The following is a 54694-nucleotide window of genomic DNA, read 5'->3' as shown; positions in this document are numbered from 1 at the left end:
GCCGCTGGATCACGCCGCCGCCGAGCGGCTCTCCCGGGAGACGCACCTCGTCCTCGTGAGCGGGCACTACGAGGGGATCGACGAGCGGGCCCGCCTGCTGCTGGTGGACGAGGAGATCTCCGTGGGGGATTTCGTCGTCAGCAACGGGTCGCTCGCCGCGATGCTTCTGATCGACGCCGTGGTCCGTCTCATCCCCGGGGCGGTGGGCGACGCGCGGTCGGTTCGGGAGGATTCGTTCTGCGGCGGGGTACTCGATTACCCGCACTATACGAAGCCGCGGAGTTTCCGCGGGCTCGAGGTCCCCGCGGTGCTGCTCGAGGGGGACCACGAGAAGATTCGACGGTGGCGCCGGCGCGAGGCCCTGCGGCGGACGCTGGAGCGGCGGCCGGACCTGCTCGGGCGGGCGCCGCTCACCGGGGAGGACCGGTCGCTCCTGGCGGAGCTTCGGGGCGGCCTCACGGAAGGCAAGGAGAGACGCGGATGAAGATCATCGAGGAGATCGAGAAGGGGTTCTTGAAGAAAAGCATGCCGGGGTTCAGGGTCGGCGACACCCTCAAGGTGCACGTGAGGATCACGGAGGGGGACAAGGAACGGCTGCAGGTCTTCACGGGGCAGGTGATCGCGAGGAAGGGGAGCGGCATCAACGCCTCCGCGACGCTCAGAAAGATATCCTACGGGGAGGGGGTCGAACGCGTCTTCCTCCTCAACTCGCCGAAGATCGCCAGGATCGAGGTGGCGAAGCGGGAGCCGGTCCGCCGGGCCAAGCTCTACTACACCCGCCGGGGTTCGAGCGGCAAGAAGCGCTGAGGCGGGAGCGGCTTCCGCCGGGTGCGGCCGTGCGGAACAGGGGACTTGGGGACAGGGGGGAGGATCTGGCGGCGCGTTTCCTGCGCGGGCGCGGCTACCGGATACTCGCGCGGAACTTCCGCTGTCCCCGGGGCGAGATCGACCTGATCGCCCGCGACGGGGAGATCGTCGTCTTCGTCGAGATCAAGGGGAGGAGCAGCGCCAGGTTCGGTTCGCCGCTCGAGGCGGTGACCGCCGTCAAGCGCCGCCGCCTCGAACGCGCCGCCGAACGGTACCTCAGTGTCTGCTCCCTGCGCCACGCCCGGACGCGCTTCGACGTGGTGGGGATCCGATGGACGTCCGAGGGGGACGGCGACTGCACGCTCGTACGCGATGCGTTCCGCGCCGGGGAGTGACGCGGCGCGGAGGAGGGGGCGGGGCGATGAGCTGTTTCCGTGCGCCGTTCGTACGTGCCGCGGTTTCCGCGCTTCTGTTCTCCGCCGCCGGATGCTCACTCCCGCGCGCGATAGACCAGTCCATGGGCGCGGGGAAGGCGCTCCGCCTCGGCGAGGATGCGGCGGCGGACGGCGACTACGACGCGGCCCTCGCCTCCTACCTCGCGGCCAAGCGCCTCCTGATCACCTCCCGGCAGCAGGGGTACCGGTTCTTCACCGACGGCAAGACGCTTGAGACGCTGGACGACAGGATCGCGGAGTGCGAGCGGCTCGCGGGCAGGGACGGCCTGGTCCGCGTCGGGGCCCGCTACCTCGCGGCGGACGGCCTCGGCGAGGCGCTCGCCGGATCGCTGCGGGAGCTCTTCCGCGAGAACCCCTCCGGCGCCCCCGCCCGGGAGCGGGTCGTCCCCGAGGCGTTGGACGGTTCGTGCGCCGAACGGTCCGACGGCAGATTCGACGTGACCCTGCGGGTGGTGATGCGGGACGCGGAGGACGGGGCCGATTTCGGGCAGGACGCGTGGGGTATCGTGCGGTTCCTGATGGAGGGGGCGTGGGGGCACGGTTTCTGCGCGTACTCCGCCCGCAGGTTCTCGCTCCGCCCGTGGATGGGCCGCGAGACGCGATGGGGCAGCTCCCTCGCCCCGGACGCGGAGAACCGGTTCGTGGGGCTCAAGGACAGGATCGGCCGCTTCACGGTCGTCGTGTCGCGGGGGCGGCTGGTCCAGGAGCCGGGGGACGGGTTCGGACCCCGCGGGCACCGGACGCTCAGCGCCGTGGGGCCCTACTGGCGGGAGGCGCCGTATCGTAGCTACACGATGGACTCCGCCGATGCGGTGCGGTTGAACTGGGGCGAGGCCGACCGGATCCCCGACGCGACGCTCTACGGGCTGATCCGCATCGCGCCGCAGCCCGACGGGGAGAAGGGCGTCGAGGACGGTTTGGGCGGTTCGGACGGTTGAGACGGCGACGGGCCGGGGGGTGAGGGATGCGAAGGCATATTCGGTACGGGGCGGCGCTTCTGTGCTGCGCCGGTTGCGTCACGGGGATGCACCAGGACACGATACGGGTTCAGACCTTCCCCGCGTTCGAGGAGCACCGCCGTATCCGCAGGGCGGCCGTGATTCCGTTCATGGAGTACTACGTGACGCGCGGGGAGACCAAGACGCTGATGGGCGTGCCCGAGCGGATCACCCGGGACAACGGCAAGGTCCTCTGCGACATATTCACGAAGGAGCTGAGGGATCGGGTGGGGTTTTCGGTCATCGGGCCGGAGAAGGTCGCGGAGCGGTTCGGCGGTCGCGGCGAGAAGATCGCCGGCATCCTCCCGCGCAGGGACGTGCTCCGCGTCGGGGCGGACCTGAAGGCGGATGCCCTGGTGATGGGGCAGGTGGACAGGTGCTCCACCTACAAGTACCGGCAGCACAACAACTCGAGGGTGGCCCTGCAGGTCCGGATGACCGACACCGCGACCGGGGAGCCGATCTGGCAGGGGAGCATCTCCCTCGACGACACGGGGCTGCCTCACGAGGTGGCGGCGCGGGGGATCCGGCTGCTGCTCGACCAGGTCATGAGCAAGCTCGAGGGCGCCTCCGCGGGCAAGAAGCGCGCGAGCGGGCGCATCATCGATCGATAGGGGTATGGACGATGGCCGTGTGCGAGCGGTGCGGCGCGACGATACCGTCGGGGCCGTTCACCTATGAGGGGGACGACGGGAGCGCCTTGTGCCTGCGCTGTTTCCGCCGGAGCGGCGGAGAGGCGCCGCCGGCCCGCGGAGGCATCCTGGCGCAGCTGGCGGTGCTCGCCCTGAGGGTGTGCGCCGTCGCCGGCCTCGCGGGAGGGGTGGCGGCCTCCCGCCTCGCCGGCGAGGGGAACGTGCTGTTCGCCGCGGTCGGCGTCGCGGCCGGGGCGGGGCTGTGTCTGGGCTGCCTGGCGTTGTCGGAGCTCCTGCGTCTGGCCCTCTCGACCGAGGCGTCCCTGCGAAACATCGCGCGCCTCCTCGACCGGATCGAGGGGGATGGCCGGCGGGGGGAGGATGCGGATGGGGATCTCGAGTGACCTTCGGGCGTTCCTGGGCCGGTTCAAGGGGAAGCGCCTGGGGCGCCTCTCGACGACCTTCGGCGTCTCGACGGCGCTGGCGGCGGGGTTGTTCCTCGGCTACCGGATCCTCTTCCCGTTCAGGGCCTCCCCGCGGGGGAGCTGTCTCTGCTGCGGCTCGCAGACGCGGCTCGGCCCGGGTGGATGGGCGGACTTCTGCGCGCGGCACCACCCGTTCACGCCGCTGCCCCCGCTGATGGTGGTCGCCGAGGCGGTCAGTCTGTTCGTTTCGGCGATCGCCGGATGGCTCATCCTGCGCCGGATCGCCTACCTCGGCGGCCGCGCGGTGTCGATGGGGCTGCTGCTGCTGTGCCTCGCCGGGATGGCGCTGTGCGCCTTCATCGTGCCCGAGCCGCTCAGGACCTGGCATCATTTCTTGCTGGCCCTGCTGTTGCTCGTCTACGTGCTCAGCGCCGCTTTCGTCGACAGCGTCGAGTCGATCTTCACCACGGCGGCGGTTGCCGTGGCGGTCGCGGCGCTGCTCACCTTCATCATACGGATGCTGCACTTGATCATGCTGGGGTATTGGGGGCTCTTCTAGACCCGCTGAAAAGGAGGGACGAATGACGAGACGGACGATCGCGGCGCTCGGCCTCGTTGCCACGCTCGCCGGCTGCGGCAGGAGCGCGCCGGAGGCGACGACGGAGGGACGCGGGAACGGCATCCGCTGGCACGACTCGATCGCCGCGGCGCTGGCCGGCGCCGCGGCCTCGGGCAAACCGGTGATGGCGTATTTCAGCTCGAGCCGGTGCAGCTGGTGCGCGCGTCTCGATCGGGAGACGTTCGGCGACGCGGGGGTGCGGGCGCTGGCGAACAGCTTCGAGGCGGCGAAGACGGACGCGGGGAAGGATCCGGCGTCCGCCCGCGCCTACGGCATCCCGGCGCTCCCGACCGTGCTCTTCCTCGACGCCAAGGGGAATGCGGCGCATCGCGTGGTGGGGTTCAAGCCGCCGGCCCGGTTCGCCGAGGAGATGCAGAAGGCGCTCGCCGCCGGGCGCTGAGGGAACGGTCAGTCCCGCCCCCGGCCGGCGAGTCTCCAGAGCCACGCGAGCGCCAGGATGAAGAGGGCGGTCTGGACGCAGACCCCCGCCCAGTTCAGCGCGGTCCACGCGGCGGGTCCCGCCGGCTCCGCGGGGCGCGCCGCGCGCACGCAGGCGGCCGCAAGCCGGACGCACGCCGTTTCCGTCATGGTCCTCCTCCTCCCTCGCGGGTCGCGCCGCCTCAGCGCGTCAGGACGCGCCGGCTGGCGCGGTGCCGTTCGATCGCCACGGCGATGATCCTGTCGAGCAGGCGCGGGAAGCTGAGCCCCGCCGCGCGGGCTGCCTGGGGAAGCAGCGAGGTCTTCGTCATCCCCGGGATGGTGTTGGTCTCCAACACGCTGATCCGGCGGCCGTTGACGATCATATCCGTCCGCGACATCCCCGCGCAGCCCAACGCCGCGTGGGCGCGCAGGGCGAGGGCCTGCACGCGGGCGTTCAGGGCGGCGCCGATGCGGGCGGGGGTGATCTCCGCGCTCGCGCCGGGGGTGTACTTGGCGTGGTAGTCGAAGTAGGCGCCGCTCCGCGGCGCGATCTCCGTCGGAGGCAAAGGCGTCGGGGATCCCCGGCGCGGGCGGTCCAGCACGGCGCAGGTGACCTCCACCCCCTCGACGAGCTCCTCCGCGAGCAGGCGGCTCCCGTACCGAAGCGAGAGGGGGATGCGGCGCCGCAGTTCGGACGCGGACCGGCAGCGGTAGATCCCCACGCTCGACCCGAGCCGCGCCGGCTTCAAAAAGCAGGGGAACCCGACGCGGCGCGCCACGTCGCGGACGACCCCGGCGGCGCCGCTCCTCCACTCAGCCGCGTCGATGAGGCGGAACGCCGGCGTCGGGATGCCGTGAAAGGCATAGATCTCCTTCGTCTTGATCTTGTCCATCGCCAGGGCGCTCGCGCAGACGTCCGAACCGGTGTACGGGATATCCAGCATCTCCAGCATCCCCTGGATGGTGCCGTCCTCCCCGAACGGTCCGTGCATCGCGATGAACGCGCAGTCGACGCGGTCGCGCGCCAGGCGCGTGATCGCCTCCCCCGCCGGCCCGTAGCGCCTCCTCCCGGCCGTCTGTCCGGCGGGCGGGAAGCCGCGGGCGGCGTGCCACCTTCCGTCGCGGGAGATGACGACCGGTTTGACGAGGTACCTCCGGCGGTCGAGACCGGCGATGACCATCGCGCCGGTGAGGCGGGAGATCTCGTGCTCGGCGGTGCGCCCGCCCGATATGACCGCGATTCGAAGGCGTCTCATCGGGGCGTGCCCCCGCGCACGGGGTGGAGGCGGACGAGGCGCGGCGCCGCGGGTGCGCGGCTCATTCCGTCTCCCCCGCGCGCGCGCGTTTCCCCGCGGCGGCGCGCCGGTGGATCGCGATCGAATCGAGCGCGACCGGGGGGGGCTCCTTCTCCGTGCCGGTCAGCGTGGCGCGGTATTCGACGGAGGTGATGCGGGGGCGGTAGCCTTCCCCCAGCACCTCGACGTAGATGCGTTCCGGGACGGTGGGGAGCCACCAGACGGGGACGCCGAGCCATGTCCAGCGGTCGTAGGTATGGCGGTAGACGGTGTCGAAGAAACCGCTTTTGTTCGTGAGGACGCCGGTGTTGAGCGCGAACTCCAGCTTCTCGCGCTCGTCGGCGATGTCGATGCAGGCGCCCGGCACCGGCTCCTTGCTCCCGGCGTCGATCACCCGCCCGCTGACCCGTATCGGGGACTCGGCCATCCGCCAGCCGCACCCCGCCGTCAGCGCCGCGGCGCAGGCCGCCGCCGCGACCGCCGTGACGATGCGCATCGTTCACCCCCCGTCGTTTCGCGCGCTTCGGCTTCCGCCGCGGAGGGGAAACAGCACGTCGCAGCGGATGCCGTGCGCGCGGCAGCATTCTAGAACAATCCGCGCCGTTTGTTGAGGGCAATCTTCCACGCGGCGGCAGAGCCGTTGCGCGGCCTCCGGAACGCAGGCGCGCAGGGCGGGGATAAGGCGCCCGGCGAGGCGCGGGAGGTAGTGCAGGTCGTCCAGCAGCACGCGGCGCACCCCCGCCGCGGCGAGGAAGCGGGCGAGGGGGGCGATGCCGCGCTCCGCGACGAGCGGGATCGCCGGGGCGATGAAGACCGCCGTGTCGATCCCCGCCGCGGCGAGCGTCTCGAGGGCCCGCAGCCGCTCCGCCACCGGCGGGGCGCCGGGTTCGAGCAGGGCGGCGGCGCGCGGATCGTTCGTCGTGATGGTGACGGTCACGGAGACGTCGCGGAAGGCGCGGAGGAGGTCGATGTCGCGTGTGACGAGCGCGGACTTGGTCTGTATCCCGACGGAGTGGGGGAGGGGCGCGAGGGTCTCCAGGATGCCGCGGGTGATGCGGTAGCGGCGTTCCGGCGGCTGGTACGGGTCGGTCACGGAGCTGAGGTAGATGCGCGACGGCCTGGTCCGGCGCAGTTGGCGGACGAGGACGCGGACGGCGTTGATCTTGGCGTCCGCGAACGTCCCCCACGGCTCCTCGTGCCCGGACCAGCGCCGCATGTACCGGGCGTAGCAGTAGACGCAGGCGTGCAGGCAGCCGATGTACGGGTTGATCGAGTAGTCGGCCCCCGGGATCCTCGATGGACTGAGGATGCTGCGGCACACGATCTCCCGGACCGCCCCGGCGCCTTCGGCGGAAGGCGCGGGAGAGGGGCCTTTCAACTGCGGGGTGCGGTATTCCATTGTCGTCGGCATCCGTCGCCGCTATACTATAACGTACCACCGTCCGGGAGGGCAGCCGTGAATCAGCCCGTGGAGCAGCGGTTCTACTTCGCCGTTCCGCTCGACTTCCTCCTCGCCCACGCGGAGCTCGCGCGGCGGCAGCGGGTGAACGCCGAGGTCTTCGCCGACGGAGACGTGCTGCACGACCTGGACCCGGGGCGGGTCTCCGCCGCGCGCCTGCTGCTCGACTCGGCGAAGCTCGGCCGCCGGGTGCACGGCCCGATCTCCGAGATGGCGCTCGGCGCCTTCGATCCGCGGATACGCGAGGTCTCCGTCGGCCGCTACCGTCAGTCGATCGCCTTCGCGGAGGCGCTCGGCGCCCGGGCGCTCGTGGCGCACACCGGCTTCGACATCCTGAACAAGCGCGATCTCGCGGATCGCTACTTCGCCCTCTTCGTCCCCTCCCTGCGCCTCATCGCCCGGGAGGCGGCGGAGAAGGGGATCCGGATCCTGGTGGAGAACACCTTCGAGCCGTCGCCGGGGCTCATCCTGGACGCGGTGGACGCGGCCGGGGAGGAGAACGTGGGGCTCCTCTTCGACATCGCCCACCATCACCTGTACGGCAGGACCCCGCTCGACGAGTGGCTCGCCTGCTGGGGGAATCGGATCGAGGAGGTCCATTTGACGGACACCCGGGGCGACTGGGACTTCCATCTCGCGCCCGGGACGGGCGAGATCGACTTCGCGCGTTTCTTCGCCCTGCGCAGGGAACTCGGCATACGCCCCGTCTTCACCTTCGAACCGCACGACCTCGACGCGTTTGCCGAGACGATTCAATTCATACAGGCACACCCGGAGTATTTCACCTGAGGCGGGCTCCGGACCCCCGCCCCGAAAGGAGGAGCGCATGGCCAAGACGTACAAGACCATCGATGTCATCGGCACCTCGTCCAAGGGTTTCGCCGACGCCGCCAAGAACGCAATCGAGGAGGCGGGCAAGAGCATCAAGGCGATGGGGTGGTTCGAGGTGGACAAGATCGGCGGACGCATCGACAACGGGACGGTGAGCGAGTACCAGGCGAAGGTGCGGATCGGCTTCAGGCTGCTGAGCCCCGAGGAGCTGAAGAACGCCTGATCGACGGGGGACGGAAACGAAACGGCCGCCGGTGCGCGCCTCACGCGCCGGCGGCTTCCCCGTTTTGCCGACCGCGGGCGGGGCCGGAACCGATACGCTACAAACCGGCTGTGCGACGCCGTCGTTCGGCTGGATGGCCAAGATGCAGGAGCGGTGAGTCGAAATCCGATCTGAAATCCGGGATCTAAGATCTGAGATCCGGGAGCTGCGACCCGAGCGGGTCACTCCCTCCCCAGATACTGGCCGGTCCGCGTGTCCACCTTCACCCGGTCCCCCTCCTTGATGAAGAGCGGCACGCTCAGCTCGTAGCCGGTTTCGAGCGTCGCCGGCTTCTGCAGGTTGCTCACCGAATCCCCCTTGAAGCCGGGCGGCGTCGCGGCGACCGCGAGTATTACGCTCGTGGGGAGCTCGAGCTCGATCGGCTCCTCGCCGTGGAAGAGCCCGCCGACCTCGTCCCCCTCCTTGAGGTAGCGGGCGGCGTCGCCGACGAGCGAGGAGGAGAGGAGATGGGTGGAGAAGTCGTCCAGGTCCATGAAGGCGTACCCGTCGCCGTCGCGGTACTGGTACTGGAGTTTCCGGCTCTCGAGATCCACGACCTGCACCGTCTCGGAGGTCCGGTAGCGCGCCTGCGTCGAGCTCCCCGTCTTCACGTTGCGCATCGTCACCTGCACGTAGGCCCGCCAGTTTCCCGGCGTGACATGCTGGTACTCGGTGATGATGTGCGGCGTCCCCTGGTGGAGGATCGCCATCCCCTTCCTCAGATCGACTGCGTTCGCCATCGTGTGCGCGCCCCCCTGGTCTTCGTCGCGCCGCGCCCCTCGGCCCGGCGTCTCAACGTGTGGTCCCGATCCTCTCGAGGTACGGCCCCGCCTTCTGCAGCGCCTTGAACGCCTCGTCTTTCCTCCCCGCCTTGTCGTAGAGCTTGCCGAGTTTGTACTGGATGTCGGCGGCGTCGGGGACGAGTTCGGTCACGCGGGCGTATTCGGCGATCGCCTCCTCGTGGTCGCCCTGTTCCTCCGCGATCTCCGCGAGGGCGAGGTGCGCATGCGCGTTCCCCGGGTCCGCCGCGGTGGCGCGCTTCAGCGCCTCGCGGGCGCGCTCGTAGTCTTTCAGTTTCCAGTGGCTCCGGCCGATGAAGAGGAGCGTGACCGGGTTGTCGTTCTCGAGATCGAGCGACCGGCCCAGATCCTTCAGCGCGTCCCCGAATCGGTTGAGCTGGAAGAGGGCCCGCCCGCGGTGGCGGTAGGCGACCGCCGACTTCTTGTCGAGCTCGACCGCCTTCGTGAATTCAAGGAGGGCGGCCTCGTGATCGTTCCCCTCCGCGTAGGCGACGCCGAGGGCGAGGTGCCCCTCGAAGAAGAGCGGGTCGGTCCGCACGGCCTTCCGCAGCGCCTTGATCGCGCGGGCGCCGTCGCCTTTCTGCGCGTACATCCTGCCGAGGGCGTACTGGCCTTTCGGGTTCCGGGGCTGGAGACGGATCGCCCGCAGGAGGGCGGTCTCCGCGTCGGCCCACCGCTGCGCGGCGGCGCAGGCCTGCCCCAGCGCGAGGTGCCCGTCGAAGAAATCGCCCCGCAGCCTCACCGCCTCCTGGAACTCCCCGATCGCCTCGTCGGTGAACCCCATCTGGATGAACGTCCGCCCCTTCGCGTAGTGCGCGCGGTGATCGTCCGCGTACAGGCGCAGTATCCGGTCGAACTCGGCGAGCGCCTCGTCGTGCCGTCCCTCCGACGCGTAGAGGAAGCCGAGGTTCAGCCGCGCCGTGGCGTCGTTCGGGTCGAGCTGCAACGCCTGCTCGAACTCGAGGAACGCCTCCCCCTGGCGGTTTTGGGCCGCGTACAGTTTGCCGAGGTTGCTGTGCGTCTCGGCGAGCGGGGGGGCCTTGCGGAGCGCCTCCTTCAATGCTCCTTCCGCCTCGGCGGTCCTGCCCTCGTCCATCAGGGCGATCGCCCTGAGGTTGCGGGCGCGGGCGGGATAGGTGGTGCCCGCGTAGCGCGCGTCGAGGGCGGGGATGGCCGCGCGGAGGAGCTCGCCGGCGCGGGCGTTCCCGCCCGCGACGTAGCTACAGGCGGCGAGGTGGAAGAGCACGAGGCCGTCGTCGCAGCCGGCGGAGACCGCTTTCTCGAACTGCCGCGAGGCCGCGGGGAGGCCGCCGGCGGCAAAGAGGCCGAACCCTTTCCCGACGCTGCCGTCCCAGCGCGCGTCGGTTTGCCCTCGATCGAGGTAGAGGGAGAACTCCTCGGAGGGGCGCTGCGTGGTGAGCAGCGCGGGGTGACAGCCCGCGAGGAGCAGCGCCAGCGCGGCGCCCCGAAGGCGGCGGAGGATCTTCATCGCACCGATATGATAGCACAGCTTCGTTCCCCGATCAAACGGGGGCGTCTCGCCTCGCGAGGCGCGCGCCGCTGGGACGGGAAGAGGCGCGTGAGCCTTTGCGCCCTTCCCGGCGGTGTCCGGGCTGTGCTACAGTAGGAATCCGGGGCGGTTAGCTCAGCCGGCTAGAGCGCTACCTTTACACGGTAGATGCCGCAGGTTCGAATCCTGCACCGCCCACCATGCCGCGCGACGCGCGCGGCGCCCGCAAAGGGAGCGGCGCACGAGGGGGTTTCGCGCGGGACGTTCGGCCGAAACCGGATCCGGCTGAGGCGGCTGCGCGGGCGCGCCTAGGCGCCCAGGTACGCCTTCCTGATCTCGTCGCGGCCGGCGAGGTCTCCTGCCGCGCCCTCCAGATCCATCCTCCCGCCGCTCAGGGTGCCCGCCCTCTGCGCGCGCCGCTCCGCGAGTCGCGGGAAGAGGCAGAAGACGCGATCGAGGTTTCGCCCGGCCTGCGCGCGTGCGCGCGCGGAGAAAGCCCCCATCCGCAGATTCTCATCCACGCGCATCTGCGGGAAGAGGCGCCGCCGCAAACCTCATCCGCGCTTCGACTCCTTGCCGGAGAGCGACAGGAGGAAGGCGAGATCCTCGTCGGCGCGCAGCGCGTGGGGGGCCTTCGCGGGCATGAAGATGCACACGCCCGGTTCCATGCGGATCTTCTTCCCGTTCAACACGAAGGTCCCCGTCCCCTTGAGCACCGTCACCGTCCCCTCGCGCGAGGAGGTGTGCTCGGAGATGTCGGTCCCCTTCGCCAGGCACATCAGCGTGTGGTTCGACATCCCCCCGCGCGCGACGACCTTGCTGAAGACCCCCTCGGAGGGGAACTCCATCATCTCGTACAGGTTCGCGGTTTTCGATCGGATCATCTGCGCATCCTCCTTCCGCCGGGCGCAACGCCCGATCAGAGTATGCCGGAAAACAACGTGTGGTTCAAGGCGCCCGGAACGCCTCCCGCCACGGCGTCCGGCGCGAGCGGGCCGGGGGAATCGCTCACCGCCAGAGATGGTTGACCAGCCCCCCGGTGCACAGGGCCGCGACGAGCATGATGCCGGTGGACTTGAGCATGTCCCTCCAGCCCAGTTCGTGCCAGAGGACCACGAAGGTGGCCACGCAGGGGAACGTCATCGCCAGGACGACGGAGGCGACGACGAGCTGCTTCACGGTGAGCGGCAGCAGGGCGAGCATTCCCATCGCGACGTCCTTCCGCAGGACCCCGACCACGACCGCCACGACGGCCTCCTCAGGCAGCCCGAGGAGGCCGCGCACCACCGGCGCGGCGAGGCGGGCGAGGACGGAGAAGACGTCGAGCATGTAGAGCAGGTTCACGGCGAGCACGCCGCCCACGACCACCGGCAACGCCTCCTTGATGAACTGACCCACCCGCCACCAGGTCTTCTTCAGGAGGAGCGACAGGGGGGGGAGCCGGTACGGCGGAATCTCCAGCAAAAGCTCGGGGCTGAAGCCGGAGATCAGCCGGTTGAGGATGAAACCGAGCGCCAGCACGGCGGCGGCGAGGATGGCGTACACCGCCGCGACCGGCAGGAGGCCGTGTTTCCCCAGCACGGCGACGATCATCGCCTGGAGCGCCGCGCACGGGATGCCGATCGAGATGAGCGTCGAGGCGATGAACCGCTCCCTCCTGCTCTCGAGCACCCTCGTCGCGAGTATCCCGGGGACGTTGCAGCCGAACGACAGGAGGGCGGGGATGATCGCGAAGCCGTGGAGCCCGATCCGGTGCAGCAGGGTGTCCATCAAAATCGCCAGGCGCGGGAGGTAGCCCGAGTCCTCCAGCACCCCCAGCACGAAGTAGAAGGAGACGATGTAGGGCAGCACCATCGCGAATTCGACGTAGAGGGCCGTGCTCAGAACGCCGAACGACTGCACGTAGTCGACGCGCCCGTCGATCAGCTTCCCGATGAGGAGGTCGTGGAGCACGCCGGGGCCGAGGAGGACGCCGAGGCGCGCGAGCAGCGGCGACCAGATCCGGTTGAAGAACGGGTCCGCGATCCAGGCGATCCACGTCTCGCCGATGAGCCGCACCGCCTTGAACGAGGCGGCGGCGGCCAGGAGGGCGATCGGGATCCCGGTCCAGGGCTTGATGGTGAGCTCCTGGAGGATTTCCCGCACGGTGTGGTGGCGGTGCTCGAGCCGCTGGACGCGGTCGATGATGGTGCCGATAGCCCCCCAGCGCTCGTCGCGCCCGAGCGGGCCGATGGACGGGGCGCGGGCCTCCGAAAGCCGCTCGACGAGGCGGTTGAACCCCTCCCCGGTGAGGGCGGTCGTGGGGACGACCGGCACCCCGAGCATCCTCTCCAGACGCGCCGTGTCGATGCTGATGCCCCGGTGCGCGGTCTCGTCCCACATGTTCAGGGCGACGACGAGGGGGATGCCGCGCTCCATCAGCTCGAGGGTGAGGGAGAGGTTCCTCTCGAGGTTCGTCGCGTCGACGACGTTGATGACGACGTCGCCCTCGCCGAGCATCCCGCAGGCGACCTCCTCGGCCTTGCTGGTCGGGCAGAGCGAGTAGACGCCGGGGACGTCGACGACCTCGCACACCTCCCCGCCGACGGCCATCCGTCCCTTGGTGAACCCGACGGTGGTTCCGGGGTAGTTGGAGGCGACGACCCGCGTGCCGGTGAGACGGGAGAAGAAGACGCTCTTGCCGACGTTCGGATTGCCGATGAGAAGGACCGTCTTCATCCTTCGATCTCGACCATCACCCGCATCGCCATCCCGTGCCCGAGGGCCATGGAGGTGTGCCCGACGGAAACGGTGACGGGACCCCGCAGGAACTGCCCGCTGATCTTCATGACGCGCCTGCCCGGCCGCAGCCCCATCGCCTCGAGGCGGCGGACGAAGTTCGGCCATCCGTTGATCTCCTTGATCTTGCCGTGCTGAAGGGGATCGAGTTCGGCGAGAGAGACGATCTTCTTGGCCATAGGGCGCATATTCCGATCCGGAGGAAACACAGTATGGATGATTTTCGAGCCGCCCGCCACAGGAAAATGGAACGACGGAGACAGGGGGGGGACGGGAAACAGACGGGGGCGGGGAAGGAGACATTCCACGGGGCGGACGCCGCGTCCGGGCGCGCGGGGCACGGTCAGTGCGCGTGCGCCCCGTGGGCGTGTTCGTGCGTTTCGCCGTGGTCCTCGTCATGGCGGCACTGCTCGTCGGGATCGACCGCGCTCCCCATCAACACCGCGAGCTGCCGCTCAGCGTCGCGGCGCGACCGCCGCCCCTCCTCGATCTCGCGGATGACGGCCTGCGAACCGTTGACACCGGACCGCGTCCGCGCGCGTTCCCTGTAGCAGCCGAGCGCCGCCGCCTGGTCCCCCTCCAGCTCGTGCACGAATCCCCGGAAGTCGAGCAGGGCGGCCCGGTCCAGCTCCCTTCGCGCCTGGTCGACGCCCCCGGTGGTCTCCCACATCGCGAGCGCGGCGTCGAACGCCCGCGCCGCCGCCCGCACCTCGCCGCCGCGGAGAAGGACCCGCCCGCGCTGCATCGGTATCCGGTAGTCGCCGGGGTTGTGCCTGCGCGCCTCCGCGAGGATCCCCAGCGCCAGGTCGCGCCGCCCCCCCTGTCGCGCATCCACCCAGAACGCGGCGTCGAGGAAGGCATCCACGTCGCGGGGGTTCAGCCGGGTCGCCATGCGCAGCCAGGGCATGATCTCGTCGATCTCGTGGCCCTCCAGATGCTCCGGGAGACGGGGGTTGACGTGGTCCGCCGCGCGCTGGATGAACCCCATCGGCACCCTCTTCCTGGCGTGGCCGATGCCGCGGTGGAAGTACCGGTCGGCCTGTTCGACCATGGCGCCGCCGAGGGCGCGGCGGCTCTCCCCGAGGAGCCGGCCGATGAGGGGGGGCGAGGCGCAGCGGACGAAGATCGGATCGGTCGTGAGCCGGCAGGCGAGCGAGAAGGCGAGTACGGCGAGGGCGACGGCCGCCGCGGCGGGGAGAAGGCGGCTCGTTGCGGCCGGCGGGTTCATGCAGCGCCTCCCCGGTCGAAACGCTTCCGGCGGTAGCCGAGCCACGCGACGAGGAGCAGGAGGGCGGTGAGCGCGGCGCCGTAGGCGAGGATGAGGGCGAAGACGCCGCGCGGCACCGTGCCCCATCCGTGGACGATGCGCAGGCGCAGGTCGAACAGCTCGATGTGGGGGAACAGGTAGTAGAGCGCCGACAGGAGCGCCGCCTGCGGGCCGCTCGCCCCGGAGAGCATCTCCGGGATGCGGGGCAGGACGCAGAGGGACGCGCCGGCGACCACGTAGCTCATGCACGCGGCGGCCCCGCTGGTCATGCGGGTCGAGAAGGCGAGCGCGAGCGCGGAGAGCACCGCCAGCCCCGCGAGGTGCGCGGCCCACCCCTGCGCCAGCGCCGGCCAGCCGAACGAGCCCCCGTACGCCCGCACGACGCCCGCGACCAGCAGGTAGAAGACGGCGCTCGCGCAGGAGACGGCCGACCATACGCCCAGCCATTTGCCGAGGAGCAGTTCCGCCCTGGTCAGCGGCTTGGCGAGCAGCGGGTAGATCGTCCCCCTCTTCTCCTCGTCCGGCAGCTGGCGGGAGCCGACGATGACCGCCAGCACCAGCGTGAAGATCCAGGCCAGCAGAAGCCCGAGGTCCAACACGTAGCGTGCCGTGGTCCCCAGCCCGAAGACGTCGGCCGAGAGCAAGGCGCAGAGGAGCGTGGCAAGCAGGATCAGAAGCACGTAGAGCTCCTTGCGCCTGAGCAGTTCGAGCCATACGACCCACGCGATGGTCGCCGCCCGCCTCACGAGGCACCCCCTTCCCGGTCCGAGGCCTCCGTGATCGTCTTCAGGAAATACCCCTCGAGCGATTCGCCCGCCGGGACAAGGTCGGAGATCGCGCCGCGCGCCGCGATGCGTCCCTCGGCGATGACGGCGACGCGGTTGCAGACGCGCTCCACCTCGGAGAGTTCGTGCGAGGAGAAGAACACCGTCTTGCCGCGGGCCCGCAGCGCCTCGATGAGCCGGCGTATTGCCATCCGGCCGATCGGGTCCATGCCTCCGGTCGGCTCGTCCAGGACGAGCAGGTCGGGGTCGTTCATGAGCGCCTGCGCCAGGCCGATGCGCTGCAGCATGCCGCGGGAGTAGGTCGCGATCCTCCGGTCGGCCGCGGCCGAAAGGGAGACCTGGTCCAGGAGTTCGCCGATCCTCCGCTTCAGCGCCCCTCGCGGGATCCCGAAGATCCTCCCCGCCATCCAAAGCAGCTCCCGCCCCGTCAAAAACGGGTAGGTCTCCGCCTTCTCGGGGAGGTAGCCGATGCGCGCGCGCGCAATGCGCGTGCGCACGTCCTCGCCGAACAGGGCCGCCCGGCCGGCGTGGGGGGCGATGAAGCCGAGCAGCACGAGCATGGTGGTGGTCTTCCCCGAGCCGTTGGGGCCCAGGAACCCGAACACCTCCCCCCGTTCCACGCGCAGACTGATGCCGCGCAACGCCTCCACCGTCCTGCCGCGATCCCGGAAGCGGACGGAGATGTCGCGCGCGTCGATCGCGATGCTCATTGCGGTCTCCTTTCTTGGGTGACGCCGCCACGGCCGTTTCGCTCGGCGATCAGCAGTTCCTGGCGCTCCGCGCGGAAGCGCCGGACCCGCAACCCCTCCCCGCGCAGGCAGTCGGCCAGTTCCCCGAAACGGAACCGGGACCGCGCGTGCGCCCGTCCCTCGGCGGCGAAGACGCGGTCGAAGATGCGGTACCCGGAGGCGTCCAGGTCGCTGAGCACGATCCTCCCCCCCGGCCTGAGCAGCCGCGCCATCCCGCGCACCGCCGCGACCGGGTCGGAAAAATGGTGAAGGGCGTTCATCGAGATCACCGCGTCGAACGTGCCGTCGCGGAAGCCCAGTCGCGCAACGTCCCCGGCCATGAACCTGATCCTGTCCCCGACGCCCGCCCAGGCGGCGTTCAACCGGGCGAATCGCTGTTCGGAGCGGGAGATATCCACTGTGGTGACGGAGGAAACCTTTGCGGCCAGCGCGCTGAGGAAACGCCCCTTACCGGTGCCGATCTCGAGCACGGCGCCGGAGAGGGGGAGGGCATGAGAGAGCACGAAGCGGATGCTCCTGGAGAAGTCGTACCCGTGTTTCCGGAAGCGCATGTTCCGCTCCAGCAGCCGGGCGTGGTTCCGCTCGATCTCGAGCCGGGAAGGGGGTGCGGCGCGGCGGCTGACCTGGGTGCCGCGCCCCGCGGGTCCGCGGTCGCGCGCCGCCTCCGCCGGGTTCCCCGCGGCCGCGAAGACGCACCGGAGGGCCCGGACGGCCTTGGCCCCGCAGCCCGGCTCCGCGCCGCGGCAGGGCATCCCCTTCAGCCGGTCGTGGACCTCGGCCATGATCCGGCCGATGGAGGCGACGGAATCGCCGCGGGCGTAGGCGAGTCCGGCCGCGAGCGCGGGTGCCGCCTTGACGCCGAGGCCGCAGACGTCGGAGATCCTCTTGCGGCGCCGGCTCAGGTGGATCTGCGCCAGCAGGGAGAAGAGGACCGCGGGCAGGGCGCGGCGGCCGACTCTCCGGTGCAGCGCGTGAAGCGGGACGCCGAGAAAGATCCCCTGGTTCCCGGAGCCGGTGACGGTGACAACGGGGAGCGGGCGGCCGAGCATCCTCCGCGCGACAAGCCCGGCGACCCCGTCCTCGAGCGGTGTGCCCGGGTCGGCCTTCACCTGGCGCGCGATGAAATCCAAGGCGATCCTCTCAAGGCGGGGGGAACGCCGCCGCACGATCGCCTCGATCTCCCGCACCCCGTTCAGCCGCGCCGCGCGCCGCCGCGGGACGGCGCGGTACCGCACCCTGCCGTTCTTCTCAATCGAGACGATACAGTCGTGCCGCCCCGCGACGGTGGCCGTCACGGTTTCGTCGCGGACCGTGATCGCGGCACGGATGTAGATGCCGCGCCTCGCGAAGGGGGCGACCGCCAACCAGCCGCGACGGGAGAGGAGCGGGTGCGTGCGCGGCACCCTTAGCCCCGCGAACGGGTCGAATCCAACCGAGGAGGAGAGGAGGCCTGCGACCACCGCCGCCCGTATCCCCCGCCTTCCGATCCCCGGGACGACCGCCGTGGACGCGTTGCGGAGAACCTCCGGGGAGAGACGGAGCGCCACCCGGACCCGCTCCCGGCCGGCGTCGCACGACAGGTGGCGCTTCGCGCACTGCACCGCGTACGCGATGGCCGCCGGCTCCGTGCAGCCGGTCACCGTGCGCAGCTCCTCCCGCAGCAGGCGTTCCACGTCGGACGTTTTCATCTTCGGTGCGGACGTTTTCATCCTCGGTGCATCTGGCCGGTTCATGCTCGTCGCGTCAGGGCGGGAACGTTCGACCGCCCCCCTCGGCAGCGCCGCTGTGCGGCGTAACTCTACACCATCCGGCCGCGCACAGGCAAAGGAAGGATGCCGCGCCTCCCCGGCGGCTCAGGGCGCAGCTTCTTCCGCATCGATCCCGCATGCACGGTCGGGCGCGCCCCTCCCCCCCGTCCGCGGTCGGTCGCACCGCCCCTCGCGCGCCTCCCGCGCGGCGGCCGGCAGGCGCGCCTCGTTGATGCGCGCCTCGAACATCCCTATCCGCACGCGAGGCCCCCGGCGCCCCAGGGCGATCAGGTACTGCCTCTGCCCGTCCAGGTTTTCGATCCGATCCGGATCGCTCGAGCAGGCGGCCGCGAACGCCGCGCCCCTGCGCGTCAAAACGAAGACCGGTATCGCCCTCGAGAACTGGATACGGGCGCGGGGCTCGATCCGCGCGCGCACCGCTTCCGAAGCGCACCCCCAGACGAGGTCCGCGTGCGCCAGTATCGCGCCGGTGCGGCGGGCGTCCATCCCCGTGGTGCAGACCACCAGCGAGGTGATCGAGGCGCCGCAGCGCTTCCCCATCGCCGCGAACCCGGCCAGCAGGCCGGCGTCGTTTCCCCGCACGGTGGCCGCCACGGCCCTGAATCCGAGCCGCAGGGCCTTCTCGACGCCGCCCGCCTGGTCGATCGACGCATCCGGATACAGCACGCGCCCCCCGGCGGCCTCGATCCGCTGCCGGACGGCCGCGATGGGCGTCGTGAAGAGCACGGTGTGCATCCGGGCGCCGATCCCCTGGACGAGCTCCGGGTCGGAGCAGATCACCGTCCCCGCCCCGTCGCAGACCACGACCGCGGCGTCTATCGTTCGCTTCCGCAGCGCATGCATCAGCATCTCGGATGCGCCGAAGGGGATGGCGGAGGTCCCGCTGCGCAGCACCCTTCGAGGGGTGCAGAAGCCGTAGCGCCGGATCTTCGACTCGATCACCCGGCAGACCGCCCGCCTGAGCGCCTCCCCGTTGCCGCGCGGGCAATCGAAGCCGTCGTACAGGCGCCGCGCGAGGGGGCAGCGCGCAATCGTGGGCGTGCTGGCCGCGACGACCCGCCCCCCGGAGATGGCCACGATCGAGGAAAAGTATCTGACGAGATGGAGATCCACCGGCGCGGCGTTCACCCCGTCTCCTCCGTATCGGCCGCCGCCTACTCCTTCCCGCCGCCTTGGGGGAGCTTTCCGTCCTTGAACTTCTCGACCGCCGTTTGCACGGTCCCGGCGGCGCGGTAGACGGGGATATTCGCCTTCTTCAGCACCTCGTCTGCGTTGGGGCCCACGGAGCCGGTGATCACCGCCTGTACGCCGCGCTCGGCGACGAACTGCGCCGCCTGGATCCCCGCCCCGCCCGCCGCCTGCTGGGCCTGGTTGGGGAGCGCCTCGACCCGCATCAGGTCCGTGTCGACGAGGAGGAAGTACCGGCACCTCCCGAACCTCGGATCGATGAACGACGAGAGGTCCGTTCCCTGGGCCGTCACCACGATCTTCATTGCGCCACCTCCTTTGCGATGCCGGGCGGTACGGACGTCACGCCGCATTCCCCGGCCGTATGCGGCGAAAAATGGAACCGTGCCCCCGCGCGACACGGGGCGACCCGCAGGCACTCCTCGTCGCGCAGGGCGCGCACCGCCTCGCCGCCCGTGCAGTGGCACGGCAGGAGCACCCCCGGCGCCGCCGCCTGGAGCGCCTTCCGCGTCTCCTCCATGCGCCGCTTCTTCGCGTTGCACAGGTGGAAGCCGCCGATGACCGCACGGATCGTTTCGATCCCGCTCACCCTCCGGACGTACCGCAGCGTGTTGATCAGGCCGGCATGGCTGCACCCCACGCATACGATCGCGCCGCCCGGCGTCGCGATCCACAGCGCCTGATCGTCCTCGAGGGCGTCGGGCCGCCGCCTGTGCGGATCCATGAAGAACGGACCGCCGATGTCCTCCCAGGCGGTTTCCCGGGGGATCGGACCGGTCACCCCGATCCCGGGACCGAGGCCGACCGGCGCGAGCGCCTCCACGACCGCCCCGGCGGGCAGCCGCAGGATCGTCTCCCGCACCGCGGCCGGCATGCCGACGGCGCGCGGCTCCTTTCCCGGCGGGACGCTGTAGCGCTCGAGCGCGGCATTCGGATGCATGATCAGCCTCGCGCGGGGCGCGGCGGACAGGACCTCCGCCACCCCTCCCGTGTGGTCGTAGTGGCCGTGGCTCAGCACGAGCGCATCGATCGATCCCAGGCACGCGCCGAGACGGGGGGCGTTGTGCCGCAACGCGGCGCCCTGTCCGGTGTCGAACAGAACGGTGCGCCCGCCCGCCTCGACCAGGAGGGAGAGGCCGTGCTCGGCGCGCAGCCCCTCGCCCGCCTCGTTGTCGACGAGTACGGTGACGGCCGTTTCGTTCACGGGTATCGGTCCCCCCGGCAGCGCATGAACTTCGCCTCCGCCCTGGCTGCGACGCGCGCATCGTCCGCGATTGCTGCGGCGGACCGGTACAAGGGCGGCGTCATCTCCAGCGGGTGCGCCCGCACGTCGAGCACGGCGCCGCAGCGGACCGGCTCCAGGAACCGCACGCGAAGATCCCCTGTCACCGCGCGGACGCCGTGGAGCAACAGGCAGTGCGTCATGGCGGAGTCCAGCGGGCCGCTGATCACGCCGCCGTGAAGGATCCCCTCGTACCCCTGGAACCACGGCAGCGCCTTGAACCGCGCCCTTACCGAGCCGTGCCGGTCTTCGCGGAACCGCGCGCCCAGAGAAAACGGGTTGTGCGTCCCGCAGATCAGGCAATGGCCGTGCCCGTGCGTTTCGGCGCTCGCCGAACGAGGCTCAGTGCTCGCAGGCATTCGCGCCGGTCGTGAGGGATCCCGCCAGGTAGTCCGCCACCAGCTTCTCCGGCGCCTCGGCCGGGGCGCCCACCAGCACCTTGATCCCCTGCGCCGCAAACAGCCCCTGCGCCCGCGAGCCCATCCCCCCGGCGATGATCATGTCAGCGCCGCGTTCCGCGAGCCACGCGGGGAGAACGCCCGGCTCGTGCGGCGGCGGCACGGCGTCCTCGCGCCCGAGAATCTTCTTTTCCGCGGGATCCGCGTCCACCAGGGCGAACGATTCGCAGTGTCCGAAATGCGCGCTGAGTGTGCCTCCCGTGAGCGGTATCGCGATGCGCATGCGTCCCTCCTTGTTGTGGGTGGTTGACGGTACGACGGGCGCCGGCGTCTCCGAGGAGCCGAAACGGGCGAGGATCGAATCGACGATATGGATGAACGCACCCCCGGCCTCCGTCCGGGCGTGCCGGTGGACGTACGGGCGTCCCTCGTCCCCGGTTTCGCCGAGTACGAGGTCGATCGGTATCCGGCCGAGGAACGGCACCCCCGTCTCCGCCGCCATCCGTTCCCCGCCCCCCTTCTTGAAGATGTGGGTGACCAGGCCGCAGCCCGGGCAGGCAAATCCGCTCATGTTCTCCACGACCCCCAAAACCGGCAGGCCGAGGGCGCGGCAGAAGTTGATCGATTTCCTGACGTCCGCGACGGCCACGTCCTGCGGGGTCGTGACGATCAGCGCGGCGGCCCCCTTCCCGACACACTGACAGACGGAGAGCGGTTCGTCGCCCGTCCCGGGCGGGGAATCGACGACGAGATAGTCGAGCGGCCCCCACGCGACGTCCTGGAGGAACTGCCGGATGACGCCCGCCTTCATCGGGCCGCGCCAGATGACCGCGTCGTCGCGCCCCTGCAGGAGGAACCCGACGGACATCACCTTGAGTCCGCCGACCCGCGCCGGAACGATGGCGTCGTCCTCGACCCTGAGCGTCTCGTCGCGCAGCCGGAGCATCCCGGGGACGCTCGGCCCGTGGATGTCTATGTCGAGAAGGCCCACCCGTTTGCCGGCGAGCCCGAGGGCGACCGCGAGGTTTACCGCCACCGTGCTCTTGCCCACGCCCCCCTTCCCCGACAGAACGACGACGGTGTGCCGTATCTCCTTGAGGCGCCGCCGCAGCGCCTCGTCGTCGGTCCCGCCGCGCCGCGGGGGAGGGGAGGGCGCTTCCTTCGCTTTCCGTGCGGCCCCCCGCCGACCCCTGCGCCCGACGAGATCGGACAACGCCTCGGCGAGCGCGGCGGCGGCGAGGATCGCGCAATGCCTCGACTCCTCGGGGAGGCCCCCCGCGGCGGCGGCGACCTCCTCCCCGCCGATCGTTCGCAGCGCCTCTTCCGGCGTCTTCCCCTCTGCCAGCCGGGCGGCGGCGCTCCCGCTCGCGATGGAATGGCCGCAGCCGTCCGTGGTGAAGGAGGCCTGCGCGATGCGCCCCTCTCCCATCCGCAGCCAGATCTCGACGGTGTCGCCGCAGGGGCCCGTGAGCCGGGCGTGGCCGTCCGCGTCCCGCAGGGGGCCGAAGTTGGCCGGCAGCAGTTTGGCGTTCTTCATGAAATCATGGCGCATACAAATCCCTGTGCCGGCCCCCGCGTGTATGCCGGCGGTGCTCCGCCGCATCCCTCCGCGGCTGTTCGCTGTGATCGCTCACCCTCGCAGCATCGGCGTTCCGCACTTCGGGCATTTCAGATCGAAACAGGGGATACCCGCCCGATGAACCGCTCTCGCTCCGCAGGAGGGGCAGACGCAGTCGCCGCCCGGCCCCGCCCCCGGTCTGCTTCCCCCCATTCGCCCCATCCCTCCGCCCGCGCCCATGCCCCGGCCGCGTCCCGTTCCCGGGCCCCGGCCCATCGGCCCCGTCCCGTCTCCCCTCGGCATCGCGCGCCCCCTTTCCGTTACCCGGTTGTACCGTTTCGCGAAAGGATTCCGTTCACCGTGTTCCACAGCCGCCCGATCGCCTGCGCCGCCTCACCGCCGCCGAGCTCGACCACGCTTGTCCCCGCCATCTGCGCCGCGGTGACGGACGGATCGTAGGGGATCCTCCCCGCCGGAGGGGCGGCGCAGGCCCGCGCCTCGGTTTCGATCCCCGCCGCCATCGCCGGGTTGAGATCCCACTTGTTCACGCACACCGCCGCCGGCACCTTGAAATGGCGGGCAAGGGAGAGGACCCGCCGGAGGTCGTGTATGCCGGAGACGGTGGGTTCCGTCACGACCAGCACAAGCGAGGCGCCGCCGAGGGAGGCGATCACCGGGCAGCCGATGCCCGGAGGGCCGTCCACGATGATGAGCGGTCGATTCTCCTCCGCGGCGATGCGGCGCGCCTCCCGGCGGACGGCGGTGACCAGCTTTCCCGAGTTCTCGGCCGCGGCGGCGAGACGCGCGTGCACCATCGGGCCGCACCGGGTGGTTGAAACCATCCATTCGCCGCAGCGCTGCTCGGGGAAATCGATGGCGTGCGCCGGGCAGAACCTGACGCAGACGCCGCACCCCTCGCAGGAGACCGGGTCGATCGTGTAGACCGTTCTTCCGCCCTCATTTGAGTGCGGAACCGCCGCGGCATACCGGCAGAGGGACGCGCACGCGCCGCAGCCGGTGCAGGCGTCGGGATGTATGACGGCCTCGTGTCCGCTGCGGAATTCATGGCGCTCCCGCACCTGCGGCGCGAGGACGAGGTGCAGGTCCGCCGCGTCCACGTCGCAGTCGGCCATGACCGCCTTCCCCGCCAGGACGGCAAAGGCGGCCGTGACGCTCGTCTTGCCGGTTCCCCCTTTGCCGCTGATGATCACGAGTTCCCTGGGCATCCGTATCGGGCCTCCGCGGGCTTCCTCGGCCCGTTGCGCGTCCCGGGGGGCGGCGTGCCGCCCTTGCCCTTGGTCAGCCGTACGATATAGAAATCGGCGTGCGGCTCGCGGTGGATTCGGGCGTGCGCCGCCCCGGGAACAACGTTCCGTGGGAGCCGGACCGCGGCATCCGGCTCCCAGCATCTCGCCGAGCCGAGAACGCCGCGCCTCCTTCGCCTTTTCGCCGCGGCATGCGTGGAACCGGGATTGAGCATGAGGAGCCGGAACGCCTTCCTGATCTTTTCCGGTCCGTCCGCACCGGAGACGCCGAGGATGCGCCGCGCGCGGGTTTCCTTCTCCATCTGTCGGGCGATCCCCGCCTGGAAATCGTAGTCGTTCATCCGTTCCCCGCCGCCGTGTGGTACACGGCGCCGTCCCTGTGCGTCGAGGCGACAAGACGCCGCGCGGCGAGCTCCTGCAGCCGCTTCACCGCCTCGGCGACGTGTATCCCCAGGCCCTCCGCGAGCCCCTGCGCCGTGCAGGGGCGCCTGCGCAGCAAGGCCAGGATATCCTCGTCGCTCGCGGCGCGGTCCGCGCCCGACGGCGGCGCGTTCGCGGGGGGGCAGATCAGCTCCGCCGGCGGGCTGAAGAGGGCGGCAAAGGACTCCATCCGGTGCGTCGGCACGGCGGAGGCGAATGCCTCGCACGGCGGACGCACGACGGTGTTGAGCTGGACCCGTTCCGCCCCGATCCGCCGCGCGAGGGCGGCGAGCTTTTTCACCTCCGCCTCGACCGCGGTGACGCCGGCGAGCAGCATCACCTCCAGCCATACGGATCGAGGAAACCGCGCGGCGAACTCGACGAGTCCTTCCGCCATCGCCTGGAATTCGATCCCCAAATGCGGGCGGTTCACCAGTCGGAACAGCTCCTCGTCGCCCGCGTCGAGCGACGGCAACACGAGATCGGCCCCCATCAGCCCGTCCCTGACCTCGGGGGTCCAGAGGAGCGATCCGTTGGTGAGGACGGCGACGGGGATCCTGGTCAGGGACCTGATCTTTTCGATGCAGTCGCCGATGCGCAGGTTCAGCGTCGGCTCGCCCGATCCCGCCAGACCGATCCAGTCGGGCGAGGGGCCGGCGGAGAGCTTCTCCTTCAGCTCCGCGACGACCTCGTCGATGCAAACGTATTCTTCGCGTCGGAGGGTCTTGCTCGTCGTGCGCCCGAGCTGGCAGTAGACGCAGTCGTAGGTGCAGACCTTGTACGGCACGAGGTCGACGCCAAGGGAGCGTCCCAGGCGCCGCGAGGGGACAGGGCCGTAGACGCGGGAAGGGGGAGGGGTCGTCATCCCGCTCCTCCGCACGGTTTCCCGCACGGCCCGTTCCTGCCGCAGCAGGTCGTGCCGGATGCCTCGAACGAGCAGCCGTTTGCGCCGCGGGCGCGTCCGCCCCCCTTGACGAGGAGACCCGCCCCGCCGCTGATCAGGCGGCGGACCTTCCCGCCGCAGTCGGGACAGTTTGAAACCGGGGCGTTGGAGATGGCCTGCCGGCGCTCGAACCTCCCGCCGCACTCCGAGCACTCGTACTCATAGGTCGGCACGGCTCATCTCCTTTCGGCGGCGCGGCCGCCCATCGCGTTCTCCAGGAGACGCTCGAACAGCGCCCGGTATCCCGGGAGGGCATCCAGGAGCAGTTCTCCCCGGGAATACGCCTCCGCGATTTTGCGGTCGTCCGGGATCTCCGCGAGGATCGGCACCCCCTCCTTTTCGCAGAAGCGGCGGACCCGGTCATCCCCGATCCCGACGCGGTTGACGACCACGCCGAAGGGGACCCCGATCCCGCGCGCCATCTCCACGGCGAGCGTGAGGTCGTGCAGGCCGAACGGCGTGGGCTCGGTGACCAGCAGGGCCAGATTCGCCCCGCGGATTGCGGCGATCACCGGGCACGAGGTCCCGGGGGGCGCATCCAGGATCGCGGGTATGTCGCCCCGCAGGCGTGCCTTCACCGCCCGGATGAGCGGCGGCGCCATCGCCGCGCCGACGTCGAGGCGCCCCTGGACAAGCGTGATCGCGCCCGTCTGCTTCGTCTCGACGATCCCGATGCGCCGGTCCCGCTCGCGGATGGCGCCTCGCGGGCAGACCCGCGCGCATCCGCCGCATCCGTGGCACATCTCCGGGAAGACGACCGGGGGACCGGACCCGAAGGCGGCGATGGCGTGGTATTCGCAGAACCGGCCGCATTCGCCGCATGCGTCGCACAGGGCCGCGTCCACCTCGGGGACGGGGATCGAGACGATCTCCGAAACAGCCCCTTCCCCGCGCAGGAACAGGTGGCAGTTGGGCTCCTCCACGTCGCAGTCCAGGAGCTGGACCGGCGCCGCGAACGTGCGCGCCAGATTCAGGGCGACGGTCGTCTTGCCGGTCCCTCCCTTGCCCGAGGCGATCGCCAGGATCATGGATCTTCCCGCCGTGTTTTCATCCGGGTGCCTCCGCGGCGCCTACTTCTCCGCCGCCGCTTCGACCTCGCTGAGGCGCTTCTTGATCATCTCCAGCTCGGACTGCAGGGCGTCGGCCTGGCGCTTCAACGCCAGCTTCTCCATCTCGGGATCGGGATCCCCGACGTACGGAGCGGGAAACCCGCCCACCCCCGCCGGGCCCGCCGCCCAGCGCCAGTTCCGCCAGCCCCGTCCGAAGCCCATCCCGAAGCCGCGTCCGCGCCCGAAGCCCATCCCGAAGCCGCGTCCGCGCCCGTATCCCGGCCCGAACCCGCCTCCCACGCCTGGGTTGGCGTAGCCAGGCGTTCCAAACCCCGCGCAGTATCCGGCCGCCCTTCCCGTCATCGGGCCCATTCCCGCGGGCCCCGTTCCATCTCCCCGTGGCATCGTCGCACCCTCCTTTCCGTATGTCTGTTTAGTCACCGATCGATTCTTCCCCGCCGGCATCCGCCCCGGCGGCCCCTCCCGCGGCCGCGCCACCCGACGCGCCCGCAACAGCCCGGCATGGCAAATGCGTCGCTCCGCAGGGCGTCCGCCCGCCATGCCCGGATGATCTCCTTCAAATCTCCCGCGATGAACGGGAACACCCGTATGCCGGATGAGACGATCATCTCGTGCAGGGGCCTCGAAATCGCCCCGCAGACGAGCGTGTCGACGCCGAGCTCGGCGAGACGAAGCGCCCGCTGCGCCGGAAGGCCCTCGCCAAGATGCTCCCGCGATTCCGCGGCGATTTCCCCCCCGTCGGTTTCAACGAGGCGGATCTCCCGTGCCGTGTCAAAGACCGGCGCAATCCGATTGTCCCAACAGGCGAATGCCGCCTTGCTCATATGGGATCCCGAGGTCCTTTCTTACCTTGAGGGAAGCATATGTCGTTCCACCCTGACTGGAATGGGGTGCTAACATTTATCATTTTGCCCGGGAATACGTTACGAGTTATGGGCGGCGCGGGATGATCGAAGCTGAGTTGCATGTGCGCAACCCATGGGGCGAAATACAGTAGCGGATGCGCTACTGCGAGCGCGCGTTCCGGCGACGGCCGTCGCGGTCCGGGAGGCGTATGCGGAGCTTCTTGATCCTGCGGAACAGGGTGGTCTTGTGGATTCCGAGCTCGCGCGCGGCTGCAAGGCGGCTGCCGCCGCTCTTCTCGAGCGCGGCGCGGATGGCCTGGGCATCCAAAAGCTCATGGGAGGAGCGTATCGCGGACCCCGACGGTGCGGCATGCGCCGTCAGCTCCTCCGGGAGGTGTTCGATCCCGATGAGCCCGTCCGCGCACAGGATGAAGGAGCGTTCGATGACGTTTTCGAGTTCACGCACGTTCCCGGGCCACTGGTGGGCCATCAGGAGCGAGAGCGCCTCGGGGGCGATCCCGGGGACGGCCTTTCCCTGCATGCGGTTGAACCGTTCGATGAACTGGCCCGCCAGAAGGGGGATGTCCTCCTTGCGCCGGCGAAGGGGGGGGAGTTCCACGCGGATCACGTTCACGCGGTAGTAGAGATCCTCCCGGAACGCGCCCGCCTGAACGCGCGCGGCCAGGTCCCGGTGCGTGGCGACGATGATCCGCGCGTCCGTCGATTCCGAGCGGGTCGCTCCCAGCGGTTCGTAGGTCCTGTCCTGCAGTACCCGCAGGAGACGGACCTGGAGTGCCGGGCTCACCTCGCCGATCTCGTCGAGGAAGAGGGTGCCGCCGCGCGCAAGGGAGAAGCGCCCCGGTTTGTCCCTCTCCGCCCCGGTGAACGCCCCCGCCTTGTAGCCGAAAAGCTCCGATTCGAGAAGCGTGTCGGGCAGCGAACCGCAGCTGACGGCGATGAACGGGCCCCTGCGGCGGGGGCTGAGGGAGTGGATCGTGCGCGCCACGACCTCCTTGCCCGTTCCGGTTTCCCCCGAAACGAGGACCGTGCTCGGGCTGGCGGCGATGGCCGGGAGCATCTCGAATACCCTTTGCATCAGGGGGCTGCGACTCGCGAGGTCGCCGATCCTCCATTTCCCCTCGAGTGCGCGGCGGAGGGCCTCGATCTCGCGAAGGTCCCGGAACGTCTCCGCGCCCCCGATGAGACGGCCGGCCGCGTCCCGCAGCACGGCGGTGGAGACGCTGATGGGGATCCGTTCGCCGGCGGCGGTGACGATGTAGCCGGAACGGCCGATGACCGGCGCGCCTGTCTTGAGGGTGCGGCGCAGCGCGCAGTGGGCCTCGCACATGCTGGAACGGAACACCTCCATGCAGAGCCGGCCGATCGCCTCCCGGCGCGGAACGCCGGTGATCTCCTCGGCCGCGCGGTTGAACGAGGTGATGCGCCATGTATCGTCGACGGTGAAGACGCCGTCCGAGATGCTCTCCAGGATGGCCCCGGTCGGCGCCCCGATCCCCGTCTCTTTCCGCCTCGTTCTGCGCGCGGTCACCGGACGGTCCCTTCGTTCCTGAACGCCGTCACCAGCCGCATCCCCTCGATCATCCGGAACGGGGCGCCCTGCAGGATGCACGGCAGCGCCTGCGCCGGGTCGGCGACGAGGGCGGCGCAGATCGCGTCGACCCCGTGCCGGAAGAGAACGGGGGAGAGGGGGGTGGTCGGGCCCAGGACCAGCGTGTAGGCGTTCGGGCACAGGGCCAGGAGCTCCCCGGCGGTGTGGTTGATGAAGGAGCTCCCGGTGACGGCGACGACCTCGGCTTCGGGGAGGATGCGGCGCGCCTCCTCGACCCCCTCGCGCCCCTCCCACGGGGGCCGGTGCGCCACGCGGAGGCTCGCGGCCGCAGCGCGGATCCGTTCGAGGAACGGGAACGACCCCACGACGGCCACTCGTTTCCCCCGGCCCTTCTCCGCGACGAGCTGCGCCGCGTTGATCTCGTGCAACACGAACTGTTCCGGGTCGAGGAGGGAGTTGACCGCGGCCATCCCGAGCGACGCCTCCAGGAGGCGGTCGGAGAGGGCGTACGCGGCGACCTCGCGCGCGGGCCGGCCGACGAGTGTCCCGGCCGCCTGCACCCAGGCCGGTTGGGATCCGCCGCACGGGTCGCGGAACGCCGAGGAGAGACCCCATTGCGCGCTGCGGACGGCGACGTCGAACGAGCAGACGTACGCCTCCTCCACCGCCGGGCCCGCGGGGAGCGAGTCGAGTATCTCCTCAAGCAGCTTCATCCGTCTTCCTCACCCCCCGGCGAGCGCCTGCCTGATGCGCCGGTGGATCTCCCGCAGGCGGGCGGCCAGCCCCGCCTCCGCATCCTCCACCGCCGGCCGGCCGGCGACGGCCGCATCGATGAACGCCGGATGGAACGGGATCGACCCCGCCAGGGGCAGGGCGTGGCCCACGCAGTACCGCTCCGTCTGCCGGGCGAGGTTCCGATCCGTGTCGCAGCGGTTGAGCACGACCATCGCCCCGATCCTGAAATGCGCGAACAGACGGCGAAGGCGTTCCAGATCGTGCAGCGCGCCCCTTCCCGGCTCGGTGACGATCACCGCCGCCTCCCGTGCCGAAGTGGGGGCCGACGGTCGCCGACGGTGCAACCTGCAGCGCGCCCGCCTTGAGCGCCCGCAGCGCATCCTCGACCGTTCCGCTGATGCCGGTGTAGACCTTGATCCCGGCCGCGCCGAGCACGCGCGCCGCGTTGGGACCGACGTTTCCGGTGAGGACTGCCTCCGCGCCGAGGGAGGCCGCGAACTGGCCCGCCTGGATCCCCGCGCCCCCCGCCGCCTGGCGGGAGTCGTTGGGGTAGGGGACGGCGTCCATCGAATCGATGTCGACCAGCATGAAAAACGCGCACCGTCCGAATCGGGGATCGATCGGGGAGGTAAGCTCCTGCCCCGACGAGGTGACGACGACCTTCATTGCGCTCCTCCTTTCAATCTGATGCTCCCCCCCTCCAGGCGGAGGGCCTTGCCGTTCACCAGCGCATCGGCGATCTTCCGGTGCGCCGACACGATGAGGCGGGAGAAGGTGGGGCGGGAGATGTTCATCCCCCGTGCCGCCTGCTCCTGGTACGCGCCCTCGAGGTCCGCCAGGCGTATCGCCTCGACCTCATCCAGCGACACGACGATCTCCTCGAGCATGCGAAGCGGCACCCCGGCCGGCTTGAAGTACGTCACATCCGGCATGGCGCTGATCTGCCTGGTGCATTTCGGCCTCGACATGGATCCCCTCGCGTTGCACGATTTTATTATGAACTAATGTTCATTATGGCGCAACGGAAAACCGCCGCGGAACAAATGCGGCAGGACGGGAAAGGCGTCAGCGCAGGATACCCGCGGCGGGAAGCGGCAGGCGCCTGCCCAACAGGCACAGTGCGGACGCGAGGCCCCGGAGGATCCATCGCCCGTAAACGCGCCCGGCGATAAGGGCTCTCCACTGCGCGCCGCATTGTCGTGATCGTCTTTGCGCACGGCCCGGTGCGGGAAGCTTGTTCACGCGGGACTTGGACGCAGGATGCCGACGGGGTAGACTATCCGGGGCGGACCGAGGATGGGGGAGAGGGGATTGCGGTCGATGCGAGGCTACGCGTGCGGGCTGGCGGTGTTCGTCTGCGGCGCGGCGGTGATGAGCTTCGAGCTTGCCGGGTCGCGCGTGCTCGCCCCGTACGCGGGGACCTCCCTGCGCGTCTGGACCAATCTCCTCGGCGTGATCCTGGCGAGCCTGAGCGCCGGCTACTGGGCGGGAGGGCGGCTCGCGGACAGGCGGCCGGATCCCCGTCTCCTCTCCTCCCTGATACTTGCGGCGGGGGCGTGCGTGGGCCTGACGGCGCTGCTCAGGGACCGTCTGCCCTCCGCCCTGCAGGCCCGAATCGAGGGGCCGGGCGCCCTCTCCCTGCTCGCCTCGCTCGCGCTCTTCGCGCCCGCGAACGTCCTCCTCGGCGCGGTCTCCCCCTTCGCCGCGCGGCTCCGCATACGGGACCCGGGCAGCTCGGGGGCGACCGTCGGCGCCCTCTACGCCCTCTCGGCGCTCGGGAGCATCGCCGGGACGTTCCTCGCGGGGTTCGTCCTCATCCCGCTCTGGGGGAGCGGGCGCCTCCTCTTCGCGCTCGCGGCGGGCCTGGCGCTTCTCTCCCTCCTGTTCCGCGGAGGCCGCCGGGCGCAGGCGCGGAGCGCCGTCCTGCTGCTTCTTTTCGCGGCCGGCGGCCTCGCGCCGGGGGCGGCGGGGGATGGTCTGCTCCTCGATCTGGATACGCCGTACAACCGGATCCGAGTCTGCGAGGAGACGGACGAGGAGACCGGCAGGCCGGTCCGCGTCCTGTCCACGGATCCGTACGGGCAGGAGTCGGCCGTCTTCCTGGACGGGGACGGCCTGGTCTTCGACTACCACACATTCTTCCGGCTCGGAGAGCATCTCGTGCCCGGCTTCAGGCGGGTCGCGCTGATCGGCGGAGGGGCGTACGCGTACCCGAACTGGTTCATCCGGCGGTACCCCGGCGCACGCATCGATGTGGCGGAGATCGATCCCGCACTCACGGCGGTCGCGCGACGCTTCTTCGGCCTGCGCGACCATCCGCGGCTGAGTATCCTGCACGAGGACGGGCGGCTGTTCCTCAACAGGCGCGGCGAGCGGTACGATCTGATCATCGTCGACGCCTTCAGGGACGCCAGTTGCGTCCCGCACCACCTGACGACGGTCGAGGCGGTGCGGAGGATGCGTGCGCGGCTCGCGGACGGCGGGGCGGTGCTCGTGAACATCATCGGCTCCGTGGAGGGGCCGCACGGCAGGTTCACGCGCGCCGAGTACGCCACCTACCGGGCGGTGTTCCCGCGCGTCGACCTGTTCCCGGTCGGCCTGCCGGGCGACGGCGAGCGGGTGCAGAACATCGTCCTCGCCGCCTCGTCGACGCCCCGCCCCTCCGTTTCGGGGGAGGCGGAACTGGACCGCATCCTCGAACACCGATGGAGAGGGGGGGTGGCCTCCGACGTCCCGGTGCTGACCGACGACCGCGCCCCGGTGGAATATTACCTCGACGGGGTGCGGTGAGGGCGGGAACCTCGCCGCCCCGTTGGCGCGGAATCGTCGAGGATGTATACTGGAGGCGGAACGGCGGACCCTCTTCGGGAAAGGAGTCGATCGAATGAAACTGCGCAGCGTGACGATCGGGTGCCTGCTCGCCGCCCGCGGGGTCTTGGCCGGCGAAATCGAACTGCAGAAGGGGGCGGTGATGGTCCACCCGCCGGACGCCGAAGGCGCCGCCTGCATCGCGGGCCTCCCGGGCTGCGTCACGGGCTGGCAGCCGATCCGGGTCAGCGCGCGGAACCGGGCCACCGGCGCGGTTGCGCACGGCACCGTCTCCGGCGACGGGGGCTTCTCCCTCAGCATCCCCGCCTCCGCGGGGGATGCCGTGAAGCTGACCTTCATCTCCCGCGGCGGGGACGACAAGGATATGACCGTGAAGGTCCCCGGCACGCGCGCGGCGCGGGGGAGGGAGCGGACGGAGGTGAACGTGGATCTGGGCGCGTTCTCGCGGTTCGGGGCGCCCGAGGTGGTGCAGGTGAAGCCCGACGGCAAGGGGGGGACGAGGGTGCACGTGGGGCGGCGCCCGGTCACGCCGTCGCCCGCGCCCGCGGTGACCGGGTCTCCCGCGCCCGCGGAAACCGCCTCGCCCGCCCCCGCGGAAACCCCCTCGCTCGCGCCCGCGGATCTCTCCAGGTCGCCCGCGGGCGACCCCCAGGCCGACGGCTGAACGTCCGGCCGCCTCCGATGGCCCGGTGCGCCGCGGGGCTTGACTGCACCCGCCTGTTTTCGTAGCATTCCCCCTGCACAATAGACAATGACGGAGGTTCATGTGAGCACTGTTCCAGGAGGCGCCGCCGTCGCGGAGCGCACCTACACCCTCTCCGGGTATCCGTGGGAGCCGCTGAAGAAGGGGCTCCCGAAGACCACCCAGTCCCTCTGCCCGCAGTGCCTGAAGGTCATCCCGGCCGAGCTGTACGAGGAGGGGGGCAAGGTGCTGATGCGCAAATCCTGCCCCGAGCACGGGGAGTGCCGGGACATCTACTGGGGCGACGCGGGGATGTACCTCCGCAACGAGCGCTGGACCTTCGACACCGGCTGCGGACTGAGCAACCCGAACGTCGCGGGCGAGGTCTCCTGCCCGACGAGCTGCGGCCTCTGCGGGATGCATCTGAACCACACGGTCCTGGGGAATATCGACCTGACCAACCGCTGCAACCTCACCTGCCCGATCTGCTTCGCCAACGCCAACGTCACCGGGTACGTCTGCGAGCCGTCGCTCGACCAGGTTCGGGAGATGCTCCAGGCCTACCGCAACGAGCGCCCGGTGGCCGGCAGGATCGTACAGTTCTCCGGCGGCGAGCCCACCCTGCACCCGCAGTTCCACGACGTGTTGCGGCTGGCGGCGAGGATGGGGTTCTCGCACATCCAGGCCGCCTCCAACGGCATCTCTTTCGCCGACCCGGAGTTCGCGATGCAGGCGAAGGAGGCGGGGCTCCACACCATCTACCTCCAGTTCGACGGCCTCGACGACGCGATCTACCGGGTGACGCGGGGGCAACCGCTCCTCGACGTCAAGATGAAGGCGGTGGAAAACATCCGCCGGGCCGGGATGAAGATCGCCCTCGTCTCCACGATCGTCCGCGGCGTCAACGACGGGGCGGTCGGCGACATCCTGCGCTTCGCCATCGCCAACGCCGACGTCATCGCGGGGATCAGCTACCAGCCGGTCTGTTTCACGGGGCGCATCTCGCACCAGGAGCGGATGCAGAAGCGGATCACCCTCCCGGACGTGATGATCGGCCTCGAGCAGCAGACCGGGATCGTGCGCCGCGATGACTTCTACCCGCTCTCCTTCGTCAGCCCCTTCTCGAAGTTCATCGGGGCGCTGCGCGGCGAGGAGATCACGAACTTCACCTGCCACCCGCACTGCACCCTCTGCACCTACCTCGTCGTCGACGACGAGGGGAAGGCGGTCCCGATGTCGCGCTTCATCGACGTCGGGGGGCTGGTGACCGACATGTACCGGCTCGCCGGGAAAACCGCCAAATCCCGCTTCAAGTCGTTCGCGAAGATCAGGGCGTGGAATGCCCTCCGGAAGCACTACCACGAGGACCGGGCGCCGCGCGGCCTCTCCTTCTCCCGGTACCTCCACACCCTCAACGGGATGCTCGACAAGCAGGTCGGGAGGGCGAAGAACGCCCGCACCTTCCGCACCCTGATGGTGGGGGGGATGCACTTCATGGACTCCTACAACTACGACCTCGCCCGTGTCCGCCGCTGCGTGATCCACTTCTCCACGCCCGACGGGAAGCTGTACCCGTTCTGTTCGTACAACTCGGGCCCCTGCTACCGGCAGCGCGTGGAGCGGGCCCATTCCGTGCCGAAGGAGGAGTGGATGCAGGTCGACGGGTACGAACGCTGCTTCAGATGAGAGCGCACCCGGCGGTCTGGAAGAAGGCGAGGATCTTTTCCCGCTTCGCCCTGGGGCGGCCGGTCTGGTGCACCTGGCAGGTGACCTACCGGTGCAACTTCGCCTGCTCCTTCTGCGACTACTGGAAGGAGGGCGTCTCCCCCTCCGAGGAGCTCTCCGTCGCCGACATCGAGCGGGGGAGCATGAACCTCTCCCGCATCAGCTCCCTGATGATCTCCATCGGCGGCGGGGAGCCGTTCCTGCGCGCCGATCTCCCCTCGGTGATCGCGGCCCTCGCCCGCCGGCACATGCCGCTCCTCACGACGAACGGCTGGTGCGTCACGGCGGAGAACGCCCGCGCGGTGTTCCAGGCGGGGCTCTGGGGCGCGAGCGTCTCCCTCGACTACGCGGACCCGGAGAAGCACGATCGCGCCCGCGGCGTCGACGGCGCCCACCGCCGCGCGCTCCGGGCGATCGAGCACCTCTCCGCGGGGCGCACCGGCAGATTCCAGCGCGTGAACGTGATGGCGGTGCTGATGCGGGACAACCTCGACCAGATCGAGCCGCTCATCCGCCTCGCCGCGCGCCACGGCGCCTTCTTCATGGTCCAGCCGTTCTGCTCCCTCAAGGGGGGGGAACGCGGCTTCGCGCCGGGTGGCGAGGTGGCCGGGTACCTGCGCCTCCTCCGCGCACGACACCCCAACTTCATCTCCAACGACTACTTCCTCGAGCGGTTCGACCTGGCGCTCGACGGGGGCGTGCCGGGGTGCCGGGCGGGGAGGTCGTTCTTCAACATCGACAACCTCGGGCGGGTGGCCAAGTGCGTCGAGGACCTCGACCATCCGCTGGGCAGCATCCTGACGGACCCGCCGGGCGCGCTGATGCGGCGCCTCAACCGGGCGTGGCGGGAGAACAGATGCCAATCCTGCTGGTACAACTGCCGCGGGGAGATCGAGGCCCTCTACACGCCGCGGGGATTCCTGAACGCCATGCCCGTGGTCCTCTCCACCTGGTCGGGCACGAAGAGAGACGCCTCGTAGAGAAGCGGGGGCGCGCCGCCGGATACGCCCGGCGGGTGCGCGCATGCGCGCGCGAGAGCGCGGGGATGGCCGTGTATCATCGAATCGGCAGGAGCAGCGGCACCAGGATCCCGAGCCCCACGTACAGGTCGTACTGCCAGCAGTAGCGCGGGTGCTCCCAGAAGAGGATATCGGTGACGACCGGGATGGACGGCGGCCGCCACGACGGCCTCTCTACCTGCCGCCAGACATGCACGAGCCGGTGCGCGGCGGTGATGTTGGCGAAGACGGCGAGTTCCCAGAGCACGCTCGGCATCCTGAGGAAGAGCCCCCCCATCATCAGCATGAAGGTGCGTTCCGGACGCTCCCAGAACCCCACCGTGGAGGAGACGCCGATATTCTCCGCGCGGGCGCGCGCGTAGCTCGTGAGGACCGCGCCGCCGGCGGCGAGGATCGCGAGGAGGGTATTGCGCAGGGGGCCGTGCGCGGCGTAGAAGAGCCCGGCGCCGCCGAGGAGCGCGATGTCCGACAGACGGTCGAGGCATGAATCGAGGAAGCCCCCGAAGGCGGTCACCCGCCCGGACCGCTTCGCGACGGCGCCGTCCAGGACATCGCAGGCCCCGGTGCAGAGGATCAAAACGCCGCCGAGCCGAAACCGCCCGAGGGCGAACGACGCGCCGGCGAGACAGGCGATCAGGAACCCCGCGACGGTCACCGCGTTCGCGGAGACGCCGAGGCGCAGGAGGGCGTCGGTGATCAGATCTTTCAGGCGGTTCACCCTGCGCCGCACGGCTTCCGTGTACGGGATCATCGCGGACAGTATAGCGCGCCGCCGAGGGGCGTGACAAATGCCATTTGTCACCCTGCTCGCCCCCGCGCTATACTGAACTGGGCCCCGGGGCGTTTCGATGACCCTGCGCGCGAAGATACTTGCCACGTTCGGCGGCATGCTGCTCTGCATGGTCGCCGTCTTCTACTCCGCCTCCCGCACCATCCTGCTCGACAGCTTCGAGGCGCTCGAGGAGCAGCGCATCGTCAAGAACCTGGACCGGGTCCGGGACGCCCTCGCCGCGGAGGTCGAGCAGCTCGACTTCATCACCCGCGACTGGGCCTGGTGGGACGAGACCTGCGCTTACATCGCCGACCGAAACGAGGCGTTCGAGCGGATGAATCTTAACGACGTCACGCTCGCCGCGTTGAAGATCGACGCCATCGCGTTCATGGATCCCGAGGGACGCATCGTCCAGGCGATCGGTTTCGACCGCCTCGCCGGCGTCAAGGCGCCGTTCCCGGAGGCGATCGCGCGGCACCTGTCGCCCGACTCCCCCCTGCTCGCGCACCGCTCGCGCGACGACCGGGCCGCGGGGATCGTGATGCTCGCCTCCGGGCCCGTTCTCGTCGCAACGCGGCCGGTCCTCACCGGCGAGGGATCCGGCCCGATCAGGGGCGCGCTCCTGATGGCGCGCAGTCTCGACGAGGAGAGGGGGAGGGAGATCGCCTCCCTGACGCATGTCGAGTTCACCTTTCTCCCGTTCGACGCCCCGGACCTCCCCGTAGATTTCCGTCTCGCCCGCGCCTCCTTCGCCGGCGCGCCGGGGGATCTTGTGCGGCCGCTCGACGGGGGGACACTGGGGGGCTACCGGATGCTGCCCGACCTGTACGGCGCCCCCGCGCTCATCCTGCGCGTCCAGGAACTGCGGGACATCCACGCGCGCGGACTCGACACGCTGCAGTACCTCGTCCTCTCGATGCTGGCGGTCGGGTTCGTCTTCAGCGCCGGCTTCGTGCTCGTCCTCGAGCGGCTCCTCCTCTCGCCGCTCGGCCGGCTCACGACGCGGGTGGACGCCATCGGCAGCACCGGCGACCTCTCCTCGCGCGTGATCCTCGGCGGGCGCGACGAACTGTCGCGGCTGGCGGGATCCATCAACGGGATGCTCGTGGCCCTGGAGCGGACGCAGGAGGTCCTCAAACGCAGCGAAGAGGATTTTCGTTGCCTCTTCGAGAACATGCTCACCGGTTTCGCCTACCATCGGATCGTGACCGACCAGCGCGGCGAGGCGACGGACTTCGTTTTCATCGAGGTCAACCACGTCTTCGAAAAGCTGACGCGGCTCCGCCGCGAGGCGATCTTGGGGAGGAAGGCCTCGGAGGTGATGCCCGGCATCGTGCGCGACGCGTTCGACTGGATGAGCCTCTACGGGAAGGTCGCCCTCACCGGCGAGACGGCGCGCGTCGAACGCTACTCCGTCTTTCTGAACCGCTGGTACTCGCTCTCCGCCTACAGCCCGCGCAAGGGCTACTTCGCGATCCTGTTCGACGATATCACGGAGCGGAAGGAGTCGGAGAAGCGCCTCTACATGCTCGGGATGGCGGTGGCGCAGTCGATCGACGGCATCGCGGTCACCGACCCGTCGGGGGTCCTGACGTTCGCCAACGCCTCCTGGGCGGCGATGTACGGCTACGGCGCCGAGGAGCTTCCCGGGAAGCCGTTCGCCGCCTTCTTCCCGCCGGGGCAGGGCGCCCGCGAGATGGAGCTGTTCAAGGGCAGGGTGGAGACCGGAGGGGCCCACCAGGAGGAGGTCCGCCAGGCGCGGAAGGACGGCTCCGTCTTCCACGCGTGGATGAGCGGGACGCTGCTCAGGGACGACAAGGGCGACGCCGTGGGGGGCATGCTGATCGTCCGCGACATCACCGGGCAGAAGCTGGTCGAGCAGGCGCTCCGGAAGACCCAGCGCCAGCAGAAGGCGCTCCTCGACGGCATCCCAGACACCGCGTGGCTGAAGGACACGGAAAGCAGGTACATCGCCGTGAACGAGCCGTTCGCCCGGACGGTAGGCGCGCGCCCCGACGAGCTGATCGGGAAAAACGACTTCGATGTCTGGCCGCAGGATCGCGCGGAGCGGTACCGGCGGGACGACGTCGAGGTGATGTCGGCGGGGAAACGGGTCTGCATCGAGGAGCCGTCCGTCAATCTTTCCGGCGCGCGCACATGGCTCGAAACGATCAAGGCGCCGGTCTACGACTACGAGGGGCGGGTGATCGGCACCGTCGGGATCTCACGCGACATCACCGAACGGAAACGCGCCGAGAAGCGGATGGAGCACCTCACGCGGGTGCTCCGGGCGCTGCGAGGCGCGGACCACCTCATCACCCGCGAGAAGAACCGCGCCAAGCTCATCGGCGGGGCGTGCGCGAGCCTCGTGACGCACCGGGGCTACATCAACGCGTGGGCGGTGTTGCTCGGGAACTCCGGGGAGGTTCGCGAGGCCGCCGAGTCGGGCGTCGGGCCCGATTTCGCCGGGCTCGTGGAGCGCATCAGGCGCGGGGATCTCCCCGATTGCGGAAGGCGGGCGCTCGAGGGCGACGAGCCGGTCATCGTCGTGGACCCGCCTTCCGCCTGCCCGAGCTGCCCTCTCGCCGGGGGGTACCACCGGAAGGGGGCGATGACCGTGCGCCTCGGCTACGGCGGCCGCGTCTACGGCCTCCTCTCGGTCGGGCTCCCGGCGGATTTCTCCGCGGACGAGGAGGAGTGCGCGCTCTTCGGCGAGCTCGCCCGCGACATCGCCTTCGCCCTCCACGGGATCGAGATCGAGGAGGCCCGCTCGCGCGCGGAGGAGGCGCTCCGCACGGCGGCCCGCGACCTGCGACGGTCCAACCAGGAGCTCGAGCAGTTCGCCTACGTCGCCTCGCACGACCTGCAGGAGCCGCTCCGGATGGTGACCAGCTACCTGCAGCTCCTCGACAAGCGCTACGGCGCCCTTCTCGGGGGGGACGCGGCCGAGTTCATCCGCTTCGCCGTGGAGGGGGCCGGCCACATGAAGGGGCTCATCAGCGGCCTCCTGGAGTATTCGCGTCTCGGCACGGGCGCTTCGCCGCGCGCCCCGATTGACTGCGGCGCCGCGCTCGACCGGGCGCTCGCCAACCTCGCGGTGGCGATCTCCGAGTCCCGCGGCGCCGTCACCCGCGACCCGCTCCCGGTCGTGGCCGGGAACGAGCAGGAGCTCGGCCAGCTCTTCCAGAACCTGATCGGGAACGCGGTGAGGTTCAAGAGCGCCGTCCCTCCGCGCATCCACGTCTCGGCGCGGCGCGAGGGGGCGGAGTGGCTCTTCTCGGTCCGCGACAACGGGATCGGGATCGAGCCTCGATTCGCCGAGCGGATCTTCGTCATCTTTCAGCGCCTGCACGGCAGGGACGAGTACCCGGGAACCGGCATCGGCCTCGCGCTCTGCCGCAAGATCGTCGAGCGGCACGGCGGAAGGATATGGGTCGAGTCGCAGCCGGGGCGCGGGGCGACGTTCTTCTTCACGATCCCCGCCGAAGGGGCGCACGGCGGGGGGAGGGGAGCGTGATGCGGACGCGAGGCATCGTGGAGCTGCTGCTCGTGGAGGACAATCCCGGCGACGCGCGGCTCCTCGAGGAGGTGCTGAAGGAGGAGGGGATCGCCGCAAGGCTGCGCGTGGTCCGCGACGGGATCGAGGCGCTGAACGCCCTGCGCGCCCCGGGCGCGCGGCTCCCCGACCTTATCCTCCTCGACCTCAATCTCCCGCGCAAGAACGGGAGGGAGTTCCTCTCCGATATGAAGACGGACGAGGCGTTGCGGCGGATCCCGGTCGTCGTGCTCACCGGCTCCATGGCGGAGGAGGACGTGGTGCGGGCCTACGAGCTGTACGCGAACTGTTACATCACCAAGCCCGCCACCCTCGACGGGTTCGCGGCCGCGGTGCGGGGGATCGCCGCGTTCTGGTTCGGCGTCGCGCGGCTCCCCGGCGGGAGGGCGGGTGGGCAATGACGCCGCGCCCGAGGATCCTGCTCGTCGAGGACAGCCCCCTGCAGGCCCGGCTTGTCAGGGAGTTCACCGCCGATGCGCTCGATGTCGAATGGGCCGACCGGCTCTCCACGGCCCTGGACCGCCTCAGGCAAGGGGGGATCGACGCCGTGCTGCTCGATCTCTCGCTCCCGGACAGCTGGGGAGTCGACACGCTCAGGCGGGTCGTGGAGGCGCGGCCGGATCTTCCCGTTCTGGTCTTCTCCGGGGGGGATCGGGAACAGGTCGCCGCGGAGGCGCTGCGCTCCGGGGCGGCGGCCGTCCTCTTTAAAGACGGCCGCTACGAGGAGACGATCGTGAAGGCGGTGCGTGCGGCGCTGTCGCGGCGCCGGGGGAGCGGCGAAACGGGGGAGGCGCCCGTCAGGCAGGTTCCTCCCCGTCGATGAACCGCTGGACGAGGTCCCGGGCGACAGTGTCGGGCATCTGCCGCGGAGGGTGCTTCATCGTGTAGGCGCAGACGGCGTCGATCGGGCCGCCGAGCCCCCGCTCGCGCGCGACCCGGCAACAGCGGATGGCGTCGATCGAGACGCCAGCGCTGTTGGGGGAATCCTCGACGGAGAGGCGCAGTTCCAGGTTCATCGGGATCCCCGCGAAGCCGCGCCCCTCCATCCTGAGGAAGCAGACCTTGTTGTCCTTCTGCCACGCGACGTAGTCCGAGGGCCCCACGTGGATATCGTCCTTGTGCAGCGGGGTCGAGAGCTGCGACTGGACCGCCTCGGTCTTCGAGATGCGTTTCGTCGCGAGGCGGTCCCGGTTGAGCATGTTCAGGAAATCGGTGTTGCCGCCGGTGTTGAGCTGGTAGGTGCGGTCGAGCCTGACCCCCCGGTCGTCGAACAGCTTGGCGAGCGTCCGGTGGACAATCGTGGCGCCCACCTGCGCTTTGACGTCGTCCCCCACGACGGGGATCCGCTTCTCGGAGAAGCGCCGGGCCCACGCCTCGTCGGAGACGATGAAGACCGGCATGCAGTTGATGAGGCTCACCCCGGTTGAGAGGCAGCAGTCGGCGTAGAACTCCACCGCCTTCTGCGAGCCCACCGGGAGGTAGTTGAGGAGTATCTCGGCTCCGCTCGCCTCGAGCTCCCCGGCGACGTCGCACGGCGGGCAGTCGACGGGGAGGAATATCTGGTCCTCGTCGTAGTCCTTCATGTGCGGGGCGACGCCGTCGAGGACCGGGCCCGGCTTCACGATCACGGGGCTCGGCGGCATGTCGGCGACGATCGTTTTGGTGCAGTTGGGCTTGGCGAAGAGCGCCTCGTGCAGGGGCCGCCCGACCTTGCGCCGGTCGATGTCGAACGCCGCCACCACCTCGATATCCGCCGGGGTGAGGCCCTGGATCTCCCAGTGCATCAGCCCGATGGCTCCCGCCCCCCCCGCGGCGTTGCGCCGGTAATGCTCGATCCCCTGGATGAGCGAGCTGGCGCAGTTCCCCACGCCGGCCAGCGCGATGCGAATCGGTCGCTTCAAGGAACCTCCTCCTTATCTTGAGGTTCACAGTATATACCCGTTGTGCCCCCCGCCGCAAGATCCTTTGTGCCGTTTCGGCGGCGGACGCGCGCGCGGGATCTCCGTCGGATGCGTCCCGGGGAGAGATCGAATTCCGCTGGTGCCGCGGCCGGCGCGGTGCTAGACTCTCGGCCTGTCCGGTCGGAGGGGCCTGCCCGCCCGGCCGGACGCGGCGCACAGAAAGGCGGCGGAGATGCTCGTCACGGTTGATCACGCGCTGCTCGCGGACGCGCTCGCCCGGCTGCGCGACAGGCGCACGGAACCGCCCCGGTTCCGCCGGCTGGTGCGGCGGGCGACGCTGATCCTCGCGACCGAGGCGCTGCGGGACCTCCCGCTCCGGCCCCGTCGTGTCCGCACGCCGCTCGGCGTGGCGGAGGGGCGGCTGCTCGGGGACGAGGCGGTGGTCGCGGTGCCGATCCTCAGGGCGGGGCTCGGGATGCTGGACGGCTTCCTCGAACTCGTCCCCGGCGCGGCCGTCGGGGTGATCGGCCTCCGCAGGGACGAGCGGACGTTCAGACCGCGGGAATACTCCCGCTCCCTCCCCCGGTCCCTCGCCGGACGCGTCGTTGTCGTCCTCGACCCGATGCTCGCCACCGGCGGGTCGCTCGCCGCCGCCGTCGATATCCTCAAGAAGAACCGCGCCCGCGATATCCGCGCGGTCACGCTGCTGGCCGCGCCCGAGGGGGTGCGCGAGGCGGAGCGCCGCCACCCGGACCTCCGCATCTACACCGCCGCCGTGGACCGGGGCCTCAACCGGCGCGCCTACATCGTCCCCGGCATCGGCGACGCGGGCGACCGGATCTTCGGCACGGAATAGGCGAAGGCGCCATAAGGTTCAGAGAAACCACGGAGGGAGAGGATCCTTTCTGCCGCGGATCGGCGCGGATCCGCGCTGACGGTTGTGCGCCGTGTGGGCTTCCGCGAAGATCCGCGAGAATCCGCGGCTGATCGTCTTCGTCGCTTCTCCTCCTCCGTGCCTCCGTGGTGAAAGTCGGTTATGATCTCAGCCATCGTGCTCGCCGCGGGCGAATCGAGCCGGATGGGGACGCCGAAGGCGCTCCTGCCGGTCGGGGAGGAGACGTTCCTCTCCGCGGTCTGCGCACGCCTCTCGGAGGCGGGGGTGGCGGAGATCGTCGCCGTGCTCGGCGCGGACGCGGAACGCGTCCGGTCGTCGCGCCGCGTCGCGGCGTCGATCGTCGTCAACCCCGCGTACCGCGACGGCCAGCTCTCGTCGCTGCGGTGCGGCCTGCGGGCCGTCGCATCGGGATCGCACGGCGCCCTGGTGACGCTGGTGGACCACCCGCTCGTCTCCGCCGCCACCTACCGGACGATGCGGCAGGAGGCGGAGAAGGAGCCGGGGATGATCCTCGTCGCCTCCCACCGGGGGAGGGGAGGGCACCCGGTTGTCTTTCCCCGGTCGGTGTTCGCCGAGCTGTTCGCCGCGCCGGCGGGCGAGGGGGCGCGGGCGGTGGTGCGGGCCGATCCGGCGCGGGTCAGGCGGATCGCGTTCGACGATCCCGGGATCGTGGCGGACATCGACACGCCGGAGGAGTACAAGAGGATGGTGCGGACAGGGTAAACGGTTCGCGCGACAAAGGAGCTCGATGCCGGCCGGGGGGCGCGCGCCGCGGTCATCGCGACCCGGGAATCGTTTCCGCGGAAAGCCGGCGCCGGGATGCTCGTGCGCGCGGACGGATCGACCGTTGAGGAGATCGCCGCCTCCGTGGCGGAGGAGCTTCTGCGCTCGAGTCGGGGGGCGCAGAATTCCGATTGAAAGCCCCCGGCGCGTCCGCTAGACTATCCCGGCACGTGGGGAGCGGCGCCCGATGACGATCACGGTATCCCTCTTCGGCGCGTACCGAAGCTACGCGCCGGAGAGCGAATTCGCGATGGAGCTCCCGGAGGGGGCGACGCCGCGGGCGATCGCGGAGCGGCTGGGGATCCCGCGCACCGCCTCGCTCTGGGCGCTCGTGGACGGCAGGCGCGCCCCGCTCGACGCGGTCCTCCGGGACGGGAGCGCGGTGTCGCTGTTCCAGCCGGTCGGCGGCGGCTAGAGGGAAGACCGAAGGTCAGGGAGATGGCGGCCTACAAATACATCGGGAAGCGCATCACCAGGATCGATGCCAGGCCCAAGGTGGAGGGGAGCCTGAAGTACCCGTCCGACATCTACGAGAAGGGGATGGTCTGGGGGAGGGTCCTCAGGGCCGCGCATCCCCACGCCCGCATCCTCTCCATCGACACCTCCGAGGCGAAGAAGCTGCGCGGGGTCGTCGCGGTGCTCACCCACGAGGACGTGAAGGGGAGCAACCGGTTCGGGATCGAGCGGCAGGACCAGCCGGTCCTCTGCAGCGACCGGGTCCGCTACGTCGGCGACGCGGTCGCCCTGGTCGGCGCGCAGACGAAGGAGATCGCGGAGAAGGCGCTCGGTTTGATCAAGGTGGAGTACGAGCCGCTGCCGCTCGTGGACGATCCCCGCAAGGCCCTCGAGAAGGACTGCGTCCCGCTCCACGAGGGCGGCAACATCGTGCACGAGCTGCATTTCACCCGCGGGGAGATCGACGCGGGGTTCGCGAAGGCGGACGTCGTCGTCGAGCAGACCTACCGGACGCAGATGATGGACCACGGCTTCATCGAGACCGAGGCGGGGTTCGCCACGGTCGACGCCGACGGCCTCCTGACGGTCCGGTGCGGGGGCCAGTACGCGTTCAGGGACGTTACCCAGATCTCCCGCGCCCTCGACTACCCGGAGGAGAAGATACGGGTGATCGAGCCGTACACCGGCGGGGCGTTCGGAGGCAAGGACGAGGTGACGGTGCAGATACTCCTCGCCCTCCTCGCCCTCAAGACGCGGCGGCCGTCGAAGATCTGGTTCAGCCGCGAGGAGCATTTCATCAGCTGCACGCACCGCCACCCGGTCGAGATCAGGATGAAAACCGGCGCGATGCGCGACGGCACGCTTGTCGCCCACGAGGTTTGGGCGCTCCAGGACGGCGGCGCCTACGCGTCCCTGAGCGGACCGGTGCTCTGTCTCGTCGTCGAGCACGGCTGCGGACCGTATCTGATCCCCAACCTGAAGGTGGACGGCTGGGCGGTCTATACGAACAACGGGATGAGCGGGGCCTACCGCGGTTTCGGCGCGACGCAGGCGCATGTCGCGATGGAGTCGCAGATGAACATCCTCGCCGACCGGCTCGGCCTCGATCCGCTCGCCCTGCGTGCGAAAAACGTGATCCGGCAGGGAGACATCTTCGGCATCGGGCAGCCGATGCTGATGGCGTTCGGCGTCGACAAGACGGTCGAGAAGGCCATGGCGCACCCGCTCTGGGCCGAGCGCGACCGGGTGAAGGCCGAGATCGACCGCTCCCGGCCGGACAACCGCTGGAAGAAGCGCGGGGTCGGCGTCGCCTGCTGTTTCCAGGGGAGCGGGCTCGGGAAGGGGCTCCCCGACTACGCCGCCACCACGCTGGAACTCTCCGCGGACGGCGCCGTCACCCTCTACCAGGGGACGATCGAGATCGGCCAGGGGAGCTACACAGGGATCGCCCAGGTGGCGGCGGAGGTGCTGGATGTCCCGCCGGCGGCGATCCGGTTCGTCGGCGCGGACACGAAGCTGACGCTCGATTCGGGGACGACCACCGCCTCGCGCGTGCTCTACGCGGCCGGCCAGGCGACGCTCCTGGCCGCGCGCGCCCTGGCCGCCCGCATCCGGGAGGTCGCGGCGAAGAAACTGGCTGTCGACGCGGAGTCCCTCGCCCTTGCGGATGGAGCGGTGCACACAGCGGACGGCTCCCGCTCCGTCTCGTTCGTGGAGATCGCCGCCGCCGGCCCGCTTCGGGAGGAGGGGATCTTCAACATCCCGGTCGCGAAGGAGGAGTTCTCGATGGGCCTCCCGCACCTCGTCTTCTGCTCGAACACGCAGATCGTCCTCGTCGAGGTGGACACGCTCACCGGAGAGATCGCCGTGAAGAAGGTGGTCGCGATCCCCGACTGCGGCACCGTCATCAATCCGATCAACGTGGAGGGGCAGAGCGAGGGGGGGATCGTGATGGGGATCGGGTACGCCCTCTGGGAGGAGAACGTGCTCGAGAAGGGGCGGTTCAAGAACACGGGGCTCTCCACCTACATCCTCCCCGCGTCGTGGGAGGTCCCGGAGATCGAGACGATCCCGGTCGAGGTCCCCGAGGGGAGCGGGCCGTTTGGCGCCCGCAGCGTCGCCGAGGTGGTCACCACCCCCACGGCCCCCGCCATCCTCAACGCCGTCGCCGATGCGATCGGGGTGCGGTTCACCGAGCTGCCGGTGACGCCGGAGAAGGTCATTGCGGCGCTGGATAAAAAAACAACGGTTAGCCACAGAGATCACAGAGACCGCAGAGAAAGGCATCTTGATTGTCGCCACGGTTCTACACGGATGGCCACGGATTGAGGTGGATATGCAGGTATCCGTAAGGATCCGTGAAAATCCGCGGCAGAAACAACCTTTTCTTCCTCTGTGTGCTCTGTGATCTCTGTGGCGACGGTGAATGGCGAGGTGAAATGATCAAGGTCGGATTTTCGGTGAACGGGAAGCGCGTCTCGGTGGAGACATCCCCGACGACCACCCTGCTCGACATCCTGCGGGAGGGGATGGGGCTCACCGGGACCAAGGAGGGGTGCGGCAAGGGGGAGTGCGGCGCCTGCACCGTGCTGATGGACGGCGTCCCCGTCGTCTCCTGCCTCGTCCTCGCCTCGCAGATCGAGGGGAGGAAGATCATGACCGTCGAGGGGCTCGCCGCCGACAAAATCGGGAAGGCGCTCCAGGAGGCGTTCGTGGAGGCGGGCGCCGTGCAGTGCGGCTACTGCATCCCCGGCTTCCTGATGTCCGCGCGCGCCCTCATCGAGGAGAACCCCGACCCGACGCTCGACCAGATCAAGGAGGGGCTCTCGGGGAACATCTGCCGCTGCACCGGCTACGTGAAGATATTCGACGCGGTCGCCCTCGCCGCGAGGAGGCTTCGCGGATGAGACGCATCGACACCCTCTCCCCCGGGACGCTGCAGGAGGCGCTCGAGATCCTCGCCCGTGAGGGGGAGGGGGTGAAGGTCATCGCCGGCGGGACGGACCTCGTCGTCCAGGTGCTGGAGCGCAGGAAGTCCCCCCGCCTGCTCCTGAATCTGAGCCGTATCGGGGACCTGCGCGAGATCGGGGAGGATGGCGAAACGGTGCGGATCGGGGCGCTCGTCACGCACCGCCAGATCGAGCGGTCGCCGATCCTGAAGCGGCGCGCGCCGCTGCTCTGCGAGGCGGCGCTCCTCATCGGCTCTCCCCAGCTCAGGAACCTCGCCACGATCGGCGGCAACATCGTGAACGCCTCCCCGGTCGCGGACTCGACCCCCCCGCTGATGGCGCTCGACGCGACGGTCTCGCTGCGGAGCGCGCGCGGGGAACGGAAGATCCCCCTGCGCGCCTTCTTCCTCGGCCCCGGGAAGACGGTGATCCGGCGCGACGAACTCCTGGCGGAGGTCTCGTTCGCGGGGCTCGGCCCGGACGCGGCGAGCTTCTACGAGCGGCTCGGCCAGCGGCGTCTCCTCTCCATCTCCAAGGTCGGGGTCGCCCTCGCGGCGCGGCGCGACGGCGCCGCGCTGCGAGGGGTCTCAATCTCCCTCGGCGCGGTCGCCTCGACGGTCATCATGGCGCCCCGCACGGCCGCCTTCATCGAGGGAAAGCCCCTCGGCGACGAGGTCGCCCGGGAGGCGGCCCGGATCGCGGAAAAGGAGTCCCGGGCGATCACGGATCTGCGCTCGACCGAATCGTACCGAAACAGGATGGCGGGCGCGCTGCTCCAGAAAGGCCTCGCGAGGCTCACGGCGCCCTGAGGATTCCCGCTTCAGACAACCCCTCGACACGCGTGCGCTACAGGAAAGGAACGCCATGAAAAAATCCGCGGCACTGAAGACCTGTCCCGGCAACGTCCTGCTCACCGACGCCCAGTTGAAGGCCGAACTGGCCAAGTGCGAGTACTGCGCGGAGAAGCCGTGCAAGGCGGCGTGCCCCTGCGACTGCTCCCCGTTCGACTTCATCAGGGCCGCGAAGGTCGGGAACCCGTCCGACATCCGCCGGGCGGCGGCGCAGATCATGCGCCAGAACCCGCTCGGCGGGGTGTGCGGGATGGTCTGCCCGGACCGGCACTGCATGCAGGCCTGCGTGCATGAACGGTTCGATTCCCCCGTCAACATCCCCGCGGTCCAGGCGACGATCATCGCCAGGGCGAAGGCGATGGGGGTGATGCCGCGCTTCGCGTCGCCGCCGCCGAACGGCAGGCGGGTCGCGGTCGTCGGCGCCGGGCCCGCGGGCCTCGGCGCGGCCATCGTCCTGGCCCAGCGCGGCTACGCGGTGGATATCTTCGAGAGCGAGAAGAAGGCGGGCGGGATGTGCGCCTGCATCCCGGCGCACCGCCTCCCCCGGGCGGTCCTCGAGAGCGACCTGCGGTGGGTCTTCTTCATGGACCGGATCTCCCTGAAGAGCGGGAAGAGGATCCAGGCGCCGGAGAAGCTGCTCGAGCGGGGCTACGGGGCGGTGGTGGTCGCCCCCGGCCTCTGGGCGCCGGTACGGATGGGGATCCCCGGCGAGGATCGGGCGGTCTTCGGCATCGACTACCTGAAGAATCCGGCCTCGTTCCGGATGAAGGGGCGGCGCGTGGCGGTGATCGGCGGCGGCGCGAGCGCGCTGGACTGCGCCGTCACGGCCGCCGGAAGCGGCGCGGCGGCGGTGGAGATGTTCGCCCTCGAGTCGATCGGCGAGATGCCGCTTACCCCCCGCGAGCGCCAGGAGATGCGCGCCCACGGGATCGAGGTGAGCGGGCGGACGAAGGTGACCGCGATCCTCGCGCGCGGGGGGAAGGTCGCGGGGCTGCGCACCGTCAAGGTCGAACTGCCCGCGGGGAAGAGGTTCGGCCCGAAGGCGATCCGGGAGGTGAAGGGGAGCGCCCAGGAGCGCCCCGGCTTCGACCGGGTCATCGTGGCGATCGGCGCCCGGCCGGGGCTCGTCTCCTCAAGGGCGAAAGGGGTCTTCTTCGCCGGCGACGCTGCCACCGGCCCCACCACGGTGGTCGAAGCGGCCGCGGCCGGGAAGAACGCCGCCGCCCAGGCGGACGCGTTCCTCTCCGGGGATACGCCGCCGCGGATCGAGAAGGCGACCAAGAGCGCGATCGCCGTCCCGGGCTACGAGTTCGAGCCGGTCTCCCTCGAGACCGAATTCCTCGGGCGGCGGCTCAGCGCCCCGTTCCTCCTCTCCGCCTCGCCCGCCACGGACGGCTACGACCAGGCGGTGAAGGCGTACGAGGCGGGCTGGCCGGGCGTCATCCTCAAGACCGCCTTCGACAACCTCCCGATCCATATCCCCGCCGGGTACATGAACTGCTTCTCGGATGAGACCTGGGGGAACTGCGACAACGTCTCCGACCATACGCTCGACCGGGTCTGCGAAGAGGTCGGTCGGCTCGTGAAGCGCTATCCCGACCGGCTCACCGCCGCCTCCACCGGGGGGACCGTCTCCGGGAACGACGAGGCCGACCGCCTCTCCTGGCAGGGCAACACGAAGAAGCTCGAGAAGGCGGGGGCGATGCTGATCGAGTACAGTCTCTCCTGCCCGCAGGGGGGGGAAGGGGCCGAGGGCGACATCGTCTCCCAGAACGCCGCGCTCACCGCAAAGATCATCGGCTGGGTGCTCGAGGCGGGCGATCCGGCCGTCCCGAAGCTGTTCAAGCTCACGAGCGCCGTCACCGACATCAAGGTCATCCTCCGCGCGGTGAGGAAGGCGTTCGAGGCGCGCCCCGGGGCGAAGGCGGGGGTGACGCTCGCCAACACCTTCCCGACGCTCTGCTTCAAGCCGGGCCGGAAGAAGGAGTGGGAGGAGGGCGTCGTCGTGGGGATGAGCGGGGAGGGGGTCACGCCGATCAGCTACCTCTGCCTCGCGAACGCCGGCGGAATGGGGGTCGCAATCTCCGGGAACGCGGGGCCGATGGACTACAAGGCGGCCGCCGATTTCCTCGCCCTCGGCGCGGGGACGGTGCAGTTCTGCACCGCCGTTGAGAGGTGCGGCTACGGGGTCATCGACGACCTGCGTTCCGGCCTGAGCCATCTCATGCAGGACCGCGGCATCCGGTCGGTGCGGGAACTCGTGGGGCGGGCGCAGCCGGAACCGATCAGGGATTTCATGGCCCTGAGCGGGGAGAAGCTGATCTCCGAGGCGGATCCGGACCTCTGCGTGAGCTGCGGCAACTGCACCCGCTGCCCGTACCTGGCGATCTCCCTCGACAAGAACCTGCACCCGGTCACCGACGCGGAGCGGTGCGTCGGCTGCAGCCTCTGTTCCCTGCAATGTTTCGTCGGCGCGATACGGATGCGCGAGCGCACGGCGAAGGAGAAAAAGAAGTGAGCGAACGGGAGATACGGCACCCCCACCCCAGGGCACACTTACGTGTGCCGTGGGGCTGTGGGTAACTTTGTAAGCAGTTCCGGGCAAAAGAGTTAAGGATCAAGAAGGAGGAGCATATGGCGCGGAAAGAGAAGCCGCTGCTCGTCGAGAACGGCATTGTAGTCACGCTCGGCGAAAACAACAAGGTCATCCACGGCGGCGCGGTGCTGGTGAAAGGCGGCGTCATCGAGGAGGTCGGCCCGTCGGCCAAGGTCGCCCGCAAGGCATCCGGCGCGGCGCGGATCGACGCGCGTGGCGCGGTGGTGATGCCGGGGTTCATCAACGCGCACATGCACCTCTACTCGACCTTCGCCCGGGGGCTCTCCCCGAAGCAGCCCCCCCCCGCGAACTTCGTCCAGATCCTCGAGCGGCTCTGGTGGCCGCTCGACCGGGCGCTCGAGAAGGACGACATCTCGTACAGCGCGCTCGTCCCGCTCCTGGACTGCATCCGCGGCGGCACCACGACGATCATCGACCACCACGAGAGCCAGGGCTGGCAGGACGGCTGCCTCGACCCGATCGAGGACGCCCTCCGTCTGACCGGCGTGCGCGGCTGCCTTTGTCTCGGCGTCTCCGACCGGTACGGGAAGGGGAGGGAGGGGATCGAGGAGAACGTCCGTTTCGTCCGAAAGGCGAAGGCCTCCCAGGCGAACGGGGACGGTCTCGTCGCGGGGATGTTCGGCCTCCACGCCCTCTTCACCGTCGGCGAAGAGACGCTCCTTGAGTCGGTCGAGGCCGCGAAGGAACTCGAAACCGGCATCCACGTGCACGTCGCGGAGGACGCCGCCGACCAGGCGGAGAACGAGAAGCGGTACAGCCAGCGGGTGGTGCGGCGCCTCAACCGCGCCGGGGGGCTGGGGGAGAAGTCGATCGCCGTCCACTGCGTGCATGTGAACTCCGGCGAGATCGACCTTCTCCGGAACAGCGGCACCCCGGCGGTGCACAACCCGCAGTCGAACATGAACAACGCGGTCGGGGTCGCCCCGGTCCGCTCGATGCTCTCCAAGGGGGTCCTCGTGGGGCTCGGCACGGACGGGATGACCGCGAACATGCGCGACGAGGTGCGGGTGGCCAACATCCTGCACAAGCTCGCCGCGCGGGACCCGCGCGTCTTCTTCGTCGAGTCGTGCCAGCTGCTGCTCAGCCACAACGCCCGCATCGCGAACCGTTTCTTCCCCCGGCCGGTGGGCGAGCTCCGGAAGGGGGCGTGCGGCGACCTGATCCTCCTCGACTACGACCCGCCGACGCCGCTCGACGAATCGACCTTCCTCGGCCACTTCCTGTTCGGGCTCTGCGGAGCCCGGGTCCGGACGACGGTCGTGAACGGGAGGGTGCTGATGCGCGACGGCGAGATCCTCGTCGCGGACGAGGAGAAGATCGCCGCGAGGTCGCGCGAGCTGGCGAAGGCGTTCTGGCGGCGGTTCTGACGCTTCGTTTCCCGCGGGTCGCGCCCGTCTGGCCGGGCCTCTCGAGGCCCGGGTGCGCGCCTGTTCAACGTCGTCCAGGGGGCGTGCGTGCCCGGCCTCAACGTCTACCTCGCCGCCGTTCTCGCCGTGCTGGTCGGCGAATACCTCCTGGAGATGGCGGTCGCCCTCCTCAACCTCAGGAGGGCGGGCGGCGAGCTGCCGGAGGAGTTCGCGGGCTGGTACGACCCGTCCCGCTACCGCGCCTCGCAGGCGTATCTGGCGGAGGCGACGCGCCTGGGCTGTGTCGAGGAGAGCGTCAGGTTCGCCCTCCTCGCCGCCTGCATCCTGCTCGGCGGCTTCGACCTCGCCGACCGTTTCGCGCGCGGTTTCGGCGCCGGGCCGATCGCCACGGGGCTCGTCTTCGCGGGGACGCTGCTCGCGGCCTCGAAGCTCCTCCGGGTGCCGTTCGCCGCGTGGCGCACCTTCTCGATCGAGGAGCGCTACGGCTTCAACCGGACGACCCCCGCCACGTTCGTCGCGGACCTGCTGAAGCAGTGGCTCCTGGGGGGACTGATCGGCGGCGCGGCGTTCGCGGCGGTGCTCTGGCTCTTCGGTCGCGAGGGGGCCCGGGCCTGGGCGCTCTGCTGGGGGGTGGTCGTGCTCGTCCAGCTCTGCGTCGTCTTCATCGCCCCGGCGCTGATCCTGCCGCTCTTCAACACCTTCATCCCGCTCGAGGACGGCGAGCTCAAGGAGGCGATCCACCGGACGGCGAAGGCGCTCGGCTTCAGGATGCGGGGCGTCTGGCGGATGGACGCCTCGCGCCGGTCCACCCGCTCGAACGCCTTCTTCACCGGCTTCGGCAGGTTCAGGAGGATCGTGCTCTTCGACACGCTCATCGCCCGGCACGCCGTGCCGGAACTCGTGGCGGTCCTGGCGCACGAGATCGGGCACTACAAGAGGCGCCACCTCCTCGTCTCGTTTCTCGCCGTCGCGGCCTCCACCGGCCTGATGTTCTTCCTCCTCTCCTTCCTGATGGAGCGCAGGGGCCTCTTCGACGCGTTCCGAATGGCGCGCGTCTCCCCCTACGCGGGGATCGTCCTCTTCGGCTTTCTCTACGCCCCCGTGCAGACGGTTCTCTCCGCCCTCCTCAACGCCCTCTCCCGCCGGAACGAGTACGCGGCGGATGCCTTCGCAGCCGCCGCCGCGGGGGCCGGTCCGATGATCTCGGCGCTCAAGAAGCTCAGCGTGGACAACCTCTCGAACCTCACCCCCCACCCGCTCAAGGTGATCCTCGACTACAGCCACCCGCCGGTCCTGGAGAGGATACGGGCCCTGCGGCGCCTCCCCTCCGCGGCGAGCGATTCCAAGGAGTTTTGACCCGCCCCCGCCCCCCCCGTGCGATTTTACAATCAGGAGACAATTGGGAGACAACCCCGCGCGGATGAGATGCGATAGTGACGACGATGAGGGCCGTGCGGGGGGGGGGCGGCGGCTTGATGCGGCCCGATCGGCATGCTATATTGACAAAACCCTTTATGAGGCCAGAGCTGATGGATGCACACAGGCGTTTCATTGCGCGGACGATTGTTGCGGCGCTGCGTACGGTTCTCGTTCCCGCCCTGCTGCTGGCGGCCTGTCCCGCGGGCGGCGGCGGCGCGGATCTCGGAGACGCCGGCCGGGGCGCGCACGGCAGCCTGACGATCACCACCTACGGCACGGGCAACGAGGGGCACCTGATCACCTTCCCGGATTTGACGACGATGTCGATCGACTGCGCGAACGGCGACATCACCACCGTGTCGCATTTTCACTCCGACCATTGCGGCAGTTCCTGTGAATCGAGCGCACAGCACCACCGGAACAACACCAGGCCCGGCGATATCCTTTACGACAAGGACGGCGTGATCGTGCAGTGCGTCGCCGCCAACAGCAAGGTCATCGGGGAGGAGGCGGTGTATCTGTCGTGCGAGGATACCAGCGACGAGAACAGGGAGAGCATGGCCCTGCTGATCACTTACGGGGGGTTCGACTACCTGACCGCGGGCGACCTTACTACCAGGCGCGAGGAGTGGATGGGGGATGCGCTCCGGGCGCTCGGCGTGAACGTGGATGTGCTCAAGGTGAGCCATCACGGGAGTCGCAGCAGTTCAAGCGCCGAGTACCTCCAGGCCATCAGGCCCGAGTACGCCGTCGTCTGCGGCAGTGCATCGAGCCCCCATCTGGAGACGCTGGACAACCTGAAATACGCCGAGGTGAAGACGATCTACTATGCCCGCGACTATGAGAATGGAGAAGGGTACCCCGTCCACCGGGCGAACGGGGATATCACGATCACCACCGATGGTTACACCTATTCATTCTCGGGGAGGGACTTCAGACACGACTCCTTCCATGTAGACGACAGCGTCGGATCCCCGACGCCCACGCCGATGCCGGGCCCGACGCCCGTGCCGGACAAGCTCGTACAGGTCACGACGAACGGCACCGATCTTGCCGCGGGCAATACGCTCGTGGTGAAGGCGGCGGTAATGCCGATATTGAAATGGAAGTTCGACGCCTACGCCGTGCTGCTCGGCCCCGCGGGCGTCTACTCGATCCGGTTCGGAAACTCTCTCGTGCCCGGCGTGGAGCCGATCGCGCGCAAGGTGTTCCTGTTCGGGGAGTATGACGGGACGCTGCTCCAGATGAAGGTGCCTCCCGGGGTTGCGGGCCGATACCGGGTCATCCTCGGACTTGCGGACGAGGGCGCGCGGGTGACGGGGGTGGGGAGCGCATTCGAGTTGGACGAGCAGTACCTCACGGTAACGGACTGAGCGGGGACGGGGGGCGGGCGCCGCGCGTCCGGGGCGTTTGTCGTTTCGAGATCGATCGAACGCGGGGCGTGCCGCCGCTCGCGCCGTCCGGATTTTTCGGCACCTTCCCGCCCTTTGCGCCGTTCCCCCCGTTCGCGCCTTCCTCGCCGTTCTGACCCTTTTCACACTTCACGCCTTTTCCTATACTATCCGTTCGCGCGCCGCATCCAACTACACCGCGCATACGAAAAGGATCCGACTATGTCCGTGCTCGTGAAGACCGTCGTCCTCCTGATGCTCTCCAATATCTTCATGACGTTTGCCTGGTACGCCCATTTGCGGAACCTGAACAACCGGGCCTGGTTCATCGCCGCCCTCCTGAGCTGG

At 69.9% G+C, this 54694-nt stretch carries 61 protein-coding genes and 1 tRNA gene (1 of these 62 cut by a window edge); 30 read left to right on the top strand and 32 right to left on the bottom strand.

Going from position 1 to position 54694, the window contains the following annotated elements; all coding sequences use genetic code 11:
- The 8 genes in view from trmD to GXY35_07540 are tightly spaced (at most 29 nt apart) and all read left to right on the top strand, a layout consistent with a single transcriptional unit that may run on beyond the window.
- On the top strand, nucleotides 1-484 hold the 3' portion of the coding sequence (gene trmD, locus GXY35_07575; GenBank protein NLW94433.1) for a tRNA (guanosine(37)-N1)-methyltransferase TrmD. Its footprint begins 266 nt before the window's first position; 484 of the gene's 750 nt are visible here — the last part of the coding sequence; its start codon lies beyond the left edge, outside the window; it ends in the stop codon at nucleotides 482-484.
- Nucleotides 481-807, top strand: a complete 327-nt coding sequence (rplS, locus tag GXY35_07570) for a 50S ribosomal protein L19 (GenBank protein ID NLW94432.1) — start codon at nucleotides 481-483, stop codon at nucleotides 805-807. The genes trmD and rplS overlap by 4 nt, the downstream gene beginning before the upstream one ends.
- Nucleotides 808-836: 29 nt before the next feature.
- Nucleotides 837-1202 carry a YraN family protein gene (locus tag GXY35_07565; protein ID NLW94431.1) on the top strand — a complete coding sequence of 122 codons (366 nt, stop codon included), beginning with the start codon at nucleotides 837-839 and terminating at the stop codon, nucleotides 1200-1202.
- Nucleotides 1203-1228: 26 nt separating this feature from the next.
- A complete protein-coding gene (locus tag GXY35_07560) occupies nucleotides 1229-2200 on the top strand; it encodes a hypothetical protein (protein NLW94430.1) in 972 nt (323 codons plus the stop codon).
- Between the two features lie 26 nt (nucleotides 2201-2226).
- Nucleotides 2227-2874, top strand: coding sequence for a DUF4136 domain-containing protein (locus GXY35_07555; GenBank protein ID NLW94429.1), 648 nt, complete (start codon nucleotides 2227-2229; stop codon nucleotides 2872-2874).
- A gap of 11 nt (nucleotides 2875-2885) precedes the next feature.
- Nucleotides 2886-3296: a hypothetical protein gene (locus tag GXY35_07550; GenBank protein ID NLW94428.1), complete on the top strand. Its 411-nt coding sequence runs from the start codon at nucleotides 2886-2888 to the stop codon at nucleotides 3294-3296.
- Entirely contained in the window at nucleotides 3280-3876 is a 597-nt protein-coding gene (locus GXY35_07545) for a hypothetical protein (protein ID NLW94427.1), read from the top strand. Before GXY35_07550 ends, GXY35_07545 begins: the two co-directional genes overlap by 17 nt.
- Before the next feature lie 22 nt (nucleotides 3877-3898).
- Nucleotides 3899-4336 carry a thioredoxin family protein gene (locus GXY35_07540; GenBank protein NLW94426.1) on the top strand — a complete coding sequence of 146 codons (438 nt, stop codon included), beginning with the start codon at nucleotides 3899-3901 and terminating at the stop codon, nucleotides 4334-4336.
- Between the two features lie 8 nt (nucleotides 4337-4344).
- Here the strand turns inward: GXY35_07540 and GXY35_07535 are convergent, their stop codons facing one another.
- The 4 genes from GXY35_07535 to GXY35_07520 form a co-directional block, all read right to left on the bottom strand.
- On the bottom strand, nucleotides 4345-4524 hold the full coding sequence (locus GXY35_07535) for a hypothetical protein (GenBank protein NLW94425.1): 180 nt from the start codon (nucleotides 4522-4524) through the stop codon (nucleotides 4345-4347).
- A gap of 32 nt (nucleotides 4525-4556) precedes the next feature.
- Nucleotides 4557-5612: a D-alanine--D-alanine ligase gene (locus GXY35_07530; protein NLW94424.1), complete on the bottom strand. Its 1056-nt coding sequence runs from the start codon at nucleotides 5610-5612 to the stop codon at nucleotides 4557-4559.
- 61 nt (nucleotides 5613-5673) lie between these two features.
- A complete protein-coding gene (locus GXY35_07525) occupies nucleotides 5674-6147 on the bottom strand; it encodes a carboxypeptidase-like regulatory domain-containing protein (GenBank protein ID NLW94423.1) in 474 nt (157 codons plus the stop codon).
- A gap of 3 nt (nucleotides 6148-6150) precedes the next feature.
- Entirely contained in the window at nucleotides 6151-7050 is a 900-nt protein-coding gene (locus tag GXY35_07520) for a radical SAM protein (GenBank protein ID NLW94422.1), read from the bottom strand.
- 57 nt (nucleotides 7051-7107) lie between these two features.
- Between GXY35_07520 and GXY35_07515 the strand changes: the two genes are divergently transcribed.
- Both GXY35_07515 and GXY35_07510 read left to right on the top strand, forming a co-directional pair.
- Nucleotides 7108-7899, top strand: coding sequence for a sugar phosphate isomerase/epimerase (locus tag GXY35_07515; GenBank protein ID NLW94421.1), 792 nt, complete (start codon nucleotides 7108-7110; stop codon nucleotides 7897-7899).
- A 37-nt stretch (nucleotides 7900-7936) separates the two neighbouring features.
- Complete coding sequence (locus GXY35_07510; GenBank protein NLW94420.1) at nucleotides 7937-8164, top strand: dodecin domain-containing protein; 228 nt, start codon at nucleotides 7937-7939, stop codon at nucleotides 8162-8164.
- 221 nt (nucleotides 8165-8385) lie between these two features.
- Here GXY35_07510 and efp read toward each other — a convergent pair whose 3' ends face one another.
- The gene (gene efp, locus GXY35_07505; protein ID NLW94419.1) at nucleotides 8386-8943 is read right to left on the bottom strand and encodes an elongation factor P; all 558 of its coding nucleotides are present in this window, start codon (nucleotides 8941-8943) and stop codon (nucleotides 8386-8388) included.
- Nucleotides 8944-8995: 52 nt separating this feature from the next.
- Nucleotides 8996-10492: a tetratricopeptide repeat protein gene (locus tag GXY35_07500; protein ID NLW94418.1), complete on the bottom strand. Its 1497-nt coding sequence runs from the start codon at nucleotides 10490-10492 to the stop codon at nucleotides 8996-8998.
- 145 nt (nucleotides 10493-10637) lie between these two features.
- Between GXY35_07500 and GXY35_07495 the strand changes: the two genes are divergently transcribed.
- Nucleotides 10638-10714 (top strand) — tRNA-Val (locus GXY35_07495).
- Nucleotides 10715-10821: 107 nt separating this feature from the next.
- Here GXY35_07495 and GXY35_07490 read toward each other — a convergent pair.
- The 24 genes from GXY35_07490 to GXY35_07375 form a co-directional block, all read right to left on the bottom strand.
- Nucleotides 10822-11016, bottom strand: coding sequence for a hypothetical protein (locus tag GXY35_07490; GenBank protein ID NLW94417.1), 195 nt, complete (start codon nucleotides 11014-11016; stop codon nucleotides 10822-10824).
- A gap of 51 nt (nucleotides 11017-11067) precedes the next feature.
- Nucleotides 11068-11397 carry a cupin domain-containing protein gene (locus GXY35_07485; GenBank protein NLW94416.1) on the bottom strand — a complete coding sequence of 110 codons (330 nt, stop codon included), beginning with the start codon at nucleotides 11395-11397 and terminating at the stop codon, nucleotides 11068-11070.
- A 124-nt stretch (nucleotides 11398-11521) separates the two neighbouring features.
- Nucleotides 11522-13231: a ferrous iron transporter B gene (locus tag GXY35_07480; GenBank protein ID NLW94415.1), complete on the bottom strand. Its 1710-nt coding sequence runs from the start codon at nucleotides 13229-13231 to the stop codon at nucleotides 11522-11524.
- On the bottom strand, nucleotides 13228-13470 hold the full coding sequence (locus tag GXY35_07475; GenBank protein NLW94414.1) for a ferrous iron transport protein A: 243 nt from the start codon (nucleotides 13468-13470) through the stop codon (nucleotides 13228-13230). Before GXY35_07475 ends, GXY35_07480 begins: the two co-directional genes overlap by 4 nt.
- Before the next feature lie 164 nt (nucleotides 13471-13634).
- Entirely contained in the window at nucleotides 13635-14519 is an 885-nt protein-coding gene (locus GXY35_07470; protein NLW94413.1) for a hypothetical protein, read from the bottom strand.
- A complete protein-coding gene (locus GXY35_07465) occupies nucleotides 14516-15304 on the bottom strand; it encodes an ABC transporter permease (GenBank protein ID NLW94412.1) in 789 nt (262 codons plus the stop codon). The genes GXY35_07470 and GXY35_07465 overlap by 4 nt, the downstream gene beginning before the upstream one ends.
- Nucleotides 15301-16053, bottom strand: a complete 753-nt coding sequence (locus GXY35_07460; protein NLW94411.1) for an ABC transporter ATP-binding protein — start codon at nucleotides 16051-16053, stop codon at nucleotides 15301-15303. The genes GXY35_07465 and GXY35_07460 overlap by 4 nt, the downstream gene beginning before the upstream one ends.
- Nucleotides 16050-17801: a methyltransferase domain-containing protein gene (locus GXY35_07455; protein ID NLW94410.1), complete on the bottom strand. Its 1752-nt coding sequence runs from the start codon at nucleotides 17799-17801 to the stop codon at nucleotides 16050-16052. Before GXY35_07455 ends, GXY35_07460 begins: the two co-directional genes overlap by 4 nt.
- A gap of 144 nt (nucleotides 17802-17945) precedes the next feature.
- On the bottom strand, nucleotides 17946-18989 hold the full coding sequence (locus tag GXY35_07450) for a DUF2099 family protein (protein NLW94409.1): 1044 nt from the start codon (nucleotides 18987-18989) through the stop codon (nucleotides 17946-17948).
- 26 nt (nucleotides 18990-19015) lie between these two features.
- A complete protein-coding gene (locus GXY35_07445) occupies nucleotides 19016-19354 on the bottom strand; it encodes a dinitrogenase iron-molybdenum cofactor biosynthesis protein (protein NLW94408.1) in 339 nt (112 codons plus the stop codon).
- Nucleotides 19351-20253: an MBL fold metallo-hydrolase gene (locus GXY35_07440; GenBank protein ID NLW94407.1), complete on the bottom strand. Its 903-nt coding sequence runs from the start codon at nucleotides 20251-20253 to the stop codon at nucleotides 19351-19353. The genes GXY35_07445 and GXY35_07440 overlap by 4 nt, the downstream gene beginning before the upstream one ends.
- Nucleotides 20250-20690 carry a PaaI family thioesterase gene (locus GXY35_07435; protein NLW94406.1) on the bottom strand — a complete coding sequence of 147 codons (441 nt, stop codon included), beginning with the start codon at nucleotides 20688-20690 and terminating at the stop codon, nucleotides 20250-20252. Before GXY35_07435 ends, GXY35_07440 begins: the two co-directional genes overlap by 4 nt.
- Nucleotides 20674-22158, bottom strand: a complete 1485-nt coding sequence (locus tag GXY35_07430) for a P-loop NTPase (GenBank protein ID NLW94405.1) — start codon at nucleotides 22156-22158, stop codon at nucleotides 20674-20676. The genes GXY35_07435 and GXY35_07430 overlap by 17 nt, the downstream gene beginning before the upstream one ends.
- A 449-nt stretch (nucleotides 22159-22607) precedes the next feature.
- On the bottom strand, nucleotides 22608-23513 hold the full coding sequence (locus GXY35_07425; GenBank protein ID NLW94404.1) for a 4Fe-4S dicluster domain-containing protein: 906 nt from the start codon (nucleotides 23511-23513) through the stop codon (nucleotides 22608-22610).
- The gene (locus tag GXY35_07420) at nucleotides 23495-23893 is read right to left on the bottom strand and encodes a hypothetical protein (GenBank protein NLW94403.1); all 399 of its coding nucleotides are present in this window, start codon (nucleotides 23891-23893) and stop codon (nucleotides 23495-23497) included. Before GXY35_07420 ends, GXY35_07425 begins: the two co-directional genes overlap by 19 nt.
- Nucleotides 23890-24837, bottom strand: coding sequence for a radical SAM protein (locus GXY35_07415; GenBank protein NLW94402.1), 948 nt, complete (start codon nucleotides 24835-24837; stop codon nucleotides 23890-23892). The genes GXY35_07420 and GXY35_07415 overlap by 4 nt, the downstream gene beginning before the upstream one ends.
- Nucleotides 24834-25088, bottom strand: coding sequence for a zinc ribbon domain-containing protein (locus GXY35_07410; GenBank protein NLW94401.1), 255 nt, complete (start codon nucleotides 25086-25088; stop codon nucleotides 24834-24836). Before GXY35_07410 ends, GXY35_07415 begins: the two co-directional genes overlap by 4 nt.
- A 3-nt stretch (nucleotides 25089-25091) precedes the next feature.
- Entirely contained in the window at nucleotides 25092-25943 is an 852-nt protein-coding gene (locus GXY35_07405) for a P-loop NTPase (protein ID NLW94400.1), read from the bottom strand.
- Between the two features lie 42 nt (nucleotides 25944-25985).
- The gene (locus GXY35_07400) at nucleotides 25986-26369 is read right to left on the bottom strand and encodes a DUF5320 domain-containing protein (GenBank protein NLW94399.1); all 384 of its coding nucleotides are present in this window, start codon (nucleotides 26367-26369) and stop codon (nucleotides 25986-25988) included.
- 32 nt (nucleotides 26370-26401) lie between these two features.
- Complete coding sequence (locus GXY35_07395; GenBank protein NLW94398.1) at nucleotides 26402-26809, bottom strand: hypothetical protein; 408 nt, start codon at nucleotides 26807-26809, stop codon at nucleotides 26402-26404.
- A gap of 181 nt (nucleotides 26810-26990) precedes the next feature.
- A complete protein-coding gene (locus GXY35_07390; protein NLW94397.1) occupies nucleotides 26991-28379 on the bottom strand; it encodes a sigma 54-interacting transcriptional regulator in 1389 nt (462 codons plus the stop codon).
- Nucleotides 28376-29113, bottom strand: a complete 738-nt coding sequence (locus tag GXY35_07385) for a DUF364 domain-containing protein (GenBank protein NLW94396.1) — start codon at nucleotides 29111-29113, stop codon at nucleotides 28376-28378. The genes GXY35_07390 and GXY35_07385 overlap by 4 nt, the downstream gene beginning before the upstream one ends.
- Entirely contained in the window at nucleotides 29100-29801 is a 702-nt protein-coding gene (locus GXY35_07380; GenBank protein ID NLW94395.1) for a hypothetical protein, read from the bottom strand. The genes GXY35_07385 and GXY35_07380 overlap by 14 nt, the downstream gene beginning before the upstream one ends.
- Complete coding sequence (locus GXY35_07375; protein NLW94394.1) at nucleotides 29798-30103, bottom strand: DUF134 domain-containing protein; 306 nt, start codon at nucleotides 30101-30103, stop codon at nucleotides 29798-29800. The genes GXY35_07380 and GXY35_07375 overlap by 4 nt, the downstream gene beginning before the upstream one ends.
- Before the next feature lie 352 nt (nucleotides 30104-30455).
- Here GXY35_07375 and GXY35_07370 point away from each other — a divergent pair, with 352 nt between their 5' ends.
- From GXY35_07370 to GXY35_07355, 4 genes are all read left to right on the top strand, one after another.
- Nucleotides 30456-31925, top strand: a complete 1470-nt coding sequence (locus tag GXY35_07370) for a fused MFS/spermidine synthase (GenBank protein ID NLW94393.1) — start codon at nucleotides 30456-30458, stop codon at nucleotides 31923-31925.
- Between the two features lie 94 nt (nucleotides 31926-32019).
- Nucleotides 32020-32628: a hypothetical protein gene (locus GXY35_07365; protein ID NLW94392.1), complete on the top strand. Its 609-nt coding sequence runs from the start codon at nucleotides 32020-32022 to the stop codon at nucleotides 32626-32628.
- A gap of 102 nt (nucleotides 32629-32730) precedes the next feature.
- Entirely contained in the window at nucleotides 32731-34332 is a 1602-nt protein-coding gene (locus tag GXY35_07360) for a radical SAM protein (GenBank protein ID NLW94391.1), read from the top strand.
- On the top strand, nucleotides 34329-35351 hold the full coding sequence (locus GXY35_07355; GenBank protein ID NLW94390.1) for a radical SAM protein: 1023 nt from the start codon (nucleotides 34329-34331) through the stop codon (nucleotides 35349-35351). The genes GXY35_07360 and GXY35_07355 overlap by 4 nt, the downstream gene beginning before the upstream one ends.
- Nucleotides 35352-35427: 76 nt before the next feature.
- Here the strand turns inward: GXY35_07355 and GXY35_07350 are convergent, their stop codons facing one another.
- Nucleotides 35428-36108 (bottom strand): CDP-alcohol phosphatidyltransferase family protein, encoded by a 681-nt coding sequence (locus GXY35_07350; protein NLW94389.1) that lies wholly within the window; start codon nucleotides 36106-36108, stop codon nucleotides 35428-35430.
- 130 nt (nucleotides 36109-36238) lie between these two features.
- On the opposite strand from GXY35_07350, the gene GXY35_07345 reads away from it, so the two are divergent.
- The 3 genes from GXY35_07345 to GXY35_07335 are packed head-to-tail and all read left to right on the top strand — an operon-like array spanning nucleotide 36239 to nucleotide 40541.
- Nucleotides 36239-39679, top strand: coding sequence for a PAS domain-containing protein (locus GXY35_07345; protein NLW94388.1), 3441 nt, complete (start codon nucleotides 36239-36241; stop codon nucleotides 39677-39679).
- Nucleotides 39680-39696: 17 nt separating this feature from the next.
- Nucleotides 39697-40119 carry a response regulator gene (locus GXY35_07340; GenBank protein NLW94387.1) on the top strand — a complete coding sequence of 141 codons (423 nt, stop codon included), beginning with the start codon at nucleotides 39697-39699 and terminating at the stop codon, nucleotides 40117-40119.
- Nucleotides 40116-40541, top strand: a complete 426-nt coding sequence (locus GXY35_07335; protein ID NLW94386.1) for a response regulator — start codon at nucleotides 40116-40118, stop codon at nucleotides 40539-40541. The genes GXY35_07340 and GXY35_07335 overlap by 4 nt, the downstream gene beginning before the upstream one ends.
- Here the strand turns inward: GXY35_07335 and GXY35_07330 are convergent.
- The gene (locus GXY35_07330) at nucleotides 40516-41607 is read right to left on the bottom strand and encodes an inositol-3-phosphate synthase (GenBank protein NLW94385.1); all 1092 of its coding nucleotides are present in this window, start codon (nucleotides 41605-41607) and stop codon (nucleotides 40516-40518) included. The genes GXY35_07335 and GXY35_07330 overlap by 26 nt on opposite strands.
- A gap of 244 nt (nucleotides 41608-41851) precedes the next feature.
- Between GXY35_07330 and upp the strand changes: the two genes are divergently transcribed.
- The 12 genes from upp to GXY35_07270 all read left to right on the top strand — a co-directional run.
- The gene (gene upp / locus GXY35_07325) at nucleotides 41852-42475 is read left to right on the top strand and encodes a uracil phosphoribosyltransferase (GenBank protein ID NLW94384.1); all 624 of its coding nucleotides are present in this window, start codon (nucleotides 41852-41854) and stop codon (nucleotides 42473-42475) included.
- 180 nt (nucleotides 42476-42655) lie between these two features.
- Nucleotides 42656-43237, top strand: coding sequence for a nucleotidyltransferase family protein (locus GXY35_07320; protein NLW94383.1), 582 nt, complete (start codon nucleotides 42656-42658; stop codon nucleotides 43235-43237).
- Between the two features lie 54 nt (nucleotides 43238-43291).
- Nucleotides 43292-43432 carry an XdhC family protein gene (locus GXY35_07315; protein ID NLW94382.1) on the top strand — a complete coding sequence of 47 codons (141 nt, stop codon included), beginning with the start codon at nucleotides 43292-43294 and terminating at the stop codon, nucleotides 43430-43432.
- A gap of 52 nt (nucleotides 43433-43484) precedes the next feature.
- Entirely contained in the window at nucleotides 43485-43712 is a 228-nt protein-coding gene (locus tag GXY35_07310; GenBank protein NLW94381.1) for a MoaD/ThiS family protein, read from the top strand.
- A 23-nt stretch (nucleotides 43713-43735) separates the two neighbouring features.
- Nucleotides 43736-46081, top strand: coding sequence for a molybdopterin-dependent oxidoreductase (locus GXY35_07305; GenBank protein NLW94380.1), 2346 nt, complete (start codon nucleotides 43736-43738; stop codon nucleotides 46079-46081).
- Between the two features lie 110 nt (nucleotides 46082-46191).
- Nucleotides 46192-46659 (top strand): (2Fe-2S)-binding protein, encoded by a 468-nt coding sequence (locus tag GXY35_07300; GenBank protein ID NLW94379.1) that lies wholly within the window; start codon nucleotides 46192-46194, stop codon nucleotides 46657-46659.
- On the top strand, nucleotides 46656-47510 hold the full coding sequence (locus GXY35_07295) for a xanthine dehydrogenase family protein subunit M (GenBank protein ID NLW94378.1): 855 nt from the start codon (nucleotides 46656-46658) through the stop codon (nucleotides 47508-47510). Before GXY35_07300 ends, GXY35_07295 begins: the two co-directional genes overlap by 4 nt.
- Nucleotides 47511-47565: 55 nt before the next feature.
- A complete protein-coding gene (locus GXY35_07290; protein ID NLW94377.1) occupies nucleotides 47566-50070 on the top strand; it encodes an FAD-dependent oxidoreductase in 2505 nt (834 codons plus the stop codon).
- Between the two features lie 116 nt (nucleotides 50071-50186).
- Nucleotides 50187-51536: a putative aminohydrolase SsnA gene (gene ssnA / locus GXY35_07285; GenBank protein NLW94376.1), complete on the top strand. Its 1350-nt coding sequence runs from the start codon at nucleotides 50187-50189 to the stop codon at nucleotides 51534-51536.
- Nucleotides 51537-51689: 153 nt separating this feature from the next.
- Nucleotides 51690-52892, top strand: coding sequence for a M48 family metallopeptidase (locus tag GXY35_07280; protein ID NLW94375.1), 1203 nt, complete (start codon nucleotides 51690-51692; stop codon nucleotides 52890-52892).
- 173 nt (nucleotides 52893-53065) lie between these two features.
- Nucleotides 53066-54328 carry a hypothetical protein gene (locus tag GXY35_07275; GenBank protein ID NLW94374.1) on the top strand — a complete coding sequence of 421 codons (1263 nt, stop codon included), beginning with the start codon at nucleotides 53066-53068 and terminating at the stop codon, nucleotides 54326-54328.
- A gap of 252 nt (nucleotides 54329-54580) precedes the next feature.
- A partial coding sequence (locus tag GXY35_07270) for a DMT family protein (protein ID NLW94373.1) occupies nucleotides 54581-54694 on the top strand: 114 nt, incomplete at its 3' end.

It is taken from the genome of Chlamydiota bacterium (assembly GCA_012729785.1).
GTDB lineage: Bacteria > Auribacterota > Tritonobacteria > UBA1439 > UBA1439 > UBA1439.
Note: the sequence above shows the minus strand (reverse complement) of the source record. Positions and strands in the feature narration are given on the sequence as shown.

Coding starts and splice junctions, on each gene's coding strand:
- GXY35_07555 (NLW94429.1), top strand. CDS start 2,227: ATGCGAAGGCATATTCGGTACGGGGCGGCGCTTCTGTGCTGCGCCGGT.
- GXY35_07375 (NLW94394.1), bottom strand. CDS start 30,103: ATGTCGAGGCCGAAATGCACCAGGCAGATCAGCGCCATGCCGGATGTG.
- GXY35_07395 (NLW94398.1), bottom strand. CDS start 26,809: ATGAGCAAGGCGGCATTCGCCTGTTGGGACAATCGGATTGCGCCGGTC.
- GXY35_07520 (NLW94422.1), bottom strand. CDS start 7,050: ATGGAATACCGCACCCCGCAGTTGAAAGGCCCCTCTCCCGCGCCTTCC.
- efp (NLW94419.1), bottom strand. CDS start 8,943: ATGGCGAACGCAGTCGATCTGAGGAAGGGGATGGCGATCCTCCACCAG.
- GXY35_07365 (NLW94392.1), top strand. CDS start 32,020: ATGAAACTGCGCAGCGTGACGATCGGGTGCCTGCTCGCCGCCCGCGGG.
- GXY35_07385 (NLW94396.1), bottom strand. CDS start 29,113: ATGAAGCTGCTTGAGGAGATACTCGACTCGCTCCCCGCGGGCCCGGCG.
- GXY35_07545 (NLW94427.1), top strand. CDS start 3,280: ATGGGGATCTCGAGTGACCTTCGGGCGTTCCTGGGCCGGTTCAAGGGG.
- GXY35_07345 (NLW94388.1), top strand. CDS start 36,239: ATGACCCTGCGCGCGAAGATACTTGCCACGTTCGGCGGCATGCTGCTC.
- GXY35_07355 (NLW94390.1), top strand. CDS start 34,329: ATGAGAGCGCACCCGGCGGTCTGGAAGAAGGCGAGGATCTTTTCCCGC.
- GXY35_07475 (NLW94414.1), bottom strand. CDS start 13,470: ATGGCCAAGAAGATCGTCTCTCTCGCCGAACTCGATCCCCTTCAGCAC.
- GXY35_07300 (NLW94379.1), top strand. CDS start 46,192: ATGATCAAGGTCGGATTTTCGGTGAACGGGAAGCGCGTCTCGGTGGAG.
- GXY35_07480 (NLW94415.1), bottom strand. CDS start 13,231: ATGAAGACGGTCCTTCTCATCGGCAATCCGAACGTCGGCAAGAGCGTC.
- ssnA (NLW94376.1), top strand. CDS start 50,187: ATGGCGCGGAAAGAGAAGCCGCTGCTCGTCGAGAACGGCATTGTAGTC.
- GXY35_07370 (NLW94393.1), top strand. CDS start 30,456: ATGCGAGGCTACGCGTGCGGGCTGGCGGTGTTCGTCTGCGGCGCGGCG.
- GXY35_07380 (NLW94395.1), bottom strand. CDS start 29,801: ATGAAGGTCGTCGTCACCTCGTCGGGGCAGGAGCTTACCTCCCCGATC.
- GXY35_07295 (NLW94378.1), top strand. CDS start 46,656: ATGAGACGCATCGACACCCTCTCCCCCGGGACGCTGCAGGAGGCGCTC.
- GXY35_07510 (NLW94420.1), top strand. CDS start 7,937: ATGGCCAAGACGTACAAGACCATCGATGTCATCGGCACCTCGTCCAAG.
- GXY35_07455 (NLW94410.1), bottom strand. CDS start 17,801: ATGAAAACGTCCGCACCGAAGATGAAAACGTCCGACGTGGAACGCCTG.
- GXY35_07405 (NLW94400.1), bottom strand. CDS start 25,943: ATGATCCTGGCGATCGCCTCGGGCAAGGGAGGGACCGGCAAGACGACC.
- GXY35_07485 (NLW94416.1), bottom strand. CDS start 11,397: ATGATCCGATCGAAAACCGCGAACCTGTACGAGATGATGGAGTTCCCC.
- GXY35_07335 (NLW94386.1), top strand. CDS start 40,116: ATGACGCCGCGCCCGAGGATCCTGCTCGTCGAGGACAGCCCCCTGCAG.
- GXY35_07400 (NLW94399.1), bottom strand. CDS start 26,369: ATGCCACGGGGAGATGGAACGGGGCCCGCGGGAATGGGCCCGATGACG.
- GXY35_07320 (NLW94383.1), top strand. CDS start 42,656: ATGATCTCAGCCATCGTGCTCGCCGCGGGCGAATCGAGCCGGATGGGG.
- rplS (NLW94432.1), top strand. CDS start 481: ATGAAGATCATCGAGGAGATCGAGAAGGGGTTCTTGAAGAAAAGCATG.
- GXY35_07280 (NLW94375.1), top strand. CDS start 51,690: ATGGCGGTCGCCCTCCTCAACCTCAGGAGGGCGGGCGGCGAGCTGCCG.
- GXY35_07415 (NLW94402.1), bottom strand. CDS start 24,837: ATGACGACCCCTCCCCCTTCCCGCGTCTACGGCCCTGTCCCCTCGCGG.
- GXY35_07490 (NLW94417.1), bottom strand. CDS start 11,016: ATGGGGGCTTTCTCCGCGCGCGCACGCGCGCAGGCCGGGCGAAACCTC.
- GXY35_07535 (NLW94425.1), bottom strand. CDS start 4,524: ATGACGGAAACGGCGTGCGTCCGGCTTGCGGCCGCCTGCGTGCGCGCG.
- GXY35_07305 (NLW94380.1), top strand. CDS start 43,736: ATGGCGGCCTACAAATACATCGGGAAGCGCATCACCAGGATCGATGCC.
- GXY35_07275 (NLW94374.1), top strand. CDS start 53,066: ATGGATGCACACAGGCGTTTCATTGCGCGGACGATTGTTGCGGCGCTG.
- GXY35_07430 (NLW94405.1), bottom strand. CDS start 22,158: ATGGGAGAGGGGCGCATCGCGCAGGCCTCCTTCACCACGGACGGCTGC.
- GXY35_07420 (NLW94403.1), bottom strand. CDS start 23,893: ATGAACGACTACGATTTCCAGGCGGGGATCGCCCGACAGATGGAGAAG.
- GXY35_07525 (NLW94423.1), bottom strand. CDS start 6,147: ATGCGCATCGTCACGGCGGTCGCGGCGGCGGCCTGCGCCGCGGCGCTG.
- GXY35_07470 (NLW94413.1), bottom strand. CDS start 14,519: ATGAACCCGCCGGCCGCAACGAGCCGCCTTCTCCCCGCCGCGGCGGCC.
- upp (NLW94384.1), top strand. CDS start 41,852: ATGCTCGTCACGGTTGATCACGCGCTGCTCGCGGACGCGCTCGCCCGG.
- GXY35_07460 (NLW94411.1), bottom strand. CDS start 16,053: ATGAGCATCGCGATCGACGCGCGCGACATCTCCGTCCGCTTCCGGGAT.
- GXY35_07500 (NLW94418.1), bottom strand. CDS start 10,492: ATGAAGATCCTCCGCCGCCTTCGGGGCGCCGCGCTGGCGCTGCTCCTC.
- GXY35_07550 (NLW94428.1), top strand. CDS start 2,886: ATGGCCGTGTGCGAGCGGTGCGGCGCGACGATACCGTCGGGGCCGTTC.
- GXY35_07425 (NLW94404.1), bottom strand. CDS start 23,513: ATGCCCAGGGAACTCGTGATCATCAGCGGCAAAGGGGGAACCGGCAAG.
- GXY35_07290 (NLW94377.1), top strand. CDS start 47,566: ATGAAAAAATCCGCGGCACTGAAGACCTGTCCCGGCAACGTCCTGCTC.
- GXY35_07560 (NLW94430.1), top strand. CDS start 1,229: ATGAGCTGTTTCCGTGCGCCGTTCGTACGTGCCGCGGTTTCCGCGCTT.
- GXY35_07310 (NLW94381.1), top strand. CDS start 43,485: ATGACGATCACGGTATCCCTCTTCGGCGCGTACCGAAGCTACGCGCCG.
- GXY35_07530 (NLW94424.1), bottom strand. CDS start 5,612: ATGAGACGCCTTCGAATCGCGGTCATATCGGGCGGGCGCACCGCCGAG.
- GXY35_07540 (NLW94426.1), top strand. CDS start 3,899: ATGACGAGACGGACGATCGCGGCGCTCGGCCTCGTTGCCACGCTCGCC.
- GXY35_07435 (NLW94406.1), bottom strand. CDS start 20,690: ATGCCTGCGAGCACTGAGCCTCGTTCGGCGAGCGCCGAAACGCACGGG.
- GXY35_07445 (NLW94408.1), bottom strand. CDS start 19,354: ATGAAGATCGTGGTGACGGCCCAGGGAACGGACCTCTCGTCGTTCATC.